At 42.2% G+C, this 49514-nt stretch carries 31 protein-coding genes and 1 rRNA gene; 19 read left to right on the top strand and 13 right to left on the bottom strand.

Features of this window, described 5'->3' with window-relative positions:
* A 16S ribosomal RNA gene (locus CDG79_RS19415) occupies nt 1–126 on the bottom strand; the annotation flags it as partial.
* Between the two features lie 313 nt (nt 127–439).
* Here CDG79_RS19415 and glyQ point away from each other — a divergent pair.
* The 3 genes from glyQ (at nt 440) to CDG79_RS19400 (ending at nt 4614) form a co-directional block, all read left to right on the top strand.
* Nucleotides 440–1378, top strand: coding sequence for a glycine--tRNA ligase subunit alpha (gene glyQ, locus CDG79_RS19410; RefSeq protein WP_094343584.1), 939 nt, complete (start codon nt 440–442; stop codon nt 1376–1378).
* A gap of 377 nt (nt 1379–1755) precedes the next feature.
* The gene (locus CDG79_RS19405; RefSeq protein ID WP_094343583.1) at nt 1756–4110 is read left to right on the top strand and encodes a ComEC/Rec2 family competence protein; all 2355 of its coding nucleotides are present in this window, start codon (nt 1756–1758) and stop codon (nt 4108–4110) included.
* A gap of 42 nt (nt 4111–4152) precedes the next feature.
* Nucleotides 4153–4614, top strand: a complete 462-nt coding sequence (locus CDG79_RS19400) for an NADAR family protein (protein WP_094343582.1) — start codon at nt 4153–4155, stop codon at nt 4612–4614.
* 73 nt (nt 4615–4687) lie between these two features.
* On the opposite strand, the gene CDG79_RS19395 is transcribed toward CDG79_RS19400, so the two are convergent.
* A complete protein-coding gene (locus CDG79_RS19395) occupies nt 4688–8290 on the bottom strand; it encodes an AAA-like domain-containing protein (protein WP_094343581.1) in 3603 nt (1200 codons plus the stop codon).
* A gap of 380 nt (nt 8291–8670) precedes the next feature.
* Here CDG79_RS19395 and rpsO point away from each other — a divergent pair, with 380 nt between their 5' ends.
* The 3 genes from rpsO (at nt 8671) to aroF (ending at nt 10766) form a co-directional block, all read left to right on the top strand.
* Nucleotides 8671–8940, top strand: coding sequence for a 30S ribosomal protein S15 (rpsO, locus tag CDG79_RS19390; protein WP_094343580.1), 270 nt, complete (start codon nt 8671–8673; stop codon nt 8938–8940).
* A gap of 12 nt (nt 8941–8952) precedes the next feature.
* Nucleotides 8953–9423 carry a PAM68 family protein gene (locus CDG79_RS19385; RefSeq protein WP_094343579.1) on the top strand — a complete coding sequence of 157 codons (471 nt, stop codon included), beginning with the start codon at nt 8953–8955 and terminating at the stop codon, nt 9421–9423.
* A gap of 284 nt (nt 9424–9707) precedes the next feature.
* Nucleotides 9708–10766 carry a 3-deoxy-7-phosphoheptulonate synthase gene (aroF, locus tag CDG79_RS19380; protein WP_094343578.1) on the top strand — a complete coding sequence of 353 codons (1059 nt, stop codon included), beginning with the start codon at nt 9708–9710 and terminating at the stop codon, nt 10764–10766.
* A gap of 82 nt (nt 10767–10848) precedes the next feature.
* On the opposite strand, the gene CDG79_RS19375 is transcribed toward aroF, so the two are convergent.
* Nucleotides 10849–12117: an HhoA/HhoB/HtrA family serine endopeptidase gene (locus tag CDG79_RS19375; protein WP_094343577.1), complete on the bottom strand. Its 1269-nt coding sequence runs from the start codon at nt 12115–12117 to the stop codon at nt 10849–10851.
* Between the two features lie 237 nt (nt 12118–12354).
* Here CDG79_RS19375 and CDG79_RS19370 point away from each other — a divergent pair, with 237 nt between their 5' ends.
* From CDG79_RS19370 to CDG79_RS19355, 5 genes are all read left to right on the top strand, one after another.
* Nucleotides 12355–13251: an ATP adenylyltransferase family protein gene (locus tag CDG79_RS19370; protein WP_094343576.1), complete on the top strand. Its 897-nt coding sequence runs from the start codon at nt 12355–12357 to the stop codon at nt 13249–13251.
* A 209-nt stretch (nt 13252–13460) separates the two neighbouring features.
* Nucleotides 13461–15341, top strand: a complete 1881-nt coding sequence (locus CDG79_RS19365; RefSeq protein WP_094343575.1) for an ABC transporter ATP-binding protein — start codon at nt 13461–13463, stop codon at nt 15339–15341.
* A gap of 186 nt (nt 15342–15527) precedes the next feature.
* Nucleotides 15528–16382, top strand: a complete 855-nt coding sequence (locus tag CDG79_RS19360; RefSeq protein WP_094343574.1) for an HIT family protein — start codon at nt 15528–15530, stop codon at nt 16380–16382.
* A gap of 570 nt (nt 16383–16952) precedes the next feature.
* Complete coding sequence (locus CDG79_RS43835; protein WP_223278213.1) at nt 16953–17156, top strand: hypothetical protein; 204 nt, start codon at nt 16953–16955, stop codon at nt 17154–17156.
* A gap of 23 nt (nt 17157–17179) precedes the next feature.
* Nucleotides 17180–18058, top strand: coding sequence for a sensor domain-containing diguanylate cyclase (locus CDG79_RS19355; protein WP_223278212.1), 879 nt, complete (start codon nt 17180–17182; stop codon nt 18056–18058).
* A gap of 348 nt (nt 18059–18406) precedes the next feature.
* On the opposite strand, the gene CDG79_RS19350 is transcribed toward CDG79_RS19355, so the two are convergent.
* A complete protein-coding gene (locus tag CDG79_RS19350; protein WP_094343573.1) occupies nt 18407–19210 on the bottom strand; it encodes a Uma2 family endonuclease in 804 nt (267 codons plus the stop codon).
* A gap of 683 nt (nt 19211–19893) precedes the next feature.
* Here CDG79_RS19350 and serA point away from each other — a divergent pair.
* The 3 genes from serA to CDG79_RS19335 all read left to right on the top strand — a co-directional run bounded on the left by serA (nt 19894) and on the right by CDG79_RS19335 (nt 24013).
* Complete coding sequence (serA, locus tag CDG79_RS19345) at nt 19894–21474, top strand: phosphoglycerate dehydrogenase (protein WP_094343572.1); 1581 nt, start codon at nt 19894–19896, stop codon at nt 21472–21474.
* A 154-nt stretch (nt 21475–21628) separates the two neighbouring features.
* Entirely contained in the window at nt 21629–22549 is a 921-nt protein-coding gene (gene prmA / locus CDG79_RS19340; RefSeq protein WP_094343571.1) for a 50S ribosomal protein L11 methyltransferase, read from the top strand.
* Between the two features lie 150 nt (nt 22550–22699).
* Complete coding sequence (locus CDG79_RS19335) at nt 22700–24013, top strand: hypothetical protein (protein WP_094343570.1); 1314 nt, start codon at nt 22700–22702, stop codon at nt 24011–24013.
* A 60-nt stretch (nt 24014–24073) separates the two neighbouring features.
* Here the strand turns inward: CDG79_RS19335 and CDG79_RS19330 are convergent, their stop codons facing one another.
* The 5 genes from CDG79_RS19330 to CDG79_RS19310 all read right to left on the bottom strand — a co-directional run bounded on the left by CDG79_RS19330 (nt 24074) and on the right by CDG79_RS19310 (nt 32555).
* Nucleotides 24074–26665 (bottom strand): chloride channel protein, encoded by a 2592-nt coding sequence (locus CDG79_RS19330; protein ID WP_094343569.1) that lies wholly within the window; start codon nt 26663–26665, stop codon nt 24074–24076.
* 746 nt (nt 26666–27411) lie between these two features.
* Nucleotides 27412–29223 (bottom strand): ABC transporter ATP-binding protein, encoded by a 1812-nt coding sequence (locus CDG79_RS19325; RefSeq protein WP_094343568.1) that lies wholly within the window; start codon nt 29221–29223, stop codon nt 27412–27414.
* A gap of 353 nt (nt 29224–29576) precedes the next feature.
* On the bottom strand, nt 29577–30395 hold the full coding sequence (locus tag CDG79_RS19320) for an ABC transporter ATP-binding protein (RefSeq protein WP_094343587.1): 819 nt from the start codon (nt 30393–30395) through the stop codon (nt 29577–29579).
* A gap of 91 nt (nt 30396–30486) precedes the next feature.
* A complete protein-coding gene (locus CDG79_RS19315; protein ID WP_094343567.1) occupies nt 30487–31527 on the bottom strand; it encodes a FecCD family ABC transporter permease in 1041 nt (346 codons plus the stop codon).
* Nucleotides 31524–32555, bottom strand: a complete 1032-nt coding sequence (locus CDG79_RS19310) for a FecCD family ABC transporter permease (protein WP_094343566.1) — start codon at nt 32553–32555, stop codon at nt 31524–31526. Before CDG79_RS19310 ends, CDG79_RS19315 begins: the two co-directional genes overlap by 4 nt.
* Nucleotides 32556–32830: 275 nt before the next feature.
* On the opposite strand from CDG79_RS19310, the gene CDG79_RS19305 reads away from it, so the two are divergent.
* From CDG79_RS19305 to CDG79_RS19295, 3 genes are all read left to right on the top strand, one after another.
* The gene (locus tag CDG79_RS19305; RefSeq protein WP_094343565.1) at nt 32831–34060 is read left to right on the top strand and encodes an RNA-guided endonuclease InsQ/TnpB family protein; all 1230 of its coding nucleotides are present in this window, start codon (nt 32831–32833) and stop codon (nt 34058–34060) included.
* A gap of 332 nt (nt 34061–34392) precedes the next feature.
* Nucleotides 34393–36498, top strand: coding sequence for an acylase (locus CDG79_RS19300; protein WP_094343586.1), 2106 nt, complete (start codon nt 34393–34395; stop codon nt 36496–36498).
* 5 nt (nt 36499–36503) lie between these two features.
* Nucleotides 36504–36692, top strand: a complete 189-nt coding sequence (locus CDG79_RS19295; protein ID WP_094343564.1) for a hypothetical protein — start codon at nt 36504–36506, stop codon at nt 36690–36692.
* 22 nt (nt 36693–36714) lie between these two features.
* Here CDG79_RS19295 and CDG79_RS19290 read toward each other — a convergent pair whose 3' ends face one another.
* The 3 genes from CDG79_RS19290 to CDG79_RS19275 all read right to left on the bottom strand — a co-directional run bounded on the left by CDG79_RS19290 (nt 36715) and on the right by CDG79_RS19275 (nt 41823).
* Entirely contained in the window at nt 36715–38406 is a 1692-nt protein-coding gene (locus CDG79_RS19290; RefSeq protein ID WP_094343563.1) for a M3 family oligoendopeptidase, read from the bottom strand.
* A 317-nt stretch (nt 38407–38723) separates the two neighbouring features.
* The gene (locus CDG79_RS19285; RefSeq protein WP_094343562.1) at nt 38724–39806 is read right to left on the bottom strand and encodes a response regulator; all 1083 of its coding nucleotides are present in this window, start codon (nt 39804–39806) and stop codon (nt 38724–38726) included.
* A gap of 1525 nt (nt 39807–41331) precedes the next feature.
* The gene (locus CDG79_RS19275; protein WP_094343560.1) at nt 41332–41823 is read right to left on the bottom strand and encodes a hypothetical protein; all 492 of its coding nucleotides are present in this window, start codon (nt 41821–41823) and stop codon (nt 41332–41334) included.
* Between the two features lie 515 nt (nt 41824–42338).
* Here CDG79_RS19275 and CDG79_RS19270 point away from each other — a divergent pair.
* A complete protein-coding gene (locus CDG79_RS19270; protein WP_442946228.1) occupies nt 42339–42539 on the top strand; it encodes a hypothetical protein in 201 nt (66 codons plus the stop codon).
* A gap of 379 nt (nt 42540–42918) precedes the next feature.
* Nucleotides 42919–48300, top strand: coding sequence for a translocation/assembly module TamB domain-containing protein (locus CDG79_RS19265; RefSeq protein WP_094343558.1), 5382 nt, complete (start codon nt 42919–42921; stop codon nt 48298–48300).
* Between the two features lie 255 nt (nt 48301–48555).
* Here CDG79_RS19265 and CDG79_RS19260 read toward each other — a convergent pair whose 3' ends face one another.
* Nucleotides 48556–49476 carry a polysaccharide deacetylase family protein gene (locus CDG79_RS19260; RefSeq protein WP_094343585.1) on the bottom strand — a complete coding sequence of 307 codons (921 nt, stop codon included), beginning with the start codon at nt 49474–49476 and terminating at the stop codon, nt 48556–48558.
* Nucleotides 49477–49514 lie beyond the last annotated feature (38 nt).

Here is a 49514-nt window from a genome sequence, read left to right as displayed (position 1 = left end):
GACCTGAAGCCAGATTCTCACGCGTTACTCACCCGTCCGCCACTGTGCCCGAAAGCACCGTTCGACTTGCATGTGTTAAGCATACCGCCAGCGTTCATCCTGAGCCAGGATCAAACTCTCCGTTTTGAAGCGTTTGTAAGCTCATTAGCTGCTCTTTTTTAACTTCAGCTTAGTTATCTTTATTTTCTTGACGCAACACACTTGCTGTATAATTGCTTTCAAACTATAATGTTTTCAAGGTTCGGTATCCCTAAAAGCGTCGCTCTTTCGCGCTCCGCTTCCGGCACTTATTCAATATACCGAACCAATCTCCTCATGTCAACTATTTTCTCCAAATTTCTTTGGGACTGTTTTTCATCGCCCTCTAACTCCCCACCGTCCAGGCTTCTAGGCAACAATGGTTTATGCACTGTGTCGAGTCATAAAGGAAGGGGCAAGCGTGAATTTTCAATCGGTTATAAGTTTATTGCATCAGTTCTGGGGCGAGCGCGGTTGTCTCATCGCCCAGCCCTACGATATTGAGAAGGGAGCAGGTACTAAGAATCCCCAGACATTTTTAAGAGCATTAGGGCCCGAACCGTGGGCTGTTGCTTATGTTGAACCGTGTCGTCGCCCAACGGATGGGCGGTACGGTGAAAACCCTAACCGTTTCCAGCACTATTATCAGTACCAAGTTTTGATTAAGCCTTCGCCAGATAATATCCAGGAGATTTATCTTGATTCATTAAGGGTTTTAGGTGTTCGTCCTGAAGATCACGATATTCGGTTTGTAGAGGATAACTGGGAAGATGCGACGGTGGGAGCTTGGGGTACTGGGTGGGAAGTATGGTTAGATGGGATGGAAGTGACTCAATTTACCTACTTCCAGCAGTGTGGGGGAATCGATTGCCGGCCTGTGTCGATTGAGATTACTTATGGTTTAGAGCGGCTGACAATGTATCTCCAGCAAGTAGAAGCATTTACAAAGATCCAGTGGACGGACAACATTACTTATGGAGATGTTTTTCTGCAAAGTGAGATTGAGCAGTGTACATACAACTTTGAAGCGTCAAACCCTGAGTTGCTACTGACACTATTTAATTTGTATGAGCAGGAAGCTGCCCAATTAACGGAGCGAGGATTGGTCTTGCCTAGCTTAGATTATGTAATGAAGTGTTCGCACACCTTTAACCTGCTGGATGCTAGAGGTGTAATTTCGGTGACGGAGAGAACTCGCTATATTGCCAGGATTCGGCATTTGGCTAGGAAGGTTGCTCATTTATATGTTGAGCAAAGGGAGAAGTTAGGTTTTCCGTTGCTCAAAGATTTGAAACCAATCATACCTGGTGGGCGACTAGAAGTCGCGGCTACAAAGACAAAACCTGCGGAGGCAGGTTAGCAAACCCTTGATTTTGCATTCTCTAAGCTAGGCATATTTTTATAATGTGGCTTTTGATAAAGGTCAGAAATACCGTTAAATCTTGAGTCTAGAACATTAAGGCTACAAACAAAGCCCGCCTCGCCTGTGCGGGCTTTGTTTGTATAAACTTGATGGACTATACTTCACCACAAGCATAAAAATTTTTCGGTGTTGCCGATCAAAGATATGAAAAGTTTACGCAGAGGCGATCCAGGTGCAAGATATGAGAGTTTGGAATATTTGATTTTTGAATTTCATTGCCAAATTCAGCAACGCCAATTTTTCTCCATTGATACGCTAGCTATTTTTAAGTCCGCTGCTAATTCTGGGTGTCAGGTGCTTTTACAAAAAATCTTATGATTCAAACCAGTGGTGTAATTATTTGTCTTGGCTACATTTTTGGGTTGCTGTTTACAGCAGTTCCTTGGGGTGGTGTGTGGATTTTGGTTCTGGGGATAGTGGGAGCAATTGTTTTTAGAAGACGTACCAGCCCACGGCAACTCGACCAGAAAGCAGAAAATGCTGGAAGCAAAAATAAGGCTGTATCTAACACTTGGCAAACTAATTCCCATCCTCGAATATGGCTAGCTGCTGGTTTGGTGGGATTATTGGCAACTCTATATTTTCAATGGCGAGTGCCGCAACCAGATGCAAAAGATATTAGTCAGTTCGTCCCACCTGGAAATAGCAATAATCAAGAACAACTTGTGATTGTTCGTGGGGAAGTGGCGAGTAATCCCCGATTAACTCGCAGTCAGCGAGGACAATTTTGGCTGGAAGCGACTCAGATAGATGAGGTCAAAAATGAAAAAGGTTCAGTAGGTGTGCCAAAAGGGGTAACGGGCAAATTGTATGTGACAGTGCCTATACTTCAGGCTACTGGGTTATACCCTAGTCAACAAATTGCTGTGACTGGAGTTTTGTACAAACCAAAGGCGGCTTCCAATCCTGGTGGTTTCGATTTTCAGAAGTTTCTCAAGCAGGAAGGAACGTTTGCTGGTTTGATTGGGCGACAAATAAATGTTTTGGATCGGGAACGTAAATGGGGATGGTGGCAAATTCGAGAGCGAATTGTGCGATCGCAAGTTCGTTGGTTGGGCATTCCTGAAGGGCCTCTTGTCAGTGCAATGGTGTTGGGAAGCAAAGCTGTTGATTTACCCTACGATATCCGCGATTTGTTTGTACAAGCAGGATTAGCTCATGCTTTAGCGGCTTCCGGGTTCCAAACCTCTTTGATTTTGAGTGTGATCTTACAATTAACGAGGCGGGCAAAAAAGGGAACGCAATTTACCCTTGGCTTTTTGGCTTTAATCATTTTTCTGAGTTTAACAGGTTTTCAACCTGCGGTTCTCAGAGCCGTAATTATGGGTTTTGCGGCATTAGTTGGGCTGCTATTAAAAAGGAAGGTGAAACAGTTCGGATCGTTACTATTAGCAGCAACTCTGTTATTAGTGTTTAATCCTCTATGGATTTGGGATTTAGGGTTTCAATTGAGTTTTTTAGCAACACTGGGATTAATTGTAACAGTACCAGCATTAGTTAATCGCCTAGCATGGCTACCACCTGCGATCGCTTCTTTGATTGCCGTTCCCCTTGCTGCGACTCTTTGGACTTTACCTGTACAACTTTTTGTCTTTGGGGTTGTACCATCTTATAGTCTGTTGCTGAATGTGATTAGCACCCCATTAATTTCGATCATTAGTATCGGTGGAATCATTAGTGCCTTAGTGGGTTTAATTTGGACTCAGGCAGGAAGTTTCCTTGCTGCGGTGCTACATTACCCCACAGACTGGCTAATTAAATTAGTGGAATTTTTTAGCAAGTTGCCAGGAAATTCTGTTGCTGTCGGCAGTATATCTACTTGGCAGCTTTTGGCGATTTACGCACTGATTATACTGGTTTGGCTAGTCCCTTGGTGGCAGCGTCGATGGTGGGTTGCTAATGTGGTGGCGATTGGTTTAGTATTTATCCCCCTTTGGCATTCTACAAATACATTATTTAGAATAACGGTATTAGAATCTGGTACGGAACCAATTGTAGTTGTTCAAGATAGAGGGACTGTAACTGTAATTAATAGTGGCGATGAAGGAACTGGACGTTTCACAATACTTCCGTTTTTACAACAACAAGGTGTAAATCAAATTAATTGGGCGATCGCAACTGATTTTCAAGGCAATGAAAGTAATGCTTGGTTGGAATTACTGCAACGATTACCAATCAAAAATTTCTATGAATATTCCTCTAATCCAGAAAATTCTATTGCAACTCAGGCAATTCAACAAGAATTACAAAAATATCAGGGATATTATCAACCGATGGCAGTTGGTCAAGCTGTAAAAACTGGTTCAATAGTGGCCCAATTAATTAATGACCAATTACCTATCTTACAATTGCAAATTTTAGACCAAAATTGGTTATTAGTTGGTAATGTAAAGTCTAAAGAGGTACAGCAATTAGTTAAAAATGGGAGTTTGCCTCGTCCACAAGTGCTATGGTGTTCCCCTCAGTCATTAAAAGATTTAGTTATTGCTCTGGAACCACAAGTAGCGATCGCTTCTTCGGCTAACTTCGATCCAAAAGTTTTATCTGAACTGAATCAAAGCAAAACAAAACTGTTTTTTACTGGACGAGATGGGGCGATTCAATGGACACCTGATGGTCAGTTCGAGGCGTTTATTGAAGCAGCAGAAAATAAATCATCTGTTTTATAAAAAACTCACAAATTAAGTAAATTAAAAGCGGTATAAATTTATATGACAATCTCCTTTTATAGCACGCGCGAAGAATATGGCTGTTTCTCAAACTTTTCGCCGCACGGCTTTCAATTAGATGGATTATATTGGTCAACTAGCGAACACTACTTCCAAGCGCAAAAGTTTGTGGGTACACCTCATTTAGAAAAAATCCGTCTAGTTAAAACACCTAAAGATGCGGCAAGAATGGGGCGTGAAAGAACCCGTCCTCTTCGTCAAGATTGGGAACAAGTTAAAGACGACATAATGCGGCAAGCTGTGCTATGTAAATTCCAAACTCATGCAGATATTAGAGATATCTTGCTTTCTACAGGCAAAGTAGAAATTGTTGAAAACTCGCCCATCGATTTTTATTGGGGTTGCGGAGCCGATGGTAGTGGTAAAAATATGCTAGGAAACATTTTAATGGAAGTGCGAGAGATCCTGCACCATACATACAGTACATCCTCAGCATCAGAGTAAATATGCAAGTAAAGTTAAGACACTTAGCAAAAAAAGTAGTTTTGAGGATGAAAAAAGGGCAGCCTTTGGAGTTTTAGTTGAAATTCAAAGGATCGCAAATAGTGCGAGCGCTCTCCTCTAATGCTGTGTTAGTTTTCAAATAATCTTGCACTAAGGCGCAAGCATAAGCTGGTGCATTTAAGTTGAGAATTCGCTGCAAATTCCAGAGAATGAGCGTGTTATCATCACCCCCTGAGACAAGCATTGTCCCGTCCCGACTGATGGCAATATCCCTAATTGCTGCGGTATGTCCTGTAAGAGTTGTGATTTCTGTACCATCCAGCTTCCAAAGTTTGACGGTAGCATCCACACTCCCAGAAGCAACTATTTTTCCATCGGGAGTAAACCCAACTCCCCAAATTGCAGCTGTATGACCTTTAAAAGTTTTCAGCAATTTACCTTCAACTGTCCATAGCTTCACAGTATTGTCGCCACTTCCAGTAGCAACCATTTTACTGTCAGGGCTGAAGGCTATTCTCCATACTGTCGCAGAATGACCTACAAGGGTTTTGAATAACTTGCCATCCAGCGTCCACAATTTAGCAGTACTATCGCCACTAGCTGAACCAACAAGCCGCCCATCTGGACTAAATACGACGTGCCAGACTTCCGCCTGATGTCCTTTGAGAATCTGTGGTGCAAGGCGAACGCGCCTCCATATTTGAGCAATTTTGTCAACATTTGCCATTGCGATCGTTTGTCCATCGGGACTCAATACTGCTGCTAAGAGTTTACCTAGAGGATCTTTGTAAGTAGCGACTAGAGTGCCGTCTCGCTTCTTAAGTTTTACCTTATCATCGTAAGTGCGAAGTGCTATTAACTTGCCATCTTCAGGGAATGAAACGTCGAAGATTGCGCCCCCAGATTCAGTAAAAGTTTTGAGCAATTTACCTTGGCGACTCCAAATTTTAGCAGTGTTTTCGTGGCTAGCTGTGGCGATCGCTGAACTATCGGAGGCGATCGCGATTGACCAAATCCCAGCTTTATGGGCAATGATAGACTTTTGAAATGGGTTTTGACTTTGCCAGAGTCTGACAACGTTTTCTGCACCTGCCGAAGCAATAAAGCTCCCATCTGGGCTAAAAGTCACTCCCCAAACGGACGCAGTGTGTCCTTTCAGAGTTCTCAATTCTGTACCATCAATGTTCCAAAGTTTAATTGTTTTGTCGAGACTGGCGGAGGCAATAGTCTGACCATCGGGACTAAAAGCGACTCCCGAAACTCCAGCGCTATGACCTTTAAGAGTTTTATCAAGGTGGTAGCTGCTATCTGTGCTGTTTCGCTGCCAAAGTTTGACAGTTGCATCTTCACTCGCTGAAGCAATGGTCTGGTCGTCAGGGCTGAAAGCTACTCCTACAACCCAACCTGTGTGACCTTGGAGAGGTTTTAAAGGCTTGGCATTTTGCCAGCCCGAACCGTCACGTTTCCAGAGTTTTACTGTCTTGTCGAGACTTGCAGCAGCAACTATTTGACCATCACGACTAAAGGCGACTCCCCAAAACCCCATTGTGTAACCTTGAAACGTTTTCAGCAAGGTTCCGTCTCGCTTCCAGAGCTTCACAGTTTTATCGAAACTGGTAGAAGCAAGGAATCGATCGTCGGGACTAAAGGCTACTCCCCAGACTGAAGCAGTATGACCTTTGAAAGTGTTTAGCAAAGTGCCATCTCGCTTCCAGATTTTTATAGTGCCATCTTCGCTCGCCGAGGCGAGTATCTGGCCGTCAGAGCTAAAATCGATTGCCCTAACTGCTGCCTGATGACCTTTGAGAGTTGCAACTTCTGTACCATCACGTCGCCAAAGCTTGATTGTTTTATCTACACTTGCTGAGGCAATTAGAGAACTGTCAGGGCTGACATCTACCGCTAAAATAGCTGCGGTATGACCCGAAAAACGATTGTACTCGTCTGCTCCATAAACTGCCTGACGTAATACATTGTCAACCTGACGCTGAATATTTGTGTTTGGCTTACCTAGTTTTTGTAATCTATGTTTGGCTTTAATTGCTTCTATAAGGGCATCCAATCTGCGATTTGAGGCAAATAATCCCTCAGAAGAGGATGCAAGCGCTCGGATTTCGCTGCTTCTGGCTTGACTTGCGCTTTGGAGAGCTTGACGGTACAAAAGGAAACTTCCTATCCCCAAACAGCAAGAGACAAGCAACCCAATACATACTGCAATTAGCAAAAATCTTTGCAGTTTAGCAGTTTTTTTCTCTTGTTCTAGTCGTGCTTCTACTTCTTTCGCACGGGCTGCCTCTAATGCTGTTTGTACTTCGCGTCTTTCGCATTCAAGACTTGCAGCTAAAAATTGATAATCCAAATCGCTCAAACTTTTGCCTTGCGCCCAATTCTGAGTGTCTTTTAGAGCCTGTCCTCGCAAAAGACGCGATTCATCTTTAAAAGAAGAAGCTACCCAAGAATTGAATGTTTGAGAGTAGGGGCGGAGATTGTCTAACTGTTTGATTGCCCATTCAGCATTGAAAACATTCTGATAGATGGGATTTTTAATTTTGAGATAGCCGTTGTGTTTCTCGACTAAACCAGATAACAACAGTTCTGTCTGTTCTTGACTATCATCTGTCGGCACACAAAGATCGGGCACACGGGGAAACACGCAAAGAGGAAAACTTTTCTCCCCTGCTCCCCTGCTCCCCTGCTCCCCTGCTTCTTCGGATTGCAACACTCGTTGATAAAGCCCTAGTAATCTTCCGGCTCGGTGTTCGTTAAAAAGTAGGCGATCGCGAATTGTGCGGAGGTGTTCGGGATCGTCTTTGGCTTCCCAGTGTTGAATAATCTGCGATCGCACAAATTCTTCTACCCAAGATGCTTCAGTTTCTGGCGGTAAATCAATTTTTCGATTAGATGTTTCTAAAGCCGTGTGGACAATTAACTGACAGAGTTTTTGGGTAAGAAATGGTTGTCCCCCACTCCAGTAAAGAATCTCTTGAAGTACTGCTTCCGGTTGAGTAATAACTTCCTCTAATCCCTTTAGCAATGGCGTAGATTCATGGAGTTGAAAGCCGTGTAAATCTATCGCTGTACCAATATTAAAAGGTGTACGATGTTTGTCAGAAATTAGGTCAGATGGACTGGCTACCCCAAATAGCGTAAATCCCAAGCGTTGAAAATTCGGGTTGTGTGCGTGCTGATTATAACAATGACGAATCCAGGCAAAAAAGTCACTAACAGGAAAACCCAAACCTAACAAACTATCAATCTCATCAATGAAGATGAAAATACGTTCGGATTTGGTGTTTGGCAGTAACACTTCTTCTACGAACTGGTGTAGTTTTTGCACTGAGGAAAGACCTGCTTGCATCCCCCACCATTGCTTAAATTTGACTTTTTCTACCAGATTTAAGGCGTAGAACAAGCTGATAATAATGCCTTTATACCATTGTTCCGGTGTAGTATCCTCGCTACCCAATGTGGTCATATCCAAGTAAACACAGCTATAGCCTTTTTGTCTAAGACGATAACTTGTACGCTGTAGTAGCGATGATTTGCCCATCTGACGAGAATTGAAGACGTAACAAAAATCACCAGCCTTCAGGCTTGTATAAAGCTTTTCGTCTGCCTGACGGATGACATAAGCGGGATCGTCACTGCGGAGACTACCCCCTACCTGGTATCTCATATTAAAGTACGATTATCAAACAAAGAGATTAACACAATGAATAGTCATTAAATGATGATTACGACGAGCTACGTCTACCACACTTGTGCTTTTGGAAGATTGCAAACATCTGCTACAGGCATACATCATCCTACAATCAAGGCTTTTTGTAACCTTTAAGTCCCCTTAATTCATGAATTTTTTTAACCGATTGTCGATAGTTGTTTTGGAAAATAAGTGCGGTGGAGTTCGGAGGGCGCTTAAAATGCGATCGCTATTTTTTACTTAGTATCCTAAAGTGCAAAATGTAGCAGCAAAGATGATTCGACATCCAGCTTAAGGGCTGTGATATTATAGGAGACTGTTGAATACATTTAGAAAAACTAGAAATTGAATCAATCATGGCCCTGACGCAACTGCGGAAACAAGAAATAATTTCCACCTACCAAGTTCACGAAACCGACACGGGTTCGGCCGATGTCCAAGTTGCCATGCTAACTGAGCGCATTAACCGCCTCAGCGAACATCTCCAGGCAAATAAAAAAGACCACTCTTCTCGGCGGGGACTGTTGAAGCTAATTGGTCAGCGCAAGCGTCTTCTAGCCTACATATCGCAGGAAAGCCGGGAGAAGTATCAAGCTTTGATCGCTCGCCTCGGTATTCGGGGATAGGGACTAACGCTTATGTCTGCTGAAGAATCTGAACGCAGTCGCTTGCCCTTTGAACCAAACAAAAAGCGCCAAAAACCCGCAAAAACTCAAAGTAAACCAGCAGCACAGCCACAAGAATCTGGCAAACAGGCTGATAAAAAACAGACTTACACCAAACAAGAGATGGCTATTCCCCAAGTAGTCAGCCAGCGCATGATCCGACGGGTGGCTGGGTTCTGTGGTGTACCAACAGCTTTGGGCATTACCACCCTGGTTGTAAGCTATCTGCTTGCTATCTACTCCGACATCCAACTACCTCCCATCGCCGTGTTATTGGTGAACATGGGATTATTTGGTTTGGGAGTCTTAGGGATAACTTATGGCGTTCTCTCTGCCTCTTGGGATGAAGAAAGAGTCGGAAGTTTGCTAGGTTTGGGTGAGTTCAACACCAATTGGGGACGAATGGTGGCAGTTTGGCGCGAAACTCGGCAAAAAAACTCATAATAAACGGCGCTCAGGTATTAGGTAACTGCGGTATTGGGTAAATAAAAGAAGTGAATGTTGAAGTTGAAATTTTATAACTTCAACATTACTAATTTAAAATCATATAATCTTTTTTATACTCTCTATCTAGTTATCTTGTAGTAAAAATACTGACTGAGCGCTATATTCAGCCTATTTATTTTGTAAATAAATTTTATTTTTAACTACTCGTAATTAAGGCAATAGGCAACAATAAAGTTAGCTCATTTACAAAAAATTTTACTCAATTAATCAGGAACTTTCACATGATTATAGTAATGAAAAGTGGTTCTCCAGAGGCGGAAATAAACCGTATTGATGAGGAACTAACTAGCTGGGGGCTAACTCCAGAAAAAATTGTTGGTCAACACAAAGTAGTTATTGGTGTAGTAGGTGAAACTGCCAGTCTAGATCCACTACAAATTCAGGAACTTAGCCCCTGGATTGAGCAGGTGTTACGGGTAGAGCAGCCTTACAAACGAGCCAGCCGCCAGTATCGGCACGGCGAAGCTTCGGAAGTGGTAGTGAATACTCCCAATGGAGCAGTAGCCTTTGGCGAACACCAGCCTTTGGTAGTTGTTGCCGGCCCCTGTTCCGTAGAAAATGAAGAAATGATTGTGGAAACGGCGCGGCGCGTCAAAACGGCTGGAGCCAAGTTTTTGCGTGGCGGAGCATACAAACCTCGCACTTCACCTTACGCTTTCCAAGGACACGGCGAGAGTGCTTTGGATCTATTGGCGAAGGCACGGGAAGTCAGTGGACTAGGTATTATTACAGAAGTAATGGATGCAGTCGATCTGGATAAAATTGTTGAAGTTGCTGATGTGATTCAGGTTGGGGCAAGAAATATGCAGAATTTCTCCTTGCTCAAAAAAGTGGGAGCGCAGCCGAAACCAGTTCTATTAAAACGAGGAATGGCGGCTACTATTGAAGATTGGTTGATGGCAGCCGAGTATATTTTGGCATCTGGTAATCCCAATGTAATCTTATGTGAAAGAGGAATACGTACCTTTGATCGCCAGTATACGCGGAATACGCTGGATTTATCGGTAGTGCCAGTATTGCGAAAGCTGACTCACCTGCCAATTATGATTGACCCCAGCCACGGTGTAGGTTGGTCTGAGTTTGTGCCTTCAATGGCAATGGCTGCGATCGCAGCTGGTACAGATTCTCTGATGATAGAAGTTCACCCCAACCCTGCCAAAGCTTTATCTGACGGCCCTCAATCTCTGACACCAGACCGTTTCGATAACTTGATGCAAGAATTAGCAGTAATTGGTAAAGCAGTGGGACGATGGCAGCAACCAGCAGTTGCTCTAGCTTAAAAATCAGTCTTCTCGATCGGCAAAAAAAAGGACAGGCAAAATACCCATCCCAGAAAATTCACTTTTACCAATAGAAAAACTTTTATTGTACTGGTTGGGTGGGGAAAGCACCTGGTTGTACGGCTACGTTAAGATTCTGTCCATTGCGACGTAATTCCAAGCGCAAATCACCCCCGACTTGGCTATTTTCTACTACCTTTTGGACACTGCTGGCATCTGTGACTGTTTGCCCGCCGAGCTTTTGGATAACATCACCAGCACGTATCCCTGCTTTAGCAGCTGGTGAATTTGGCACAACTTTCACAACTAATACACCTTTATCTTCATTTACACTCAAACCGCTATTAGGATCTGAGTTGATGTTTTGTTTTAGCTGAGGCGTTAACCCTACCATCTGAATTCCCAAATAAGGATGTTCTACTTTGCCTGTAGCTATTAGTTGACTGGAAATGCGTTGTGCTGTGTTGATGGGAATAGCAAAACCTAATCCTTGTGCCCCTTGGATAATGGCTGTATTCATGGCAATTACCTCACCACGATAATTTAGCAAGGGGCCACCAGAGTTACCGGGATTAATGGCTGCATCAGTTTGAATATACTCTACTCGCTTATCGGGAGCGCCGATTAGATTGCTACTGCGTCCGGTAGCACTGATAATTCCGGTAGTTACTGTATTATCTAGTCCAAGGGGGTTGCCGATCGCGATCGCCCATTCTCCGGGTTGCAGTTTATCTGAGTTACCCAATGCAACTAAAGGCAGATTGTCCGCCTGAATCTTGACAACAGCAACATCAGTCAACTCATCTTTTCCTAAAACCTTTCCTTTAAAGCTACGTCCATCCTTAAGTGTTACTGTTACCGTATCAGCACCATCGACTACGTGAGCATTGGTGAGAATACGACCATCAGCACTAATAATAAAACCTGAACCAGTACCCCGTTCTACGCGATTCTGTTGTTGTTCTGGCATTTGAGAGCCAAAGAAGCGTTGGAAAAATGGATCGTTAAATTCATCTGGTATCTGAGTTTTTACGGTTCGGGAAGAATCAATTCGCACTACAGCCGGCCCAACCCTTTGTACCACCTGGGTAACAAAGTTAGGATCTGTGGCAGATGGTAATGGAGGAGCCGCATTTACTCGACTCACCGCCAAATTAGATGCACTTTCAGACACCTGCTGAGGGTGTCCAGCCATATAGCCGCCTGCAAATGTCATACCCGATCCCAGCAGCACCAGCGATAGAGAGGCGGCAGCCTTTTTCCAGGGTGTTCGATTATGGTATTTGACATCAGCAGTGTTGGATAAAATGCTATTTGATGGGTGTTCTCCATCACGAGATTGGTTTTGCATTGCTGTCTGGAAGGATATTTAGATGTATTACTAATGTAGATATGATTTGTGACAGTTTTGTTGCGGAGGTATTGCGTTGTTGTGAAAGCTTTGGTATTTTATGAAACCGTTTTGGAATATACTCATTCGTAGGGGCACACAAATATAATGCGTATAAAATTAGAATCAGTAAGGTTTATAACCGCCAATTTTATATTAAGTTGACTGCGTGTTCCATACCATGCCTAAAGGAATAAAATGGCACAGGGGAAAATCTTACTGAAACCTGGCACTTTATGGACAAGTGTTAAAGAACGGACTAATCATGCTTTGCAATGTGGGGCGCTACTGTCGATACTGACAGAATCTGAATTTGTCGAACAGGATGGCGTGCGCTTTTTGGTGCGGATTTTGTCTAACCTGAATCGCAAAAAAGCAGCGAAGGAGAAACAGGAAAAACAATCTGTTCTCTCTGGTCAAGAGTTTAATCCTTTTTTGCCTTATGAAGAGGATTTATTTGTGACGGATATCTCCGATACTCATGTATGTATTTTAAATAAATACAATGTTGTCGATCGTCACCTGCTAATCATCACTCGTGCCTTCGAGGAACAGGAAAGTTTACTGACTCTGGAAGATTTTGCAGCTATGTGGGCGTGTTTAGCTGATTTCAATGGTTTAGCATTCTACAATAGTGGCAAAACCGCAGGTGCTAGTCAGCGACACAAACACTTGCAATTAGTACCACTACCACTTGCATCTTCAGAACCGCAGATACCTATTGAACCTCTACTGACAGCAGTACAACTTCAGGACTCGAACGCAACTTTAGCAAAACTTCCTTTTGTACACGGTTTCGCACCACTAAATTCCCATTGGATACAGTCGCCATTCACAGCAGCCAAAGGAACACTAGAAGTTTATCGCACTTTGCTAGAGACTGTGGGTTTAGATACAAGGCAATGTGGTGCTTACAATCTGCTAGCAACACGAGAATGGATGTTAATCGTACCGCGAAGGCAGGAGCATTTCCAATCTATCTCTGTGAATTCATTAGGATTCGCTGGTGCTTTGCTAGTGCGAAACGCAGCAGAAATGGAGATTCTCAAAGCCCAAGGGCCGATGACCATTCTCAAAAACGTTGCTATATCTTAACCAAGTTGGTATGATGCCCGTCCTAAAAAGTTATTTGGGTAGTTACCCTGAAGTGTCTGGGTAAAAGATTTTGGTCTTGGGAATCAGGACTCCTGCCCTTAAAGGGAATGTCAGACCAATAGAACTAAAGAGTCCTGGAGGCTATTCCCGATGAATTGGGAAGCCCCATCGGATAATATAGCGGGGTAGTTAACTATAATGCTCTTACTATGAGCATCTACCAATCCCTCAAAAAATCTTATACACAACCTCGTCGGCGTGAAAATGACTGGCGGTTGTTTTTGCGTTTAGTGCCTTATGCCCGTCGTAGCGGACGACTGTTAACGCTGTCGATGTCCCTACTTGTACCGCTTGCACTAGCTAATGCCATACAACCTCTGTTGATTGGCCAAGTTATCTCCCTAATTCGCAATGAACCAAGCACTTACGAATTTCTCAAGAATCGCCCCTTGTCCCAAGGGCTAAATATTCTGGAGGGATTGTTGTTCGTTGCGATCGCAATCCGATTGTTTTTGACAGGCTACCAGGGTTATTTAATACAGAAGCTAGGGCAAGAAATCACCGTAGCAATTCGCCAAGACTTATTCCAACACGTAACATCCCTAGCAGTACGCTTTTTTGACCGCACACCTGTAGGTAAATTAATCACCAGAATTACCAGCGATGTGGAAGTGTTGGGCGATGTCTTTTCCACTGGGGCAATTGGCATCGTGTCTAATTTGTTTTCCATGTTGGTGATTTTGGCTTTAATGTTTTCTATCCAATGGCAACTCACTTGCTTGTTGCTATTGATGCTGTTACCAGTTACCTGGTTAATTGTTTACATTCAGCAACAATACCGCAAAGCCAACTACAAAGGGCGGGAAGAACTTTCTATATTGAACTCACAGTTACAAGAAAATGTCCTTGGCATTAACATAGTGCAGCTGTTCCGCAGAGAAAAATTTAATGCCGAACTGTTTCGCGCCACCAACAGCCATTACACTCAGCAAATGGATCAAACCATCTTTTATGATTCATTTATTTCAGCAACCTTAGAATGGATTGGGCTGATTGCGATCGCAGCTGTTTTGTACATGGGTGGTTCGTTACTCTCAGGAAAAAGTTTAGCTTTTGGGACTTTATCTGCATTTATCTTGTATGCCCAGCGATTATTTGACCCTTTAAGAGATTTTGCCGAAAAATTTACAGTCATTCAAGCTGGTTTTACCGCCATTGAACGCGTAGGCGATATATTAGATGAACCGATAGAAATCCGCGATCGCGCCAATGTACGCTTTTCAATATTTGATGCTAAATTCGGCTACATAGACGAGATCGTTGCAAATCTAGAATCCCCAGATATCACTTCCCCACCTGAACTTGGCGAGATTCGCTTCGATCGTGTCTGGTTTGCTTACAAAAATGATGATTATGTAATTAAAGACTTAGATTTCACCATTCGTCCTGGTGAAAAAGTGGCCTTAGTCGGCCCCACAGGTGCGGGTAAAACTTCGATCATCCGGCTTTTGTGCCGCCTCTACGAACCCACCCAAGGACGCATTCTCATCGATGGCGTAGATATTCGAGAAGTCCCACAGGCAGAACTGCGGCGCTATATGGCAGTGATTTTACAAGATGGCTTCTTGTTTGCAGGCGATATTAAAAGCAACATTTCTTTAGGAGATGGCTATACCATTGAACAGATTCAACAAGCAGCAGAGCAAACCAATATTGCCCAGTTTATAGAAGAACTACCCCAAGGTTATGATACTCAACTTCGAGAACGGGGCACAAATATTTCTAGCGGTCAAAAGCAACTTTTAGCCTTTGCGCGGGCTGCCATTCGCGATCCCCAAATTTTGGTATTAGATGAAGCTACCGCTAGTTTAGATGTTGGCACAGAAGCTTTAGTTCAAGAGGCATTAAACCAGCTATTGCTCAGACGTACTGCCATTATTATCGCTCACCGCCTGTCTACAATTCGCAATGTAGACCGGATTTTTGTTTTGAAGCGTGGCGAATTAATCGAACAGGGAAGTCACGATCAACTGCTGCAACAAGGAGGGCTTTATGCCACTTTGCATAACTTACAGATGTTGGGAACCTAAGAGATCGGTAGGAAAAAACTAAGATAAATAGTTACGTGAGCTAGGTATCGATCCTGATGCGACACCGATAGCGAGTCTACGGTACGGCACGCTGGCGCGAACGAGCGTCATAGCCCGTCATAGAAATCGCATAACCTCAAGAGATGCTGGGAATAATAATTTTGGGATATCAGCACCAAAAATTCCATGAAACAGCAAAAAAATCAGTTCAGCCATCTTACTGCGATCGAAAGAAGTTATCTATCATTTCCTGCACAGTTTTTATTAAATCAAAACCTTCTCCAAGGCAAAATACTAGATTTTGGCTGTGGCTTTGGTAATGATGTTAAAATATTGAGCCAAAAAGGTTGTGATATTACAGGCTATGACCCTTATTATTTTCCAGAATATCCTGATACTAAATTTGATACAATAATTTGCTTTTATGTTTTAAATGTTTTATTTACTGAAGAACAAACTAATGTTCTTATGGAAGTATCACACTTATTAAAACCAGGGGGCAAAGCTTATTATGCTGTAAGAAGGGATCTCAAAAAAGAAGGGTTTCGAGAACATTATGTCCATAAAAAACCTACCTATCAGTGTATTGTCAAACTTCCCTTTACTTCAGTTTCCTTAGATGAGCATCGGGAATTATATGAGTATATTCACTATAATCATCAGCGAAATTCCTCTAACTATTGTATATTTTGTAATCCCCATAAAACTCTCAAACTAGTAACTGAATCAGCAACGGCTTATGCTATTTTTGATGGCTATCCTATAAGCAAAGGACACGTTTTAGTTATCCCAAAACGTCATGTTAGCAGTTATTTTGAACTACCGATGAAAGAGCAATCTGCTTGCTGGTTTATGGTGAATCAAGTACAAGAAATTCTAAAATCAGAATTTGAACCTGATGGCTTTAATATAGGAATGAATATCAATCGAGCCGCCGGTCAAAATATTATGCACGTCAGTATTCATATTATCCCTCGCTACAAAGGTGATACTGTCTCTAGTAAAAGTGGAATCAGGAACGTTATTCCTAAAAAACAATAGTTTTTCTCTAAGCTCGACTTTATCCAAAATTAAGAACTTGGTTTTCTTTATCCGGCAAAAACCCTGGCTTTTTGGCAAATACTTTTTCCACGTCACAGATTATCGATGAATTCAAAAAAGTCAAACTACCGTTCCACAAAGGTTTCAGCTTAGGCGTTTGTGCAACGACTCCGCAGGAGTATCGCATTGCGAAAAAATGGATAAAGTCGAGCTAAGAATTCATGAGCCAGAATTCCAATACTTCTCGGTTAAGGCGAAAAGGGGAAGGGGTAAGGGCATAGGTGTCAACGTTAAGACTCGGCGAATGGAATTCGCGGCTACACTGGCATTGTCCGCCTACGCTGACTAAAAGAAAATTAAGGCTTGTTTAACCCACGGAGGTGGGTTTTGTTTGTGTAGACGCAGTTTCTAACCGCCCATCTCGCGTTAAGTTGACTTAACCGAGAAGTATTGGCCAGAATTCTGCTATAACTTGGCTTTTTTGACATGATTATGAAAATCACTGGAAAATCATGACTTGCTCAAACTTATCTCATAAGGTTGAGATCAAATATTAAATGCTTCGTCACCATGCTTTTTCAGTACAATCTCTATTTTGTTATTCTGAGCGTTACTGTAATCATCTCAACTACTGTTGCGTTTGCAGCTTGGCAGCGTCGCTCAATTTGTTTGGCTAGCAAGCCTTTCATTTCGATGATGCTAGCGATCGCGGGATACGCTACTGTTGCAGCAATGGAAGCAGCAGCAACAATCCTCTTGACCTCGTTCCTGTAGCTAGAGACACGTTGATTGAGAATATGAGTGACGGTGTGTTGGTGTTGGATGCCCAAAACCGGATTATTGACTTTAATCCGGCGCTAAAACGTCTGATTGGGGTAAAAAAGCAGCATATTGGACAACCTGCGGCTCAAGTTCTAGCAAAATGGCCAGAAATCGTCAGGCTGTACCATACTCATGAAAGCTTCAAAACAGAAATATTCATAGATTCGCTAACTCCTTGTTATGTAGAGCTACTAATTACCTCATTACACAATGGGCGCAAGCAGTTAACAGGACGTTTACTTGTTTTGCGTGACATTTCCCAACGTTATCAGGCTGAATCTGAACTCCGAGAGGCGAATGAATATTTGCAAAAACAGGTACTCGAAATTCAAACATTACAGGTTCAGTTACGAGAACAGGCTATACGAGACGGACTGACAGGCTTGTTTAATCGGCGTTATTTTGACGAGATATTCCCAAAAGAACTAATACGAGCAACGCGAGATTCTGAGCGAGTTGCTTTGATAATTATGGACATCGATTATTTTAAAAATGTTAATGATATATTTGGTCATCAGGCTGGCGATCGCGTAATTCAGATATTTGCAGACCTTCTTCGCTACTATAGTGATAGTGATTCTCAAAACATTGTATGCCGATATGGTGGTGAAGAGTTTGTATTAGCTTTACCTGGGCTGACACAGGAGAAAGCCTTTCAACACGCCGAACATATTCGGTTATCGTTTCAAGCTGCGCGGTTGGAATCTAGAGGTAAAGAAATATATACAACGGTTTCAGGTGGAGTAGCCGTGTTTCCAGATCATGGAAAAACCACTGATGAGTTATTGCAAGTAGTCGATCAAGCGCTATATGCCGCTAAGTTAGATGGGCGCAATTGCATCAAGCGTGTGTAATCTAATTGATAAAATGTAGAAATTTAAACAATGATTTATAGCAGATTTTAAGGAAGGTTAAGTACACAATTTAAGTCTCAAAGGTAGATATAAAGCCTGTTTTACTTCTGACTTCACCAATTATGACAACTTGGCAGAGCTTTCCTTGCTCCACTGCTGAATTCTGCTGGATGAAAAATACATAAATCTAAAAAATCGGATTTTTCAGTCTAGTTAAAAATATTGCAAAATATTTCAGTTAAGTAGATGGGCGTGAATAAATATAATATGTTCCGTCATTGCGAAGCAATCCCAGACACTTTGCGATTGCTTCGCAATGACATTTTATATTTAATTATGCCTACCTACTTAACCCAGATTATCTGGATCTATTCCTAGCGCTCTTAATTGTTCTGTCAATTGTTGCACCCGTTCTTCTGCTTGTTGAGCGCGTTGTGTTTCTTGTTGAGCGCGTTGTGCTTCTTGTTGAGCGCGTTGTGTTTCTTGTTGAGCGCGTTGTGCTTCTTGTTGAGCGCGTTGTGCTTCTTGTTGAGCGCGTTGTGCTTCTTGTTTTATTTGTTCTGCGGGCGTGAGATACCGTTGTCCTTGTTCATCATACCAATACATCCATTCCCGCATTACACCGCAATAATTTCCCCTTTCGCAACCAATTCCTAAGCCAATTTCTGGTAGCCAAACAGGGTTTCCTTCTTGCAATTCATACTTACCATTAACTAACTTATGTACTTCCAGATGGGGTTTGCGGCGGCGACGAGAGGAATAAATCACGTAGTAAAGTACGCCCAACGCTGCATATTCATCCAGTTTAGTAGTGTATTCTTTGCGATAATTTTGCGAAACTACTTCTAGGACGAAAATCGGTACAACATTTTCATCCCACAGCACATAACTGGGACGCAACTCTTCATCATAAAACCGCTCTACCCCTAAGCTCAAAAACCCATCTGGCACAATGGGCGGTTTATCAGGGTGATAATAAATACCCATATCTATGGCAAATAGCCAGTCCATGCGTTCTGACCAAAGTATCAGCAGGATCGCTTTCAGCAACCCTGGTATCAATTCTTGTAGTTCATTATCCACAGGTGTTTCGTCAGAGTCTGGTAGCTCCTCGGCTGAGGGCAAGTACCTTGGTAAGTTGTACTCTAACATGGCTGGTTTCCCCAAAACTCAAAGGATATTTGGCTCTATTTGGCTCACCAGAATTATAGCGATTTCTCCGCAACTATGTTCAGTAGAGTACTAATGGACATTAAATACTCTACTGAATATAGTTGCTAGCTTTTAATTACTAAACAATTTTAAATCTGCCGGAATCATGAACAATAAAATTTATTTGATCCCTAAATTCTAGCTATCACAATCCGATTATCTTAATTATGCAATGTTTTGCTTTGACTAAGAGATACCACTTGTGGTAATGATAAACAGACAAGATTCGACAGATATAATAGTTACTAGCTCATTTGCTGCTTGTGCAGAGCATTGCTTCAGCGAAAGTTGCAGCCAAGTCAAGAATACAGGCGTTTTTAACCCATCAAGGAAATTGCTTAAGCCGATAAAATTTTGGTAACTCTTAACTATTAATAAATATATAGGTGCTTAGTGCTATTAATGCTTTATATTTAGCGACAGGTGGCGCAAACAGCTACTCAGATTCAAATACTTAGGAGGGAGTACCTATCGGAAGCAACTCACGCTTCGATACCATCAGCACGTAGCGTAAGTAAAGGTTAAGTTGATATTCAAACAAATAATTTTGCTGAATTGCGACAGATAAGGACTAAACTAAAAAGTCTTGTGTAGCAAAACCTGTAGCTTTAAATGTAGTAATCATGTCTAAGGTTCTTGTCTCAGATTCTATTGACCAAGCTGGAATTGACATTCTTTCGCAAGTTGCGACCGTTGATGTCAAAATAGGTCTAAAACCAGCCCAACTGCTCGAAATTATTGGTGAGTATGATGCACTGATGATTCGCTCTAGTACACGTGTCACTCAAGAAATCATTGAAGCCGGCACTCAGCTAAAAATCATCGGTCGTGCTGGCGTGGGTGTGGATAATGTGGATGTTCCCGCAGCCACACGTCGGGGAATTGTGGTAGTCAATTCTCCAGAGGGAAATACAATTGCCGCTGCCGAACATGCACTAGCAATGATTTTGGCCTTATCTCGCCACATCCCCGATGCTAACGCCTCGGTGAAACGCGGTGCGTGGGATCGCAATAGCTTTGTCGGCGCGGAAGTCTACAAAAAAACTCTCGGCGTTGTTGGTTTGGGTAAGATTGGCTCCCATGTTGCTGCTGTAGCTAAGACAATGGGGATGAAACTCCTAGCTTATGACCCTTTTATTTCTACAGACCGAGCCGAACAACTTGGCTGTCAGTTAGTGGAGCTAGATTTACTCTTCCAGCAAGCAGACTATATCACCCTGCACATCCCCAAAACCCCAGAAACCACCCACTTGATCAATGCCACAACTCTGGCAAAGATGAAACCCACAGCCCGGATTATCAACTGCGCTCGTGGTGGGATCATTGATGAAGTAGCTTTAGCAGCAGCTCTGAAAGCTGGTAAAATCGGCGGTGCAGCCTTGGATGTATTCGAGTCTGAACCACTCGGTGAATCTGAATTGCGATCGCTAGGTAAAGAAGTTATCCTCACCCCCCACTTGGGAGCCTCTACCGCAGAAGCTCAAGTGAATGTGGCTATTGATGTTGCCGAACAAATTCGAGATGTCCTTTTAGGACTACCAGCGCGTTCAGCCGTCAACATTCCTGGACTCGGCCCTGATGTGTTGGAAGAACTCAAACCCTACATGCAACTAGCAGAAACTCTAGGTAATCTAGTAGGACAGCTAGCTGGCGGACGGGTAGAAGTACTCAATATTCGACTGCAAGGAGAACTCGCGACCAACAAAAGTCAGCCTTTGATAGTAGCTGCCCTCAAAGGATTACTTTATCAAGCTTTGCGAGAACGGGTAAATTACGTCAATGCCAGCATAGAAGCCAAAGAACGCGGAATTCGGGTAATTGAAACCCGCGATGCTTCCATTCGAGACTATGCCGGAACGCTTCATCTAGAAGCCACGGGTACTTTAGGTACTCATTCTGTCACAGGTGCTTTGTTGGGTGAGCGGGAAATCCACCTGACTGATGTTGATGGTTTCCCCATTAACGTCCCACCTAGCAAATATATGCTGTTTACCCTGCACCGCGATATGCCGGGGATTATTGGCAAACTTGGTTCCCTACTCGGCAGTTTTAATGTGAATATTGCCAGTATGCAAGTAGGTCGTAAAATCGTCCGTGGTGATGCGGTAATGGCTCTGAGTATAGATGACCCTTTACCTGAAGGCATTTTGGATGAGATTATAAAAGTCCCTGGTATTCGGGACGCATATACAGTAACACTATGAGCGCTGAGTGCTGAGTAATGAGTGCTGAGTAAAAAAAATTAGGAGTGAAAAGTAAAAAATGAGAATAACAACTCCTAACTCCTAACTCTCTCAAACTCAACACTTAGCACTCAGAACAGGCTAAACGCCCCGCTAGCGCTAACAGCACTCAAAAATGGCAAACACCTGGTGGGAACTACAGATTTTATGCGAGCCAGACCTAGAAGATTCAATCTTTTGGCGACTGGAAGATTTTGGCTGTCGTGGGACAGCTAGTGAAAATAAGGGAAATTCATTTTTAGTCAAGGCTTATTTATCCACAATTCAAACGCAGCTCCTAGATTTGGCAGCGCTGTCGCTATGGCTGCGTCAAGATGCACTTTGTGTAGGGCTTTCATCTCCCTCTCTGCAATGGCAGTTAATTGATGAGGAAGATTGGGCAACTAGCTGGAAACAATATTGGCATCCGCAAGAAATCGGCGATCGCTTCCTAATTAATCCCGCTTGGCTACCATTGCCAGAAACAACCGAACGGTTAGTGATTCGTCTCGATCCAGGTGTAGCATTTGGTACAGGCAACCATGCCACCACTCAGTTATGTTTGGAATCCCTGGAAATGCGTCTAAGTGGAGTTCCTCAGTCCTTTGTGGGTACTGGTGGGAAACATGAACACCTGATAATTGCGGATATTGGCTGTGGTTCTGGTATTCTTTCCATTGGAGCGCTGCTACTGGGAGCAGAGAAAGTCTATGCAGTAGATAACGATCCTTTGGCGGTGCAATCAACTATCAGTAATGGTGTCCTGAACGACATTAGCTCAGAACGTTTACTACCTGCACTGGGAAGTGTAGACGTTTTGACAAAACTGATTGAGAAACCAGTGGATGGTATTGTTTGCAATATTTTGGCTAATGTGATTATAGAGTTGATTCCAGAAATGAGTGCGATCGCTAAACCTGAAACTTGGGCGATCTTCAGTGGTATTTTACTAGAACAATCTAAAGCTGTTGCTGACGCGTTAGAAAAACATGGTTGGGTCGTAGCTACCCTGTGGAAACGAAAAGAATGGTGTTGCTTGAATGTGCGGCGTTCTTAACCTACGCAAAACTACACACTGGAGGGGCAATAGATGAATTGCCCCTACCTGAAAATGAAAGTTTCAACTATTCGACTTAAGTATAAGTAATCAAGCAATCTGAAGTGACATAATATATAGATTATCCACTATTGACTTTTGAAACCAGCGATGAAAGAACGGCTACAAATCCACAAAAAAGCTGACTCATCCGCTTCTAAGTCAGAACAAAGTCAGTTGCGATGTCTACAACGGGCTACGCCTACGCAACTGTTAACTAATCACTCTCAACTTGGCTCCGACAAGCCTATAATACAGGCGAAAGTAGAGAATCAGAAATTTCAACAGGATCGGTTTGAGGCAACAAAACTCCAAATCCAAGCCAAGCAGGGCACTATCACGCCAGAGGGACAGGAACGACTCACTGTATTACAAGCAAAGATGAATGAGTCGTTGCAGCAAGGAAAGAAACATTCTGCCCAATTTGGTCATAACATTGACAAAATGGCGATAAAACGTGCCGATATTGTCTCACTAGCACAAATGGAACCATTAATACAGCCAAAACTCACTATTAGTCAACAAGGAGATCGATATGAACAAGAAGCGGATAGAGTAGCTACTTCTGTAGTTAGCCAAATTAATCTACCTACTCTGCAAACCCAGGAAGGAGAGCAAACGAACCTACCAGGTAGCAGAAACGAACAAGCAAGCTCTGAAGAAATATTAGCAGTAAATAATTCAGCAGATAAAAAACAAAAATTTTTACAAGATTACTCACTAGCCAAAACACTAGTAAATGGCATAGATGACACATTACCAGAAGATAAAATTCTGGAACAACTATTCAAAAACTTTGCAAATATCCAATTTCAATACATAATGGTGAGCAAGAGTCCAGAAACTCTCTTGAAAGGCTCTCCAGAAGGAGATTGTCAGACATTAGCTCGTACTTTTAAAAAGGTTGCAGAAGAATATTTTGGCATCAAAAAAATAACAATTGAAAGCATTGCCAAACCTTTTTTGAGTGAAGCTGGAGTTACACCATACCAAGGTAAAAAACCTAATTGTGATGATGGTAAGCGGTGGTTTTTCCAAAATCATTATTGGGCTAGCTGGAACGGCAAAGTTTACGATGTTTTATTCCTCAGCCATAAACGAACTGAAGCAGATATGGCAAAACAGGTGCAACCACTTACATCTATGTTGATGCCTGAGCAAGAGTACTATGAAACAGAAAAAGGGAAAGTTGTATATCCAATTGTGAATAAGTACTCAACTGTAGAAATTAGTATATTTGAGAAGCTGAAAAACTTTGTTAATAATCTTGGTAGATTTTTCTCGGATAATATGAGTGCGATAATAAATAAAATTCAGTCTTTATTAGCCAAAGGTGGAAACAACACTAGCGGTTTTGATTCTTTAATAAGAGAACTAGAAAAAGATAAAACTAGTACTACAATCTTAAACAATCAAAATCAATAATTCCAGACTAGCTCATTTGTACAATGATTCTACCTGTAAGGATGGCTTGCGTCTACGTAATTAAGTTTTGACCATAATCACTGTGCAACTACTCTTGCGAGAAATATTCTCAGCAATATTTCCTTGAATCGCTTGTTGCAAGAGACTTTCACGGCTAGCCCCTAGAACAATCACATCACTGTTGTCTTGTTCGGCGCACTCAAGTACAGCCTCAGAAACAGAATTGGCCTGGACTGGAGTAGCCACCACCTTACCTTTAACTCGGCGTTGGAGAAAGTGGACAGATTTTTCCAATAATGTTGTGTCAGGAATGGAGCCAGTAGGGTGGAAAACCTGACAGAGCTTGATTTGGGGCGAGGTACTTAAAGAAGTAAGAGCAGGTAATAGCTTAATTGCTTGGCTGGAGTTAGGGCCACCTGCCATTGGCAGCAACCAACGATCAAAAGCTCTTTTATCATGCAATTTAGCCAAGACAACATCACAACTTGCCTGTCGAATTATGGTATCCACCACTCGGCTGAAAACTCTACCAGGAGTTGATGTACTGCCTTTCCATCCCATCAACACCAAATCAATGTGCCGCTCTTTCACACTCTCCAAAATTGCCCCAGCGACATTATGGGTAACTCGGATCTGGGTGTGAACGGGAATCCGCAACTTCTCTCCTAACAGTATTGCCCTTTGCAAAAGCTCAAGGCTTTTGGTAATTTGTACTGGTGTTTCAGATGGAATACGGTTAGATGGAACAATAATTACTTGGAGACATTCTATTTCGTAATTGCGATCTTTGGCGATCGCAACTGCCATTTGTAGTAAAGTCTCGGCTGTTTGCGGATGTGAAAGTGGTAATAGTAACCTTCCTTTGCCTGTAGCTGGAGCGCGAGTTTGGTAAATCACATAAGAAGGTACTGATTTCGATTCTATCTGTTGGGTATTACCACTCAACTTCTCTGCTTCTACACGAATAATATCACTGCGAGTAATAATTCCGATTAGCTTCCGACCTTCTGTAACAGGTAAGCAGCTTAGGTGATAACGATTGAGTATATGCAGTACATGGGCCAGTGTAGCTGTGGGACTTATTGTTACTGGCTCTGGTGTCATAATCTCACTAATAGGTGTATCTCCACCTAAATGTTGCGAGGCAAGACTAACTAAATCTTTCTGAGTGATAATACCAACAACTTTACCATTTTCTAAAATTGGGAAGTTGCGATGGTGAGAATCAGAAAATGCCTGCATTGCTTCATCAGTGCTCATCTGGCTAGATAAGGTTTCGACACGTCGCTGCATCACATCTGCGGCACTTATTTGTGCTAGAAACCCTTCTGTGCTTGGCTCTTTTGTAATGTGAATCCCTTTCCACTCTAGTAGAAGGTCATAGAGCGATCGCGGGTCAATTTTTTCCGCTACCAAATAGGCAATCACAGATACAATCATTAACGGTAGCACCAGATTGAAATCTGTCGTCATCTCGAACACAATGACAACTGCTGTGATTGGTACCTTAGAGACAGCGCTAAAAAACGCAGCCATTCCCACATGAGCGTAGGTTGTTGCAGCACTCATTCCTAGCAAACTCTGTTCGGTAGCACCCACCAAGTAACCAAGGGCAGATCCTAATGCCAAGGTGGGAACCAGCAAACCCCCTGGCGCACCTGAGCCGTAGGTTAAAATAATTAGGATAAACTGGACTAAAAAAGCGATCGCTGCAAATAGCCAATCACCACTACCTACAAGCAAAATTTCTCTCAGCCCAGCATTATTGCGAAAAGTTATAGGTAACAGAGCTATTACAACACCAGTCACTAGCCCCACAATTCCAATTCGCCAGGGTAAACTCAGGTTTAGTAAACGCCGATTAATTGCCAGACTTGCAAGAATACTTTTATTAAACAGAATACCTAGTAGCCCAGCCAGCACTCCCAAAATCAAGTAGAAAGGGATTTCCTGAGCGAAGAAAGTTGTATGTGAAAATCCTAAATTCAGATGATTCAGATCGAGGCTGTGACTACCATAGAGTCGGGAAATGACTGAAGCGATGAAAGAAGCCAAAATCGCAGTGCCAAGAGTGATCCCTGACACATCTTGGAGTAATTCTTCCACTACAAAAAGGACACCGGCAATAGGTGCATTAAAAGCCGCAGCTAACCCAGCGCCTGCTCCGGCGGCGATCAGTTGGCGACGATGCTCTGGTGAAGTCGGCACCCAGTTACTAAGTTGATTTGCCAAAGCTGCCCCAATTTGGACAGTCGGCCCTTCTCGTCCTAAAGGCATTCCAGAACCCAGCACTAGTGTAGCGCTAACCAGCTTCACCAAAGCAATCCGTAGATTTAACGGCATCGGCACGCGAGCCAATACTGCTTTCACTTCCGACATCCCACTACCCGATGCTTCCGGTGCAAAGCGCTCTACTAACCAACCAGCTAAAATTCCTCCTACCAGTCCAATGCCTGGTAGCACCAAATAAGCAGGCCACAGATAAGAAAGATGGACTCGCCATGCTCCCGCCCAGTCTACAGCCTGTCCTAATAGAACTGCTGCTAGCCCAGAAACTAAACCAATCAGACAAGCTTCAACGAAAGCCAAACGCCTAGGTCGAAGCATCTGACGAGAAAGCCTCAACCACAGAATTTTTCCCTTGGCCAACATATTTTTAGCAATCACTTGTCATAAATGAAGGTATATAAATGCCTGAAATATCTTACCATTTACCCTATCGGCTCTGTTCAAACATAAGCAAGCGGAAACTCTGGCATTGGTAATGGCGATCGCCATTAGACACGAATATCGTCTTTATACCCGTAGGCATCGCCTTCTCTTCTCTACGAGAGGCTGCGCCAACGAGACGCTACGCGAACAACAAGTTATCAGTCATAGTATAAATGGTAATTATTTTGTTTAGTATAATCCCTCCTAATTTTTTTCTGGAGTGAATTTCATTACCTACGTGACCCAAAAGAGTAATTAGCAACTTGGGTTATTTAATTAACTGTGTTTTATTTAAGTGGATTCTCCTTGGTTGTAAACTCTTGCTCAAATGAACAATTGCTTTGGTAGAGAGAAAAATTATTCATAATAGCTCAGATGGAACCCTGATAAACTTCCGATCTTTTTTCTCATTGCGATCGGAGAAAAATAGTGATTTAGTTTTGTACTATGAGTATATTAATTTCAATGGTATTCCTGAGACTTTTACAACTCTTTTCAGCGATAATACCTTCAAACTGCCTCGAAGTCGCTACTTAAGTTATCCTCTTGATGGCAATAATGATACCACTCAAAAATATTGTTGTGTCAACTTAAAGACTTATAATTAAGGCCATAAGGAAACAAGTACATTGCCTTTGCGTGTTGCTCAAGATGATTCATGTCCAATTTGAGCAACACTGTCGCTTTTATTTTTCCCCCGATTGCACGCGCCACAAATTAGCATAAATCCCGTTCTTATCTAACAATTCTTCATGGGTTCCTGACTCAACCAACTCGCCATATTCCATTACATAAATGCAATTAGCATTACGAATAGTAGAAAGGCGATGGGCTATAGCTATGGTTGTTCGATTAACAGTAATCCTTTCTAAGGAACGCTGAATTGCCGCTTCGGTTTCATTATCCACTGCTGATGTAGCTTCATCTAAAACTAATATAGGTGGATTTTTTACCACAGCCCTAGCGATCGCAATTCTTTGCCTTTGTCCACCAGATAATTTTTGACCCCGTTCTCCAACTATCGTCTCATATTTTTGAGGGAGTCGCATAATAAAATCATGAGCTTCGGCAATTTTGGCAGCTTTAATTATTTGTTCATCGTTAGCATCAAAAGTTCCATAGGCAATATTCTCAGCAACAGTACCATGAAATAAGAATACATCCTGACTTACCAAGCCAATACTACTACGCAAATCATGTAAATTTAAATTTTGGATATCAATGCCATCAATGGTAATCTTTCCAGAAGAAATGTCATAAAATCGCAATAGTAATTTAACTAAAGTGCTTTTACCAGAACCTGTAGAACCAACAATAGCAATAGTTTGGCTTTGGGGAATGTGTAAAGATAGTTTCTTAATTACTGGTTCTCTATCTTGATAAGCAAAAGTAACTTGCTTGAAGTCAATTTCACCACGTACCTGAGAAGTATGTAAAGATATATCCCCTCTAATAATATTGATGGGAGCATCCAACAAATTCATAACCCGATTGACGGAAGCCATTGACCTTTGATATTTGTCAAAGATTTCTCCTAATGAGACTAATGGCCACAATAGCCTCTGTACTAAAACGAGTAAGACACTGTAATTACCAATAGATATTGTCCCAGTAGATGTTGCCATACCTCCCCAAAATAGCAAGGCTGTGAACCCGATTAAAACTAGCATTCTAATTATGGGAATAAATGCAGCCGAAAGTTTAATTGCTTTGGTATTACTTTTTCTATATGCTTCGCTTTCGCTTGCCAATCTAGCACTTTCATAAGCTTCAGCAGTGAAACTCTTAATTGTGTTAATTCCACTGAGATTATTTGCTAGTCGGGAGTTTAGAAAACCTACTTTATCCCGCACATCAGCATACCGAGCTTCTAGACGTTTTTGATAAGTGAAAGAACCCCAAACAATAAATGGCATTGGTAGCATTACTACTAAAGTAATGGAGGGAGGTAAAATCCAGAAAGCACCAACAGTTAAAATGAGGATCGAGGTACTAATCTGAATGATGTCGTTGGCTCCGAAATTTAAAAAATCTTCTAACTGGTTGATGTCATCATTCAGTATTGACATCAAGCCCCCAGTGCTACTTTCTTCAAAGTAAGCTGAATCTAATTCTTGTACATGATTGTAAGTATCCAAGCGTAAATCATGCTGAATATTTTGGGCTAAATTACGCCACAGCCGATCGTAAGCATACTGAGAAAGCGATTCAAACATCCAAAGAATGACAGTGATCGATGAAAGCAACAAAAATTGTGAAAATGTATCTTTAATTCCCCATTTTCCAATTAGGGAATCTTCCTTCTTGACGAGAATATCTACCGCAGTACCAATCAACCACGGTGGTGCTAAATCTAATATCGTATTAATGATTGAAAATGATGTTGCTTGCCAAATTTGTTGGCGATAGCGTCTTCCATAGTTAAGCACGCGTTGTAAAGGATGGGCTGAATTGCTAGGCTTATTAGGCGCTATGGAAGATTTTGATGTGATTGTCACGACTGTTTATTGTTTGTAGTTAGGTGATTGATAAGAGCGATATAGGATTACTATTTTATTTTTGAACGAAATTAGGTATTGTAGAGGAGCCAGTGCGTTGCGGTGAATCCAGCGCTGTAGGCGGGTTTCCCAACCTAGGCGACTGGTGAACCCGAAGGGAGGTTCCCTCCGTTGTAGCAACTGGCGTTGTGTTAGAACGGAGTTCGTAACGCACTATTCTCAAGGGTTTGATGCCGTACTCTCCGTGCTAACACATCCTACGGATATTTTCAGAAATCAAACCGAATTCCTATATTTTTAGTACAATATGGCCGAAGCTGGATTTTCGCTGTGCTGTATTAGCAGAAATAGCATCAGGAATTTAAGTAAATTTGTTTATTATTTTCCTTTCCCTTGCGTCCTATAGGTAAACACATCGGTGTCCCCACAACAGGATCGAGAATAATCTGACACTCCAATCTAAAAACTTCTTGAACCATTTCTTGAGTCATCACTAACTTTGGTTCCCCAGCAGCAAAAATTCGACCATCTTTGACTGCTATTAAGTAATCAGCATAACGACACGCTTGGTTTAAATCATGTAGCACCATTACAATTGTTCGTCCTTGAGTTTGGTTCAACTCATACAACAAATCCAAAATTTCTATTTGGTGCGCTAAATCTAAAAAAGTAGTCGGTTCATCTAAAAGTAAAATATCTGTATCTTGCGCCAGCGCCATTGCAATCCAAGCTCTTTGTCGTTGTCCACCAGATAAAGTATCTAATGCTCTATCTGCCAATTTCAACAAATCTGTAATTTCTAGTGCCTGCTGTACGATTTTTTCATCTTTTGCCGACCACTGCTGCAACCAATTTTGATAAGGGTAACGTCCTTGTGCTACTAAATCTCGCACTGTTAAACCTTCCGGTGCTACTGGCCCCTGGGGTAAAATACCTAACTGCTGCGCTACTTCTTTGGTGGAAAGATTAAAAATGGACGTTCCATCAAGATATACCGTACCACTACTGGGTTTGAGCAATCTAGCCAAACCTCGTAACAACGTTGATTTACCACAACCATTAGCACCAACTAAACCAGTAATTTGTCCGGTGGGAATTGCCAAATTGAGGTCACGGATAATCGTAGCACCATCGTAAGCTAAAGATAGACTTTTGGTTGACAGTCCTTTCATAAGTGAAACCATTTTAGATTTTAGATTTTGGATTTATGAAAATCTGATTTTTAGGTTGATAAAATATTCTCAATCCCCAGTTTTCAATCCCTTATTTTTTGCGGTTACGAATTAATAAATAAAGAAAATAAGGAGCGCCAATGGCAGCAGTTATTACCCCACAAGGAAGTTCAATAGGTGCAAATAGCATTCTTCCTAGTAAGTCTGCCATGACAACAATCACTCCTCCCAAGAGGGCGGAAGTAGGAATCAAAGCTTCATGGGTTGCACCTACCAACTGTCGTCCTAAATGGGGTGCAATTAAACCAATGAAACCAATATTTCCGGCGGTGGCGACTCCTGCACCAGCTAAGGCTACACCTACCACTGTGAGTAAACCACGTTGCCATTCCACCTGACTACCTAAACTTTTGGCGACATCATCTCCCAAGTTTAAAGCGTTCAAATGCCTAGCTAGCGTCAAAGCCATAGGCACAAAAACAATTAACCAAGGTAACAAAGAAAAAACTTGCTCCCAGGTACGACCGTAAACGCTCCCAGCTAACCAAACTAAAGCATTGCTAACGTCATAAATTTCTCCATAGGTAATCATCAAGCTGGTTATGGCACTTGCGATCGCAGATAAGCCAATACCCATCAAAATTAATAGAATCGGAGAACTACCTTGATTCCAAGCTAGAGAGTAAATTAAAACCGCCATCAGCAAAGCACCACCAAAGGCTGATAGAGGTAAGGTATAAATCGGTGCTGATGGCAGTAGTACAATTACTGCAACTGCCCCCAGGCTCGCTCCAGCATTGATGCCGATAATACCTGGGTCTGCTAATGGATTGCGTGTCAGTCCTTGAAAGACAGTGCCAGATATTGCCAGGGCTACTCCCACCATAAAGGCTACAAGGGTGCGGGGTAAACGCAAATCCTCAATCACGAATGCATGGTCTGGGTTTCCCGTATCTATACCCAATAGAGTTTTGACGATATTTAAAGGTGAGATTGGGTATTCACCCTGCCCGACATTCATCACCATCGCCACTACAATCCCAACTGTCAAACATAGCAGTATGACTGGTACACGTCGGTCAATTCGGAAAGATATCGCCGGAGAACGAATGACTAGCCAATCAACCTTCATTTTTTCACCTTTGATTTAGCCAGATAGACAAAAAAAGGAGCGCCAACTAGTGCTGTCATTACACCTACAGGTAACTCCTGCGGTTTGAGCAAGACACGGGCAGCAATATCTGCAACCAAGAGCAAAATAGCCCCCAAAACTGCACAATGAGGTAATATCCAACGATAATCGGCTTTAATATAAAATTTCACTATATGGGGAACGACTAAACCAATGAAGCCGATTGGCCCTGCCAGGGCGACGGAACTTCCTGCTAATAAGACTACACTGATAGCGGTAAATACTTTTATCCAAGCTGTCTGTTGACCCAAACCTTTGGCGACATCTTCACCTAAACTCATAGTGGTAATTTGTCTGCCGAGGGCAAAAGCTATGATTAATCCGATGCCGACAAAAGGCAGTACTTGTAAGAATAAATTAAAATCTCGACCAGATAATGAACCAGCTAACCAAAATCTAACTTGTTCGAGTGTTTCTTGACTGAGAATCAGGATAGCGGTGGTGAGGGAAGAAATCAGAGCAGTTAAGGCCGCTCCTGCTACCGTCAGATTCAGTGGGGTAGCTCCTCCCCGTCCCAGAGAACCAAGCATGTAAACTAATATTGCTGTTACTCCCGCACCAAAAAATGCCATAAGTGCGTAAACACTTATGGATAAGCTGCCAAAAACGAAAGTTGCAACAACGACAAAGAGGGCGGCTCCCGACTCAATACCTAAGATACCTGGATCTGCTAAGGGGTTTCGCGTCAAACCCTGCATCAATGCTCCCGATACAGCAAGAGCTGAACCTACAAGGATAGCAATTAGCGATCGCGGTAATCTCACGGTCTGAATAACTAAGCGATCGTAAGAACCATCAAAGGTGATAAAAGATGACAAAATCTTGCCCAGAGGTATTTCTACTGCACCTAGCGTCACACTGTAAACCAAACAAATTAGCAGCATACATAGTCCCAAAACTAGACCAAACAAGGCTGATATTTGTGGCTTTTTCAATCCTCTAGGTGATACTGTAGTCGCTTTTATCATGCTCCTATCGTTATTTGAAAATATTACGCTCTACTGGTCGGTTGTTTTTTAATGCTTTTTAAGCATGAGAGTTGATAATATTTCTTGATAAATATATAGATTACACGATCGTGTAGACTTTTCCCAAGTTTTTAACTAATTCGGCGGAATTCCCCATCCGTCTACACGGTGGGGATGGATAGCCGGGTGATGACGAAAACACCAACATCATATTTTAGTACTTTACCACAATCTATATTTATGATAAGATAAACACATCAAGGAGGTGATATTGAGTGCTACACAAGGTTGTACAAGTCCGTTTATATCCGTCAGTTGAGCAAGAAATACAACTAGCGCAAACTTTTGGGTGTGCTAGATGGTGGTGGAATTATGCTCTAAATAAGTCGATTGAAACTTATAAGGAAACGGGCAAGGGACTTAGCCGTGCAGCACTCAACGCATTTCTTCCTGCACTCAAAAAGGCAGAAGAGACTGTGTGGTTAGCTGATTGTTATAGCCAAGTTTTACAGGCTACGACACTGAATCTAACTACAGCCTACAAAAACTTTTTTGAGAAACGTGCTGGATTTCCTAAATTCAAATCAAAGATAGGAAAACAGTCTATCCAGTATCCTCAAAACGTCAAGATTGTAAATGGTAATGTAAAACTTCCCGGCAATATAGGGATAGTCAAAGCCAAAATACACAGACCTATTGAGGGAAAAATCAAAACTGCTACTGTAAGCAAAGCGCCATCAGGTAAGTACCTTGCATCCATTCTGACTGAAGTAGAAGGTGAAAATCCGGTTATTTCAGAAGGTAAGATTTATGGCATTGACTTAGGACTAAAACACTTTGCTGTCGTAACCGATGGCGAGAAAGTCTCCAAGTACGATAACCCTAAGCATCTTGCCAAACATGAAAAAAATCTCAAGCGCAAACAAAAGAAATTAGCACGTAAACAGAAAGGAAGTAAGTCAAGAAATAGATATAGAAAAGTTGTTGCCAAGGTTTACGAGCGAGTTAGTAACTCAAGGCAGGATTTTCTACATAAACTTAGTTATAAGTTGGTCAGCGATAGCCAAGCTGTCATAGTAGAAAATCTTCATGTCAAAGGCATGGTTCGTAATCACAAATTGGCGAAATCTATATCTGATGTGGGCTGGGGAACATTCACCAACTTTCTAGCTTATAAGCTAGAACGCAGAGGTGGAAAATTAGTTGAGATTGACAGATGGTTCCCTAGTTCCAAACTCTGTTCTAATTGTTTCTATACTATTGGTGAGATGCCGTTGGATGTCCGCGAGTGGACTTGTCCTCTTTGCAATACTCACCATGACAGGGACGCGAACGCCGCGCAGAACATTAGAGCAGAGGGTATCAGAATGATAAAGGCGGAAGGTTCAGCCGTCTCTGCTGTAGGAGGGGAGGTAAGTCCTACTCTTGGGCGAAAGTCTAAGTTTAGGCACTCCCCTTTGATTACAGAAGCCCCAACTTCAACCGTACTCGGTAAGTTGGGGTAGTTCACAATGAATCAAGAATACTATTTCAGCTTTGATATTATTTCTCAATAAAGTGGTATTGTCAAAGGGGATGCAGAATGGGGATTAGTAGACTGTGGTGGAAGTTTGGCTACTCCTACTTTTATCAAAGGGCTTTAAGCCCTTGTCTGTTTAATACTGTCTGGTTAATCAAGATGCTAGCTAGATTTACGGCGGACTGTAACTAGTTACTGGAGCATGGTGGTAAAGGGGAATTATTGAAAAAGTCACTCCCTTCTCTTGTCTCTCCCCAGTCCCCATTCCCTAATAGTAATTTTAGTCATCAGGCGTTACATCTGGACATGGTGGTGTTAATGAGGATTGATATTTTACTTAGGTTTTACAAAAGAAAACCAATACGTGTTTTACCCTTAATACTCAGTTTGATACTGGTTTTGTTTGTTGGAAGCCGCACTATAGCTGTACCAACAAAATCCACAGAGATATTATGGGATACCTATGGTGTGCCGCATATCTACGGAAAAGATGACCAGAGTGCATTTTATGCCTTTGGCTGGGCACAAATGCAAAGTCATGGAGATTTGCTTTTGCGTCTCTATGGTCAAGCACGGGGACGCGCGGCCGAATATTGGGGAGAAAAATACCTAGACTCAGATCGCTGGGTACAGACTGCGGGAGTACCAGAACGCGCCCGTTCTTGGTATAAAGCCCAGAGTCCAAGTTTTCGCAGTTATCTTGATGCTTTTGCTACTGGGATCAATGCTTATGCTTCCCAAAATCCTAACTTGATTGACGATCGAGTTGAGGTGGTGCTACCAGTCAAAGCAGAAGATGTCATGGCTCACTTACATCGGGTACTAAATTTCACCTTTGTGGTCAATCCTGAAGAAGTATTAGACCCGAACAAAGAAAAGTTGCAAGCAGGATCTAATGGTTGGGCGATCGCACCAAGTCATTCTGCAAGTGGGAACGCTATGTTGTTAGCAAACCCCCATCTACCTTGGTCAGATTTATTTTTGTGGTACGAAGCCCAAATCACCGCCCCAGGAATTGATGCTTATGGAGCAACACTTGTAGGTATTCCCGTATTAGCGATCGCCTTTAACAATAACTTAGGTTGGACTCACACTGTTAACACTTATGATGGTTGGGATGTTTATGAACTTACACTCGCAGGTGATGGATATCGCTTTGATGACAAAGTTCGGAACTTCCAGACAAAAACTCTTTCCTTAAAGGTGAAGCAGAAAGATGGTTCCTTGCAAGAACAACCATTAGTAGTGAAAAGTTCTGTCCACGGGCCTGTGCTAACCAAGAAAGATGGTAAAGTCGTGGCGCTGAGAGTTGCAGGTCTCGATCGACCAAGTGGACTCCAGGAGTGGTGGGATATGGCCCGAGCAAAAAACCTTACCCAGTTTCAAACAATACTCCAGCGCTTGCAACTGCCGATGTTTACGGTGATGTATGCAGATAGAGAAGGGCATATTATGCACCTATTCAACGGTCAAGTTCCAGTGCGTTCCTTTGGTGATTTTAAATACTGGCAAGGTCTAATCTCAGGGAATACATCTAAAACTTTGTGGACAAAAATACATCCTTACCAAGATTTACCGCGCATAGTTGACCCTAAGAGTGGCTGGTTACAAAATACCAACGATCCACCTTGGACAACTACATTTCCAGCCGCGATTAAAGCAGATAATTACCCGCCCTACATGGCTCCTCGTTTCATGGATTTCCGCTCCCAACGTTCTGTCAGAATGTTGGCTGAGGATGACAAAATCTCTTTTGACAAAATGGTTGCAGACAAGCACTCTACCCGGATGGAGCTAGCCGATCGGATTTTGGATGATTTAATTCCGGCTGCACGCAAGTATGGTAAAGACTTAGGGCAAAAAGCAGCTAACGTCTTAGAAGCCTGGGATCGGCAAGCCAATGCAGATAGTCGGGGAGCAGTGCTATTTGCTTTTTGGGCTCAACAGATGGACTGGGATAAGACCTTTAGTAAACCTTGGAGTGAAAGTTCTCCACGCACCACACCCGATGGTTTAGCTAATCCTGAAAGTGCAGTTACAACGCTAGAAGCGGTAGCAGCTAAGGTAGAAAAGACTTATGGTGCGCTTGATGTACCGTGGGGTAAGGTTTTTCGGCTACGGTTGGGCGATATGGATTTGCCTAGTAATGGTGGGGATGGCAACATGGGAATTTTTCGGGCACTCGATTTTGCTCCCGGAGAAAATGGGCAGTTCCAAGCTGTTGCAGGTGATTCCTATGTTGCTGCAATTGAATTTTCTAACCCTGTACGGGCAATGGCACTCACCAGTTACGGTAATGCAACTCAACCCGGATCGCCCCACATTAGCGACCAGTTACAGATGTTTGCCAACAAAAAATTGCGTCCTGTGTGGCGCGATCGCTCAGATATTCTTGCCCATCTAGAAGTACGTAAAGTATTCTGAGGTGAATGGCACTAAGAAAAGGGAAAATCGTTGAGGTAGCACGGGTGCAGAGGAGCGGAGGAGCAGGGGAGAAAGAAGAAGGAAGAAGCGAAACAAGAGGCATACAGAAAGAAGCAAGAGAAATTCTCCTCTGCCCCTCTGCCCCCCCTGCTCCTCTGCAATCCTTACGCCACCTACCCTTCAGCTTAACTTAGTGCCATTCTATTCTGAGGTCAATCAGCCAGCTTTCAAAGTGTGACGCACTTTTTCAACGACTTGAGAAAGTGCGCCAGCTTCAAAGGGAGAAATAAGATTTGCCGATCGCACTAATTCTCGAAAGGAGGCAGAACCCCCGCGATCGCATAATGCAATATACTCCGCCAACGCCTGCGAATAATTTTCTTCTGCTTTCACCCAAAACTGTAACGCGCAACACCCCGCCAAGGTGTAATCAATGTAATAAAACGGCGAACAGTAAATGTGTTGTTTGTCTTGCCAGAGTCCGCCTTTATTGAGGTAGTTCAAATCTCCATATTTACGCCAAGGCAGATAACGAGCTTCCATTTGTTGCCACATAAGATGTCGTTCTTGCGGGGTTGCTTCTGGATTTGCATATACCAAATGCTGAAAATGATCCACTGCCACACCATAAGGTAGAAATAGCATCGACCAGGCTAGATGCTGCCTCCGAAATCGATCGGCTTGATCCCCAAAAAACTTTTCCATCTGCGAATAGGTGAGAAATTCTAAGCTCATGGAGTGAATTTCACACGATTCTTGAGTGGGACATAGGTAATCTAAAACGGGCAAATTGTTACTTCGCCACATTTGAAAAGCATGACCGATTTCGTGAACGAACACATGCACATCGTTTTTTGTGCCATTGAAATTTGCGAACACGTAGGGAGCATCATAGTTTGGGAAGCTTGTGCAAAATCCGCCTCCTGCCTTTCCAGGACGGTTTTGCAAATCCAGTAAATGCCGCTCAACCATCATGCTAAAAAAACTACCCAGCGATGGATTCATGGCATCAAACATTTCTTGCGCCCGTTCTAGCATCCAGTCACAATCGCCAATTGGAGCCGGACTACCTTCTGCATCAAAGACAGACTCATCCCAAAAATATATGGTGTCTAGATTGAGCCGTTTTGCCTGTTGCTGAATTAGCTCCATCGCTAGGGGAACGACCTCTTGCACGACTTGATCCCGATAGCGTTCGACATCGGTTTGATTGTAATCCACCCTTCGCATTCGACGATATCCTAGCGCAATGTAGTTTTCATCGCCCAACTTTTTTGCCATGCGATCGCGCAGTTTCACCAATCGATCAAACAGTCGATCGAAGCGGTCTTGATTCTGCTCAAAAAACTGCCAGCGACACTGTTCTGCCTGGTGGCGAATATCTCGCTCTTTACTTTGGAGATCGGGTTGCAAACCCGATAAATTTATCTGCTGATCCTGAAATTCTAGCTTTGCCGAGGCGATCAGTTCGGTGTACTCATTGGTGAGTTTGGATTCTTCGATTAAATCGGCTGCGATCGCACTTTCAAAAGTCGTGATGTCGGCTTCCCACACCAAAAAGGCTTGCCGTCCCAAGCTTTGTTCTAACTCGGTGCGATCGGGGCTGTGAATCAGTTGCCGTTTTAGGTCTACTTCAAGGGCAGTCAGGGATGGTGAAAGTTCGCTGCAATAGTCCAAGGCAGTTTTGTACTCTTGGTTTTGCGTATCTTGGTGAAAGTGCAGTTGCGTGAGTTCCTTCCACGTACTGAGTCTGCGTCGTAAGGCATCCCACTGTTGAAAGACAACCTTTCGTTGCTCAGAGGTTTGAGCCTGGTTAAACTGCATCTGGATAGCTTGGTATTCGGCAGTTACCGTTAAAAGCGTTGGAGTTTCTGCTGTGATGTCGGCAAAATCTACTGGAGCTTGCATCAATCATTTCCCTCAGCGATCAAACATTTAGCGATCGGGCGAGTTCTAAAAAGTTTTTATTTTGGGAAATCGCCAACTTTCATTTTTCCAAAAATCTATTAAGATATTAACAATAAAATTGCTTGTAATGTTAGCATGAAACTGCTATAGATTCCTACTCACTACAATTATTCTTTTTAGTTTGATAAAACTAAAATTATTTCAATTCAATCAGACAATTATCTCTAACGATAAAAATTAGCGATCTAGGTAATATTAAACCTGGAATATGCAAAAAAATATATCAATAAAATAGAGTTATTTATTATATTAGAAAATTAAATAATATGTTTAAAGATTACTTTGAGTAAATCTCCTTGTGTGAAAGGCTTAGTTAAGTAGCCAGAGGCTCTAACCATCTTAGCTTTAGCTCTATCTATAAATCCTACTTTTTCTGACACCATAATCACAGGTGTATTTTTAAAATGTGAGTGTTTCCGCAGCAAAGAACAGAGTTCATATCCATCTAAATTAGGCATTGAAATATCCAACAAAATTATGTCGGGTTTTGTATGAACAATTTGCATTAAAGCTTTTAGAGAATCGGTGACTCCCACAACAGAAAAGGTTTGCTCATCTAAATAACTTTTAATAGCATTCAATACTGTAGGACTGTCATTAATACAAAAAATTGTATAGATTTTTTTGTCAGCATGGGGTTGGACGATTCGCCGATCCCTATGTTCATTAGTATTAATAGAGTAGGCTGAAGGTTTATAGCCGTTTGTTCTAGACCAGTTTGATGTACTTTTGTTTTTAGGTTTTAGCTCATTTATTTTGAACAGTTCTGAAGGGTGCGATTGAGAAGAGGGGGATGTCTGACGATAAGCCACTTCGCTTCGGGGCATTTGACATCGTTCAACCAGTAAGCGGAGATTTAGATGACAAAACTTTGGCATGTCATCCAGAAAGCTTTCAGGAATAAATTCATAACTCCCCTCTTCTAAGTTGAGAAATGACTCCAGAACTTCTAGTGCCAACTGTTCTATCAGTATTGCTGCTTGAGAGGGACTAATATATCTCTGATTAACTAACCAGCAAATAGCCAGATAATCTGGGTTCGGTATTGCCTGATTTTCAATCCCAGTTTCAAATATTGCCCGTAATTGTTCGTGAATTTCAAGAGGAAGAGTAGAAATTTGCTGACTCAAGCGTTGCAAATTCCTGTAAAGCGGCTCAAACATTTTCTCTGAATAGCAAGCATAAATGAGCTTACCCTCATCTACATATATTGACCAAGAACCTGATGTGCTAAACACCTGCAAACAACCAGTAACCGACTTACCAGTGATTTTTTTCAACAAAGATAAAGGCTGGAGCTTTTGGAAAAATCTGTATCTACTAATTGGAAGTGTCTTCATTGAGATAGTTCTGGAATAAAATTAACATTTGCAGGAAAAATTAGTGAATTACCTTTTCGGAATTCACCGCGACTTTGTTGGAAACACTATCAAATAAATATAGCGGTCACATTTGACTTAGTACAGAGATTCCACACCCCCCAACTCTTAATTAACCAATCTCTGTTAAGCTAGAAAGCACGAATTACAATTAAACCAATCTATCTTATTGCCCAATAGCAAAATGGCCCGACTGGTTGCCAGGATATAGTATTTCAAAAATTAGATTGGTTTTCTGTATCTTTTGCTAATCTAGCCAATCTAACAGTAACTCAAGTGCAACGAACAGACCATTGGCTCTCGCCCATCAGTCACAAAAGCATCATTGTTATCCGTATTTCACAGCCTAAAATTGTAGATACTTTGCTTCTCTTGCAAAAGTTTTTTTGCCCTTTATCTTAAAGTCTGGAGCAACCAAAATATCTTGTAATATAGATAAAAATGCTTATCCATAAAGGCTTTTAAGGATTAAGTTCCTGCTGCTTTTATATCCGTGACGAAAGTTCTCGGCTACTTTTGGTGGAGGTTTATGCTTGAGGTAAACTTCATCAAGAGAAAAAGTATTATTAAAAACTAAGCATTCAAAAAGCTCAATGTCTTACTTAGGTTTGTGGATGTAGAGCAGCTCTTAGTGTTGGGATTAAGCAAAATTATTACTTGCACAACAAGAATGATAAATCTCCGACCAAGGATGAGTTAGCTGATAATTACCGCCATAATGGTGTGTGGTGAGATGCACAGGCGACCGGTTCAGCAGAAGGGAATCTCTTCATAAGTACTGGAAACGGGTTTTAATGTTGTGTGGGGCTAAATAGCCACTCTGTACAATTTGGAGTGACAAATTCAAGAATTTACAGCGAAGTTCTTGATTGGTAGTACATACCTGCAAAATAGCTATTTTTAGCTAAATGGTAGATAACAAGTAACGTACTCACTAAAATTCAGATTACTATAATTTTCAAAAAAAGTTAGCAGCAATATATAAACTTCATGATAAATCAGTGAAGTAAAGATGAAAGCTAACTAATGTTATCTTTCAGTATTTCTTTTCTCTAATATCCGGGAAGGCTAAAAATGTACAGTAAAAGATAATTTTGTCTGCTGATTTAATTACACTTATAAATGAATGAATCATTTTATAATAGCAATTTACCCGAAGAATCTCAAGTTTTAAAAATCACAAATATCAATCCCAAATTCTCCGCATGGGCGTAGCCCGTCGTAAACATTGCATTGATTAAGCTATGTAGCAAAAAGACGCAAAGAATTTCTTTGCGTCTTTAGTGTGAGATTTAGAAGTGGACATTCTCACCGTTATACCCGCATTTCTCACAAGTTTGAAATGCAGAGGGGCGGAGGGGATTGAACTTGGCACATTGAACTCTCCTCTGCTCCCCTGCTCCCCTGCTCCCCTGCTCCCCTGCTCCCCTGCACAAGCACAGGCTTTGAGCATTGGTGAGAAATCCGGGTATAGTTCTCCATCTACTTAAACTTGTTCCCGCCAGCACCAGTTTAAAAGTGTACCACCAGCAACCAACTTAACTAGTTCTAGTACCCAATAACTGCCGTGTAGTAAATTCATTGTCGATGGAATAGCAGCAGCAGCTTCAAATAGATTGAGTTGAACTCCGATAGCGCACATTTGCGGAGTTAAGAAATAGGTGTCAAGCACAGCTATAGTTAGCAGCAGCCCAGATAAAATAATACTGCCAATACGCCAGTGATATTGGATTTTACCCAAAGCTAATGCCCCAGTTAATACTACAGCAGCAGATAATAATTCCATACGATTGAAGTTCCAAAAAATCGTATAGCCTGCTGTCGTAAAACCAGCTTGGCTCATCATGCCGGAAAGATAAAGGCTAGGCATAATTACCCAGTCTAAAACTAGACTAGCACTGAGCCAAAAGCCCAAAGTCAATATAATAGCAGTTTGCCAAATTGGTCGTTTGAATTCAATGTTAGAAATAGCAGTCATAAAATAATTGCGTGTGTTGTATTCCTAGTCTCTAACTTCACCAGCAATTTGACAAGGAATATCAATTAACCTTTACAAAGCAATTTCTCTTAATTGATTCTTAATTCAATTACAAGATTCCTTAAAGTTTATTGAGAAACGTAAAGATTTTTTAAAAAGTAATTTAAATAGATTTTGCTTGTTAGAAATACTCAATTTTTTCTATCGAATAACTAAGCGATCGCAGTTATGGGAGAATTAATCGTTGGTTTGGCTGAATTAGCGATCGCAATTTCATGTTTTGGATACTGGCTGTGACTATTTATGGTTTGTGAAACTGAGAATACTGAATACTTACGTTTTTTGTGGTAAATGCTATTTAGTTTAGGGATTGATTTTTGGTCTACCAGGGGCGATATCTCCGACAGGCTACTATTTACGTCTTTCTTACCTACTGTTGCGTGAAATTAAGTCTCAAGATAGTGTGTAGCTCACCACAGAACAACTTAAGCTTGGTGTATAAGTTTGGGGAAATAATGATGAATAAGGAAACAGTTCCTAGTCAAGCTGAAAAATCTAATCCAGAAGGCGAACCATTGGAACTAAGTCTAGAGGTACTCGACAAAATCAAACACCCTGCAAGAATAGACGATGTTATTCGGGAGCAATCACCAGAAGAACGTAAGAGTAACCCAGCTTTAACCCCAGAAATGATTGATGATTCAACCGATCGATAAGCGGGTTTACAATCTAGTAATACAAAAGCTCAGATTCCCTACTTCTTAGAGAAGTAGGGAATCTTGTTATTGACGTTAACTCATGCTGTAAGCAGGTTGGCGTAATTAAAACTTTTACCAAAGTCATTTTTTTAACGTAGACGCTTCTCTACGAGACGCTACGCGAAAGGCTTGCCGCAGACTACCGTAAAAGACGCACATGACGCAGAGAGAAGAAAGAAAGGCTTAACTAAACCCTATTGGAATAGAAGCAGGTTGGCGCAAAGTTCTTGCGGAAGTCTTCAGATTATGAAACCATAGTTTGTAACTTGCTGATACAAATACGGCTAGCCTGTCTCTCGGCTTACTCCAGAAAAAAGTACTGGTACTGATAACGATAATGACGCGCTCTCCAAATCCAGAAAATAATCAGGAACCATCTAATCCTCGTTTATGGCTCCTCCTGTTAGGACGTACCAGTTTGGCTCTTGGTATCGTTTTACTGATTGGAATTGCAGTCGGTGCTTGGTGGGCTAGAAGCTATGTATATAAAGATTTAGCGCCATTGGTGCAGCAAAATCTCGAACAATTGCTTGGGCGGCCAGTAAAAGTAGGCAAAGTTGAAGGTTTTTCGCTCTCTAGTCTGAGATTTAGCTCTTTATCTATACCAGCAACTGCCACCGATGCAGACCAGGTGGTAGCAAAAGCCTTGGATGTGCAGTTCTCACCCTTAGAACTTCTCTTAACCCGAAAACTGGCATTAAATGTAACGTTAGTTCAGCCCAATGTCTACATCCAACAGGATCGAGATGGGCGTTGGGTTACAGCCCAAGTTAAGGCTGGAGAAGGAAAAGGTGCTATTCAAACTGAATTGCAAACACTTCAAATTCAAGATGGAAATGTAGAGTTGATGCCGTTCGCCGTACCAACTAAACCGAAAGGCTCAGTAATATTAAATCAAGTTGGTGGTATTGCTCGATTTTCGGATCAAAATCAAAGGATTGGTTATGACATCAATGCTCAACTCACCAGGGGAGGCGCAGTTAAAATCGCTGGTGAAACCCAACTAAAAGCTCAACAAACTAGCCTCAACCTTTCAGCACAAAATTTACAAGCATCTGATATTAGTCGATTAATTCAGTTACCGATCGCATTGCAATCAGGGTATTTAAATGCCGACTTAGGGGTTCAGATTCCACCCAAACTGTCAGAAATAGCGATTACAGGAACGGCTACTGCGAATCAAGTCACTGCTAAAATCCAAAATATTCCTCAGCAGGTTTCCAATTTTAATGGGAGATTTACATTTCAAGGTCAGACAGTTGCTTTAGAGAATTTGAGTACAAATTTTGGTAAAATTCCCATTCTGGCCAATGGAACAATTAATACTCAGACAGGTTTTAATATCTCCGCTCAGATAAAACCAATTAGTGCTAAAAATATCTTAGACACGCTGAATGTAAATTCGTCAGTCCCAGCTAGTGGCGAAATTCAAGCAAATATTAAAGTCTTAGGCGCACTTCAGCAACCAGTCCTTAGCGGTACAGTAAGCAACACAAAACCGATTCAAGTCGATCGCATTCTCTTCAAAGCTGTCAATACTGATTTCCGCTTGAATGTATCTCAGACCGCATCTCAACTTGCTGTCTCCAATTTGAAAATAGTCCCCGCAGCGGGTGGTCAAATCACAGGAGGCGGTCAAGCTAATTTAGGAGTCAACAAAGACGTAATATTTAATGCCCAAGTTGATGGTGTATCGGGGGATATACTAGCACGAGGCTATGGCGTTACTCTACCGATCGCAGTTGGAAATGTTTCCGCAAAAGCACAAATTTCTGGTTCACTTGCCAAACAACCCTTGAAACTTGATGTTTCCAGCGTTCAGGTAACGCCACCAACAGGGGGACAAATTACAGCCAGCGGTCAAATTCAACTAGCTCCCCAAGGTCAAGTAGATATAGGTATTCAAGCTCAAGGCTTACCAGGAAATGCGATCGCTCAAGGTTACAATATTTCAACTCCCCTCAATCTTGGTGGTATATCTGCAAACGCTAAAATATCTGGCTCTCTGGGTAAACCATTAAACGTCAATGTTGCTCGCGTTCAGGCAAATCCAGAAGTGGGAGGGCAGGTTACAGCTAGCGGTCAACTTCAGCTTGCACCCCAAGGGAGGGTATCATTTAATGTGCAAGCTCAAAATTTACCAGGAGACGCGATCGCCCGAGCGTACAAATCCTCACCCTCCATCACTATTGGTAAAGTATCGGCAAATGCCAATATTTCTGGCACTCTGAAGAACCTACAAGCAGTCGCGCGGGTGCAAGCGCCTACAGCGACCTATCCCACTACCGGACGAGTTGTTGTTACCAAACAAGGAGAGAATATCATCTTTCCAGATGCAGTGTTGAACGTGGCAGGGGGGACAATCGTAGCTAAAGGTCAAGTTGCACAAGAACGCTGGCAAGGAGTTGTCAACACTTCTCAAATTCAACTCAACCGGTTTTCACCACAACTGCGAGGACGGCTCAATAGCGATATTCAGTTATCAGGCACAACAAAATCTTTCCAGCTTGCAGATATTCGCGCCGCCGGAAAAATCCGCCTTTCCCAAGGGGTAGCACTGCTGGCAAAACCGCTCGTGGCTCAATTTCAGTGGAATGGACAGCAGATTATAGTTGAAAATGCAAGTACCGCCGGATTGAGTGCTAATGGTGCGATCGCAATTCAGTCTCCACCAACAGGCGCACCCCAAATCGCGGGATTTGATTTAAACGTACTGGCGCAGAATTTCAACTTAAAAAATACTGGCTTTCAAATTCCTGGAGACGTAGCAGTGGCGGGGCTACTTGATTTTAATGGAAAAGTCACAGGCACTCCAGATGTTCCCCAAGCTAATGGCAACATTCGGCTGCGAAATTTTCAGGTTAGTAACTTGGCTTTTGACCCACTTTTAACCGGAAACGTGAGTTTTCAAGGGGGACAGGGGGCAAGTCTACGATTAGCCGGTAAGCAAGACATAATTGCGCTTAATTTGGGTGCAAATTATCGGCCAACTTCATTTTTAGTCAGTCGGGATGGGGCCGTTAGCATGGGTAGAACTGAGGGAGATAACTTACTCATCAACGCCCAACAGTTTCCTATCGCTCTAATTGGGGGCTTTTTACCGAACAATCAATTGAAACCTTTAGGGGGGCAATTATCAGGAAATTTAGTTGTCAATCTTAATAATTATGCAGTTGCGGGGAACGTTGCGATCGCAGGGCCTCGTGTTGCCAGAGTAGCAGCCGACGAATTTCGCGGTACTATTAATTATGCCGATGGTACTGCTAGCTTGGCTAATGGTCAATTGCGGATTGGAGATAGCAATATTGCCTTAAGTGGAAATGTCAAAACAGGGAACGATCCCCAATTTCAATTCCAAGCTAACTTAGACCAAACCAGAATCGAGAGACTTTTACAAGCGTTTAATATCTTTGATTTTCAAGACCTTGGTACCGGCTTGAAGCCTCCAACCTTAGCTGGAGCAGAGGTACTTAATACCAAGCCTATCAGTTTGCCCAATGCAGATTTGAAAACCCAGTTAGCCTATTTCTCTAATATTGCAGCATCCCTAGCGAAACAACAGCAAGAAGAAACAAAAAAAGCCGCATCTTTACCTACTCTTGCAGAATTAACGGGTGCTTTGAGTGGAGGAATTACAGCTAATGGCTCATTAAAATCTGGGTTGAATGTCGGCTTTAATTTCCAAGGTGCTAACTGGAAATGGGGTGAATACTCCATTAATCAAGTCATTGCTCAAGGTACTTTTGCCGATGGAATCGTCACACTTTCGCCCTTGAGTGTTGGCATAAATCAAGGACTAGTAGCTTTTTCAGGACAACTAGGAACTGAACAACTATCTGGAAAGTTGAATGTCGCAAGTCTACCTCTATCACTTTTACAACCTTTTATAGAAAAATATCCCGTAGATATCACTGGTAACGTAAATGCTGATGCCACATTAGGAGGTAACTTAAAAGACCCTAATATCAAAGGGAAAGTGACACTGGCGAATGCGACTCTCAACAAACAACCTGTGCAAACAGGACTGGTAAACTTTGACTACGACAAAGCTCGTTTGAATTTTGATAGTACCTTGCTAGTAACAGGAACGCAGCCAGTTACCGTTACAGGTAGCGTACCTGCTCCGTTACCTTTTGCCGCAGTGCAACCAGATAGCAATCAAATCAGCATCAAAGCCAATGTGAATAATGAAGGATTGGCGCTGTTAAATCTGCTTACCAACAATCAAGTAAGTTGGGTAGACGGTCAAGGACAGGTAGACTTAAATGTTCAGGGTACTTTAAACGAACCAATTATTAATGGAAACGCCACAGTTAACAACGCAACTGTTCGCGCTCAAGCTTTATCTGAACCCCTAACGAATTTGACAGGGACAGCGCAATTTAATGGCAATACTTTGAGTGTAGAAAAGATTCAAGCTACTTACAATAAAGGGCAAATAATTGCATCAGGTATCCTGCCAATTTTTGATCCTCAGCCAGCAGCAGCTAATCCCCTAACGATATCAATAGCAGACAAACTCAATTTTAAGCTTGCAGGATTGTATGAAGGGGGTGTTGGCGGCGATGTGGTAATTCGCGGAACAGCCCTAAAACCTGTAATTGGTGGAGAGATTAAACTGAGTGATGGTAAGGTGATTATCGGAAATTCTACTGCTAAGACCAAATCAGCTGCTACAACAGAAGCGAATACTAACGTCATAAATAGAGAACAGATACCGACAGCAGAGAATAACGCTAGCTCGGTGACTACACCAGATAGTAATGCTAACCCACTAACTACACCAGCAAATAGCGCTAGTGCAGCAACTCCACCCAATTTGCCTATAGAGTTTGCAGATTTAAAGTTGATTCTAGACAAGGATGTTAATGTTACAACTCAGTCGCTACTGAGCTTTGTACCAGGAGGAGCTGCATTGAGTCAGCCTATACTGAACTTTGAGGCAAAAGGCGACTTGACCATCAATGGTACATTAGCCAAGCCACTTCCTGAAGGAGAGATTCGTTTGACAGGAGGACGACTGAGCTTATTTTCCACTGAGTTTGCTTTGGCGCGAGGTTACGAACAAACTGCGCGGTTTATTCCAAGTCAAGGACTCGATCCTACTTTGGATGTTCGCCTGACTGCGATCGTACCTGAAGCTTCCGGTACGAACAGTCAAGTTTTGGAATCACCATTGTCTGCTGAAGTCAGCGATGTTTCTGTAAACAACTTTGGGACTTTACGGACTGTTACCGTTCAAGCTAGGGTTAACGGGCCAGCTAGTAAGTTGGGCGACAATCTAGAACTGACGAGCGAACCTAGCCGTAGTAAGGGAGAAATAGTTGCTCTCTTGGGTGGCTCAATTCTTGGTTCTTTCGGTCAAGCAGATGCAGGACAAGGGTTGACTAATTTCGCTAGTTCTACCATTTTAGGTGGTTTGCAAGGAACTATCACTGCGATCGGACAGGCTGTTGGCTTCAGCCAATTTCGGATATTTCCCACACCTACTACGAGTAATGAAACATCAAGAGCTTCAGTTCTGAATTTATCAGCAGAAGGTGTGTTTGATATTAATAAAAATTTCTCTGTCTCTTTATCCGCGCCTTTATCTACATCTACAAATCAGTCCTTGGGTTACAACGTTCTTTATCGACTCAACGACCAAATTTTGATGCGAGGCTCAACTAATTTGGGGGATGAAAATCTATTTCAAGTTGAGTATGAAAGTCGATTTTAAATTAATACAATTCAGTTAAGCATTTCTTCTTTCTCTTGCTTTGCGTCCTCTGCTCACTCTGCGGTTTGTTAAAAAAATTACTTTGACAAACAGTTAAGCTTTAACCCAAGCGGATTAGATTTTAGATTACTGCATTAGTATTACAGGTTGATTATGAGAACGAACCACAGAGGCGCAGAGAACACAGAGGAAGAAAACTAGCCACAGCCCGATTTTTTTGTCGCCAAAATTCGAGGTGTAGCTGTCTGTAGCATATTACTGATGATTTGAATGTTCGTGATTTGTAGCTACGGGTGGTAATGCCGTTAGTGCATTTTCTTCTTTGGCTTGCATTTCTAGCAATTGGGGAACTGTCACAAATCGATAGCCTTGGGCCTTCAAACCGGCGATCATTTCTGGTAAAGCCTTGACGGATCTAGAACGATTACCGCCGCCATCATGCATCAGTACAATTGCACCTGGTTTTGCATATTTCAGCACATTTTTAACTAGCATTGGCACTTGAGGCGAACGACGTTCAGCGTCTCCCGACTCTTCTGACCACATCATGACAGCGTATTTCTCGTTTTTGGCATATTGAGCTAATCCATTATTCAGAAAGCCACCTGGGGGACGAAACAGAGTAGTTTTCTCTCCTGTGGTCTTATAAATAATATCTGCTGTGCGGTCAATTTCACTAGCCGCAGTCGCTGCATCCATTTTAAAATACCAATGATGCCATGTATGATTACCAATTACGTGACCATCAGCAGCCACTTGTTTGGCAACTTTGGGAAAATATTTCACCATTTCCCCAAGCATAAAGAATGTCGCCTTGATATTATTTTTCTTCAAAATTTCTAAAACCTGTTCCGTATTTTTGGGGCCAGGGCCATCATCAAAGGTCAAGGCAATGACTTTTTCATTTGCTTTTAGTTTTGCTTGATAAACGATTGTGCCCTGAAAAGGCTTTGGCACTTCATTCATCTGGTCTGTAGCTGGAGTGATAGATTGTGCATCTGCACTCATTGCCCTACCTAAAACCGTTTTAGCACTCTCACCTTTTGGCTTTTGAATTCCCAACAGACGGTCAAGTTTAGTTGTGCCTGCAAGCAGACTGATACCCAAACTACCTACACCAGCAAGCAATGTAATAGTTACTACCTTTAAAAACGGCGATAATTTACGATTAGACACATTAAATCTCCTTAAATATTGGGGATTGGGGATTGGGG

The organism is Nostoc sp. 'Peltigera membranacea cyanobiont' 232, assembly GCF_002245985.1.
Taxonomy (GTDB): domain Bacteria; phylum Cyanobacteriota; class Cyanobacteriia; order Cyanobacteriales; family Nostocaceae; genus Nostoc.
Note: the sequence above shows the minus strand (reverse complement) of the source record. Positions and strands in the feature narration are given on the sequence as shown.

Bases quoted from the DNA above. Each gene is read 5' to 3' on its own strand.
- CDG79_RS19265 (WP_094343558.1), top strand. From the start codon at position 42,919: ATGACGCGCTCTCCAAATCCAGAAAATAATCAGGAACCATCTAATCCT.
- prmA (WP_094343571.1), top strand. From the start codon at position 21,629: ATGGCAAACACCTGGTGGGAACTACAGATTTTATGCGAGCCAGACCTA.
- CDG79_RS19400 (WP_094343582.1), top strand. From the start codon at position 4,153: ATGACAATCTCCTTTTATAGCACGCGCGAAGAATATGGCTGTTTCTCA.
- CDG79_RS19310 (WP_094343566.1), bottom strand. From the start codon at position 32,555: ATGATAAAAGCGACTACAGTATCACCTAGAGGATTGAAAAAGCCACAA.
- CDG79_RS19365 (WP_094343575.1), top strand. From the start codon at position 13,461: ATGAGCATCTACCAATCCCTCAAAAAATCTTATACACAACCTCGTCGG.
- aroF (WP_094343578.1), top strand. From the start codon at position 9,708: ATGATTATAGTAATGAAAAGTGGTTCTCCAGAGGCGGAAATAAACCGT.
- CDG79_RS19360 (WP_094343574.1), top strand. From the start codon at position 15,528: ATGAAACAGCAAAAAAATCAGTTCAGCCATCTTACTGCGATCGAAAGA.
- CDG79_RS19320 (WP_094343587.1), bottom strand. From the start codon at position 30,395: ATGAAAGGACTGTCAACCAAAAGTCTATCTTTAGCTTACGATGGTGCT.
- CDG79_RS19350 (WP_094343573.1), bottom strand. From the start codon at position 19,210: ATGTTAGAGTACAACTTACCAAGGTACTTGCCCTCAGCCGAGGAGCTA.
- CDG79_RS19355 (WP_223278212.1), top strand. From the start codon at position 17,180: ATGAGTGACGGTGTGTTGGTGTTGGATGCCCAAAACCGGATTATTGAC.
- rpsO (WP_094343580.1), top strand. From the start codon at position 8,671: ATGGCCCTGACGCAACTGCGGAAACAAGAAATAATTTCCACCTACCAA.
- CDG79_RS19300 (WP_094343586.1), top strand. From the start codon at position 34,393: ATGAGGATTGATATTTTACTTAGGTTTTACAAAAGAAAACCAATACGT.
- CDG79_RS19330 (WP_094343569.1), bottom strand. From the start codon at position 26,665: ATGTTGGCCAAGGGAAAAATTCTGTGGTTGAGGCTTTCTCGTCAGATG.
- serA (WP_094343572.1), top strand. From the start codon at position 19,894: ATGTCTAAGGTTCTTGTCTCAGATTCTATTGACCAAGCTGGAATTGAC.
- CDG79_RS19290 (WP_094343563.1), bottom strand. From the start codon at position 38,406: ATGCAAGCTCCAGTAGATTTTGCCGACATCACAGCAGAAACTCCAACG.
- CDG79_RS19405 (WP_094343583.1), top strand. From the start codon at position 1,756: ATGATTCAAACCAGTGGTGTAATTATTTGTCTTGGCTACATTTTTGGG.
- CDG79_RS19385 (WP_094343579.1), top strand. From the start codon at position 8,953: ATGTCTGCTGAAGAATCTGAACGCAGTCGCTTGCCCTTTGAACCAAAC.
- CDG79_RS19375 (WP_094343577.1), bottom strand. From the start codon at position 12,117: ATGCAAAACCAATCTCGTGATGGAGAACACCCATCAAATAGCATTTTA.
- CDG79_RS19275 (WP_094343560.1), bottom strand. From the start codon at position 41,823: ATGACTGCTATTTCTAACATTGAATTCAAACGACCAATTTGGCAAACT.
- CDG79_RS19335 (WP_094343570.1), top strand. From the start codon at position 22,700: ATGAAAGAACGGCTACAAATCCACAAAAAAGCTGACTCATCCGCTTCT.
- CDG79_RS19270 (WP_442946228.1), top strand. From the start codon at position 42,339: ATGATGAATAAGGAAACAGTTCCTAGTCAAGCTGAAAAATCTAATCCA.
- CDG79_RS19395 (WP_094343581.1), bottom strand. From the start codon at position 8,290: ATGAGATACCAGGTAGGGGGTAGTCTCCGCAGTGACGATCCCGCTTAT.
- CDG79_RS43835 (WP_223278213.1), top strand. From the start codon at position 16,953: ATGCTTTTTCAGTACAATCTCTATTTTGTTATTCTGAGCGTTACTGTA.
- CDG79_RS19295 (WP_094343564.1), top strand. From the start codon at position 36,504: ATGGCACTAAGAAAAGGGAAAATCGTTGAGGTAGCACGGGTGCAGAGG.
- CDG79_RS19285 (WP_094343562.1), bottom strand. From the start codon at position 39,806: ATGAAGACACTTCCAATTAGTAGATACAGATTTTTCCAAAAGCTCCAG.
- CDG79_RS19370 (WP_094343576.1), top strand. From the start codon at position 12,355: ATGGCACAGGGGAAAATCTTACTGAAACCTGGCACTTTATGGACAAGT.
- CDG79_RS19315 (WP_094343567.1), bottom strand. From the start codon at position 31,527: ATGAAGGTTGATTGGCTAGTCATTCGTTCTCCGGCGATATCTTTCCGA.